The following is a 55,081-nucleotide window of genomic DNA, read 5'->3' as shown; positions in this document are numbered from 1 at the left end:
ATTCCGAGACGCCAATCATGAAGCCTGCGGATGCCGACCTTGGCGTGACGATCGATTTCGCGAAGGGCGCCCCCAACCCGCGCCGTGTGTTCGGTGGACTGGTTACGATCCTAGAGGGTCTGGAAGCGCTCGATCGTGTCGTCGTCGCGGCCCTCGACCCGCGCATCGTGCCCCTGATGGTGTTGGAGGATGTCGAAGCCGGCTCGATAACCGCATGGGTACGTACGCGGTTGCGCCAGTCGGACGACGAAGTGTTGAAATCGGGAGATTGGAAGAAGGCGGTCGGCTCAATCCTCGTGAAGGGTAAGCACCGCACCCTAGAATATCTCGACGCCAAGCATGCGGAAAACGAAGGCCAACGCCTGAAACAGCTCCGTGATGATCTCCAGGTGCTCACCGAATCCTCACCAATTCGGCATCTCCCTCAACCAGCGCAGATAGAACTACGCGACCTCGTGAAGCCGCTCGATCAAATCCAGGCTAGCCAGTCTGCGCTGTCGCCCAGCGATCGGCTCCTGCTGACGACAGATGCCGGGGTGTACGAGGCTAACGTGGCTGAGACCAAGCGCCCAAGTGAGTTCGTTACGGAGGCCGAGGGTTGCACGTTGAGCGGCGTTCTGCCGATGAACCTGCTGGTTCGCCGGCCGGATTATCTCGGCGAGGCAAAGTGGGAGTTTAAGCACGGCCGCGACACGGTGACGGCCGCGATTCTCGACGAGGTGTAGTTGCAGCGGTTCCGCGCCGGGGCGGTGCCGATTGTTCCAGGCTCCGCGCTCGCATGCATGGTTCGGTACGCCTGCATCTACGACAAAGGCGGCCGCCTGATCTCGGTTCAACACGATGTGGTTGAGGTCCAGCGCATCATCCCGCCGACGCACGGGCCCGACGAGCTGATCATCTTCGCCGAGTCCTAAGCCGTAGGAATGGTGGTATCGACGGGGCAGGCTTTTAGCCGCCGGTAGCATGATGCTCATCGGCTGGGGCAAATTGCTGCGAAGTTAAGTGCTTCCAATTCAACCGCGTGAAACAGCGTTAGGAACAAACGCGCGCCTAGAGAGCTGCGGCTGTTTTATGAGTCTAATTTTCGGCTAGCCGATGCGACGAACCAACCTCCAAATGTTTGTTGATTGGGCATTACCCTGCTGGCGAAGCTGGATTATTTGCGGGCACAGCCTGTGTCAGCAAGTTTTCAAAGTACGCAGTGCCCTGATAACCAACCAAAGCTCCTATAACAAAGCCACCAAAAAAATCTTCAACCGTAATAAATCCCTGGGCTCCAGTTTTTCGCGATAAAGCCATGGCAGAAATGATGGACATTACCACGGATCCGCCCAGCATAACGCCAAGATAGATGAATTCTTTGGCAGAAATTTGCAAAATATCTGTAGGTATTTCAGAAAACAATTTCACAAAACGCGCAATCCATCCCAGCGCCGCACCAATGATAGAGCCTATAATGATTGAGCGAAGAGGAGGCCGAGCATCAAAATTTAGAGACAGCACCTGAGTGAATTCCGTGTTGTCGCTTCCGAGGCAATAATGCAATTCTGACTTCAATTTCAGCTTTGTTGGCTTGAAGAACAGCCAGCCACGGGTGTAAATGTCAAGATAAGCATTTATTTCACAATGAGGCTGTATTATAATATTATCTAATTTATCTGGATAAGATGAAGGTGCTGTGGCTATTATTTTCGCAGCGCCACTTGCATTAACTCTGACGTTGCTGTATTGATCTAAAGTAGCTCCTATTGATCCGATGTCTACGGTTGAATCCCCATCGGCATTGATCTCCAAACTGCTACTCTTTTTTTGCGACGTAAATTCAGCCTTCAACCCGCCAAAACCTATACTGTAACCTACTACACTTCCAAATGCATGTTTCAGCCCCGAGGCGAATTGACTAGAAGATCCACGGATTATCGACGGTGCGACAGTGTTCTGCGTTGAGGATTTTAAATTCGAAGATCTGGGTTCTTTAAGTTCAATTATTCTTACCGGAACATTGAACGGGTTCTTGATAGTTATTACAACGATGTTTCCGGAGCCGGCTTCATAAGTTTCATCATCAACGGATGCATCCAACCGACCTGGAGGACCTGCCAGGACCGGTGAGGAGGGAACAGTTGCATTCATTGTGGCAGCCATTTTCACAAGCACGCGCCTGATAAATTGTTATATGTGAGAAGCTTAGCTTGAACCGCAACAGAAGCAAATCACGTTGTTGCTCCCGGAGCCCAACGATTAGGAGGCGGGGCTGCATTCGCTCAACGGACTTTATCGGCTAGCGCTCTCGCGTTACAAAAATCAGAAATTTCCCATGGATTCGGATCGATGGGAGGCTGCAGCCTCCGGTGTGCCAAATCTACCGTGTCAAGTTCGAACATGCACTTTGGGCTGGTGTTTAAAGCGTCAGCTCGAGGGTTCGACGCCCTGCCTAGAGTCTTTGTGTCTGCCTCGACCAATTACGAGCAACTCATGCACCGAGCGCAATAGCGCAGTCAGTCCAATAGGGCTTGGTCATGTGGAGCGTTCCACCACGCCCCAAATTCTATTCCGATAAAATCACTTTGATTTTTGGAATGCGATCGTGTCCAATGTCAATGAGTCTATTGGAACGGTTCGCCGAGGTTCAGCATGCTGGTGGGGTACGCCCGAGTTTCCACTCTCGACCAAGAGGCCGGGTTTGAGGCGCAACTTCGCGAGCTGGAGCGCGTAGGCTGCGAAAGGTTGTTTAGCGAGCAAGTGTCGTCGGTCGCGAAACGCCCGCAGCTGACGGCGGCGCTGGAGTTCGTCCGGGAGGGCGACACGCTCGTGGTGACCAAGCTCGACCGGCTGGCCCGATCAGTGACGCATATGGGCGAGATTCTGACCGGGCTCGAAGCCAAGGGTGTGGCGCTGCGCATCATGAGCTTAGGCGTTGATACGGGTACTTCGACAGGAAAGCTGATGCTCAACGTGCTGGCCGGCGTGGCGCAGTTCGAGCGGGAGATGATGCTGGAGCGCCAGCGCGAGGGCATCGCCAAGGCCAAGGCCGCCGGGCTGTACAAGGGGCGTAAGCCGACCGCGCGAGCCCGTGCCGGCGAGATCGAGGCGTTGGCAGCGGAGGGGCTGAGCATGGCCAAGATCGCCAAGCGGCTCGGGATCGGCGTGGGCAGCGTCCACCGGGCGCTTCGTCCAACGGACGCGGCCACGGTTATGGCGACTTCAGGCGAGAGCGCGGTAAGAGCATCGCCGAGAACATGAAACGCGTACCCGTCGAGTGGTGGAAAAAGCTCGCGTCAGACATATCACGACCTTTCCGTCGCTGAGTTTGTCCGACGCGTGAAGTTCGATGCAGCAGAGGACGGCGGCGCTCGCTGCGCGTGTTTCCGTCCTCAACTCCCGTCCCAGTGATAGCGACGGCGGACGAACGGTTCGGCTGCGGCCGGCGGCAAATGAACGCCCGGGCCCGGGAGCCAGTCGTTGCCGTCTGGCGATACGCCCCTCGCGTGGGCGGTGATTTGGTAGCGCGAGAGGAGCCGAAAGAAGGTCGAGATCGCCACGCTGACAGACGCGTGCCAACCGAGGTCCAGTTCGTGAAGGCCGCGCGCAAATTCTGCGTCCGGGTCCGACGCGCTCCCGGAGTGCCCTTCGACGAGCCAGCCCACGACGGCATAGTCGAGTTCGGTGGTCGCAATCCCAGTCAGGTTCCTGTCCCGGTCACCCACGTCGAAGTCCCACGCCCGCCACCGCTCGTGGGCGCTCCTCCAGAGGACGCGCCGCCGTTCGGCGTCCGCATGGACTCGAAATGCCGTCAGGCAGCCAGTGACAGCGGCGCGCCCATCGCCGCCCAGGGTGCTAAGCGAGATGCTGTACACGTAAGCTTCGAGTGCGCCGTCGCTGGCACAGGCGAGCGCACGGCCAAGGGATTCCTGCATGTGCGGGTTGCGGACGGGGTAGCGGTTGCACACCGCGAGCCAACTGGGCCACCAGCGCTCGTCGGCCGCGAGGACGGTGAGCAGATCGGTGAGGGCCGCCCCTTCATCGAGGGTGAGGGTGCGCCTCTCTCGCCGCACGACACGCTCGACCGCGGCGAACCGGGCATGCGGGCTGGCGGTTTCAACAGCGACACGGAAGGCCTCTTCGAGAGGCAACGGCCCCAACAGCAAATGACCATGCGTCCAACTCTCGACGCCATTGACGAGGCGGATCAGGCTGGGGCGGTCCAGCGCGAGCAATCCGTGAAGCGCCTGCATCGCGGCGGCGTCGAGGTTTGGTAAGCGCGGGAAGGCGTGGGCCAGCTCCGCAAGCTGCGCCCAATCGCCCGCCCGCTCCGCGTCTTGCAGGAAGGCCAAGTGCTCGCGCTCCCAGACTGGCGCATTCGCTGGGACATGAGCGTGTGGCGCCCGGCCCCGGATGACTGCCCGGAGGCCCGCCGGGATGAATTCCCGTTCGACGAACCGCGATCGCGCCGCCTCCCAGAAACCCCCGGCCTCATCCCAGAAAGCCGCGCAGACCAAAGCCGCTTCGAACCTTTGCACGGCGTTGTCAGTGCCCGGGCCCAGCTCGCACAGCGTGTGCACGACCCAACCGAGGCGCGCGGACAACCTGCGCACCTCATCCGAGTCCAGCGTCGGCAGGGCCGCGAGCGCGGTCGGCACGTCACCGAGGTCCCGGCGGGCCGCGGCCGACAAGCTGTCGAGCGTGGCGTTGGTCACCGCGGACCCGCCCTCCCGGATCACGGCCTCTACGGCGACGGGCGGCTCGACCTGACCATCCCAAGCTTCCAGGAGGCGGACGAGTGCCCGCACCCGCGCGGTCACCACGACCTCCAGACGACGTGCTCCGGCTGGTCCACCGCGGACCAGAGATCCTGGAAGGCCCCGGCGATCAGCGCGGGGTTCGAGACGCGCTGCAGGATGTGGTGCGCGTTGCCCAGGCTGTTGACGGACGTGCCCAGCGACCACGCCAGCGGACCGTTCGGGCCGTTCGGGAAGATCAGGAACCGGTCATGGAACGCCCAGCCGCCGGGTCCCCGGCTGTTGCGGTACTCCAACCTCAGGCCCTCCAGGTTGCCGCCGTGGCGAGCGAGGAGGCCCCGCTGGCGATCCGCGAATGAGGCCGGCGGTGGCTGCACCGACCCCGGCTCGGCCCCTCCCGGTCGCGTCACGCGTGGCGGATCGCTTCCGTCGCTCAGGCCCCTCAAGAGTACTCCGCCGTGGGGGCACCAAAACAGTGTCTGAAGGAGATCGGCGGCGGTGAGGTAGGGATCCCACAGGTCCACCCCCCCCTCGCCATGTCGTGCGATGAGGAAGCGGATGTCGGCCAGAGCGCGAGCCCGCTCCGCCGACGAGCCGGCGGCCGGCCGGTACTGGACGAAATCGCGCGTCTCCTCCAAGCGGCGGCCCTCTTCGAGGTTTTGGCGCCGACCGAGCCAGAAGTCGGCGTCCTGGCTAGGATTCTCGCCGACGACGGTCCTCGTCGTCGCGATGAGACCGACGCGCTCCGGCCTAATGACGCCGTCATGGTCCGCGGCGCTGAACAGCCGGGGTTCGTGCCGCCGCATGTGGCTGTTGAGCGTGAGCCCTCTGAACACCGAGGTCGGCGCGGTCGCGATCAGAAGCGCGCCCGTCCCAACGTCGAGCACCTCCATCTCGATGGGCCGCTGCCGGCCGTCGATCGCTAGGTTGCCGCCGCGTTCGAGCTGCTCGCTGACCACGGCGCCCGTCAGGAGTTCGTCCCATTTGGCGCGCGCGGTAGCCGTCAGGGCACGAGGCGACGTCCCCGGCCGCCATGTCGTATCAAGCCGCAAATGGTCGCCGTCCCGGGGCACCACGACACCGGGCACGACGACAGTGACCGGCACCTGTATCAGCACATCCCCCAACAGGTCCGCCAAGCCAGCGAAGGCAATCGGAACGGCGGCCGACACCGCGTCGGAAAGTTGCTGCAGGCGGCGGCGGTCGGCGAAGAAGGGGGTGAGGTGCAGCTTCTGCCGATCAAGCAGGCGGAACACGTATGACCCAGCCCAAAAATTGTTTTTGAGGACCCTATTGAGCGGGACAGCCACCGAGCCATCAGGGGGCGCAAACATCGGGGGCTCGGGCCGCAGAGCACCGACTTGGAGGGAACAGCCGCTCAGCGCCCACACCCCAGTTTGCGCATAATTTTCGAGGGTTTGATCAAGAGCCGGCAAGGGTCGGAGCGTGCGCGCGACGCCAAAGGACCAGTTGCGGAAGCTCTCCACCCGTATCCGTGGTGTCAAAAACTGCGGTCGATCGGCATCCCCCACGTCCGGGCGGCCTTCCGCAAGAACGGCCAGCGAAAGGACGTTCAGGGGTTGAGCGTCGCGTGGTGTGGCCGTGACTTCGATTAGCTCGACGTGGTCGAATCGCCCGATCCGACCGTGCTCCAGCAGCGGGCGCAGCTGCTCGCGCAACCGTGCATATGCCGCGATCCCGCCGTCAGACTGACTGCTAGGTCCGCTGGGGATCGGCTCCGGCGCTCCAGCCGTCATCAAATTTTACCCCCGAGTTCGTCGATACGCATACGCCTGAATCGTTCCTCGCTGAAGTTGGGCCAGGGATATTTAGGCTTACACTAGGTAGGATTGAGCGCTGGTTACGAGGGCACGAAAGGCACAACCAGCTCACGAGATCGTCCCGCCGTTATATGTACTCAGGAACGCGACTTTCGCGCTTCCGGCATGCACGTGCAGCGCTCCGCACGGCGAGCCAGGGACGGTTGTTGGCAGCGCGTTCGAGAACGATGTCGGATACCAGTTTGTTGTCGCCCCGGTGTGTCACGAAGGCTGAGGCTGCGGAGCTGTGCCGTATCACCCCCGGCCAATTTACCCGGTGGATGAAGCTTGGGCTCGTCCCCGGCCCATTGCGTGGCACCAAGCGCTGGCTGGTAGCCGAAATTGATTCTTTTCTCGGCCGGGTTAATTCCTGTGCTCCCCCACTGAAGGAGGCTGATCACCTACAACAGTGGAAGATGCGACGTGATCAGCGAACTGCCGGGGATCAACATCGTCCGCAAGTGGCGCGCGGACGGCACTGAAATTATTTATTATTATCACCGCGCAACCAAGACCAGAATCTTTGGACTGCCGGGGACGGTTGAATTTCGATCCAGTTACGCCGCCGCTGAGGCGAGCATCCGTCGCTCGCAAACAACACAGAATGTGGTTTGGCTCATCCGGCGATACACTGACTCGCCGGAGTTCAATAAGAAGTTGGCATTAAGCACGCAAAGGGAATACCGGCGCATGCTCACAACTATGGAGCCAGAATTTGGCGATATGCCGGTTTTAGCTCTTCAGGACCACGAAGTCATTACTGTTTTCATGGAATGGCGGGACAGGGTGGCGACCGGCTCGGGAGAGCGTGAGGCAGACAACAGGCTTTCGGTGCTGTCAGCCATGCTTACGTGGGCCAAGCGCCGGGGTCACATCCACTCCAATCACGTTCGCGGATTTGAACGCTTACACAGCGCCGATCGATCGGAGATTATTTGGCTGCCCGAGCATATCGAGGCGTTCATGAGCGTGGCGCCGCTAGAGTTACAGCGGGCGCTCATGCTCGCGCTGCACACCGGACAGCGGCAGGCCGATATTTTGGGGTTGGAGTGGTCGGCATACGACGGCAAGAATATTTGGCTGAGGCAGGGCAAGAACGCGCGGCATGGACGGGCAGCGCCGCTCATGAGGATCCCGTGTACCGAGGCGTTACGCGGCACGCTCGATGGGATGGATCAGACGACATCGCACATCGTCACCACGAAGTCCGGCCGTCCGTTCGGGAAGCGGTATTTCGCTCGTACGTGGCATCGAGCGACGCGCGAAGCACAGCTCGATCGGGCCAGACTGTTCGGCTTCAGAGCCCCGGTAGCGTTGCACTTCCACGACCTACGAGGAACTGCCATCACGCTGCTTTCGGAAGTCGGATCCACGCCCCAGGAAATCGCGGCAATCACCGGCCATAAGCTGGCGAGCGTGACCCAGATCCTCGACCGCTATTTGGCGCGATCCGGCGGACTGGCTGATCGTGCAATCGAAAGGTGGGAAAAGTCGTCGGCCACGGAGTATGCAAACCGCTTGCAAACTCGCCAACCGTCGCTGGCCCGGCGTTCCTGATTATCCAGCAAAAACAGGTAGTTGATGGCGCGCCCGAAAGGATTCGAACCTCTGACCCCCAGATTCGTAGTCTGGTGCTCTATCCAGCTGAGCTACGGGCGCCTGACACGGCGGCGGGCTCTCGGCCCGCCGGTGTGAAGGGGCTTCTAGAGGCTCAGATCCGGCTTGGCAAGACACTTCGGACAAGGACTTCGCGCTCCGCGCATCGTGCCCCGGATCCGGCTCTCTACGGGGCCCGGGCGCTCGCGCGAACGCGCTCCTCCGCGGCCCGGATCGCCTCCGGCGTGCCGACATGCAGCCACTGGCCGTCGAGCCGCATCCCGAACAGCCGCCCCGCCGCGATCGCCCGGTCGAACAGCAGGTTGAGCGAGAAGGCGCCCTCCGGCGTGTCGGCGAAGAGGCCCGGCGTGAGGATCGCCACCCCCGCGTAGATGAACGGCGCCACCGCGCGCTCGCCGCGGCGCTCCAGGCGGCCGTCCGGATCCATCACGAAATCCCCGGCGCCCTCGTAGCCAAGGCTGGTGGCGGTCGGTGCCACCAGCAGCAGGCCGTCCATGCGGTCCCCGTCCCAGGTCTCGATCAGCCGGCGCAGGTTGGAGGCCGGCCCCTCGAGCCAGAACGAATCCGAGTTCAGCACCACGAACGGCGCGTCGCCCAGGAGCGGCAGCGCCTTGCGGATGCCGCCGCCCGTCTCCAGCAGCGCCGCGCGCTCGTCGGAGACGGTCGTGGCCGGTCCCGGGGCCGCCCCCTCGGCCCGGCGCGCGAGGTGCCCCTCGATCAGGTCGGCGAGGTAGTGGACGTTGACGACTGCGCTTCCGATCCCGGCCTCGGCGACCCGGTCGAGGGCGTGGTCGAGCAGGGCCTTGCCGGACACCTCCACCAGGGGTTTCGGCACGGTGGCGGTCACCGGCCGCATGCGCTTGCCCAGGCCCGCGGCCAGGACGAAGGCGCGGCTGACGGCGGGGCTGGGATCGCTCATGCGGTCGGGAATCCGGTGGTCAGGGGTCGGGCGCCGGGGCGACGAGGCCCGGCAGATGGTCCGCGTGCCAAGCCCGCAGACCGGCGAGCGCCGGATGGGCGAGGTTGCGGGCGAGGTAGCCCTCGATCCGCGGCAGGTGGGCGAGGTAGCCGGGCTTGCCGTCGCGCCGGTCGAGGCGCGCGAAGATGCCGAGGATCTTGGTGGCCCGCTGGGCCGCCAGCAGCGCGTAGGCGGTGGCGAAGGCGCCGACGTCGAAGGTCGGGTCCCGGCCGCGGCGCTCGCGGGCGTAGAGGCCGAGGAGCCGCAGCTCGAACTCCGCGCTGGAATCGACCCGGGCATCCTGCAGCAGCGAGGCGACGTCGTAGGCCGGGTGGCCCATGACGGCGTCCTGGAAATCGATCAGCCCGACCCGCTCCAGCCCGTCGCGCTCGGGCAGCCAGATCAGGTTCGGGGAATGGTAGTCGCGCAGGGTCCAGGTCGGCCGGTCCGGGATCGCGCCCTGGAGCGCCCCCCGCCACAGATCGACGAAGGCCGCCCGCGTCTCCGCCGACAGGCTGACGTTCCGGATCGCCGGGGCGTACCATTCGGGCATCAGCTCCGCCTCGAACAGCAGCGCCTCCATGTCGTAGGGCGGCAGCCTGTGCTCGATCCCCTCGGCCACGGGCAGGACCGGGGGCAGCGGGTTGGCGTGGAGCTTGGCCAGCACGCGCACCGCCTCGGCGTAGCGCTCGGGCCGCGGGGCGCCGCCCTCGATCACCGGCTCGCTGCCGAGATCCTCCAGGATGAGCAGGCCCTCGGTCAGGTCCTCGCCGTAGATCTTCGGGGCCGAGAAGCCGAGTGCCCGCAGGCCGCGGTCGAGGGCCACGAAGGCGTGGACGCTCTCGGCGAGGTGCACGATCGCGCTGTAGGGCTTGCCGTCCCGCACCGGCGGCCCGTCGGGTCGCGGCGGCGCGATCATCAGCACGGCGCTGGTGCCGTCGGGCTTGGTCAGGCGCTCGTAGGCGCGGGAAGAGGCGTCCCCCTGCATCAAGGTCCGCTCGGCGATGTCCCAGCCGCTGCGGTCGAGGAGGCGGCGCACCGCGCGGGCCCGGTCGAGGCGGGCGCGCATGCCGCCGGTGCCGTCGATCCGCGCGAGCCGCGCCTCGGGGCCGAACTCCGCCCGCAGGGACAGGTCCACGGTCAGCACCGGGCCGGCGCGGGGCGGCATCCGGTCGGGCCACTCCACCAGGGTGATCGCGCCCTCGGCCATCTCGTCGAAGCCGAGTTCCACCAATTCGTCGGGGTCGCGCAGCCGGTACAGGTCGGCGTGGACGATCGGCCGGCCGTCGCGGGCCGCGTAGGGCTGGATCAGCGTGAAGGTCGGGCTCGGCACCTCCAGGCGCGGGTCGCCGGCGAGCTCGCGGATGACCGCGCGGGCGAGCGTGGTCTTGCCACCACCCAGGCCGCCGGACAGAGCCACGACGTCCCCGGGCATCAGGAACTCGGACAGGAACAGGCCGAGATCCTCGGTGGCCGTCTCCTCCGGCAGCACGAATTCCCAGGGCGCCGGATGCGCGGATGCCCCCGCAGCCCCTTCGGCCATCTGCCCGTCCCGCTCGTCTCCGCCCAAAGCCCGCCTCCGAGACCCGAAGACGCATGGTCCGAAAACACGCACCGGATGCAAGCGTTTCCGCCCGGAGCCGCGCGCTTCCCGCCCGCCCGGTGCATCGAAACCACGCTCGCGGGGGTGGCGAAAGACCGCGCCGGGCCCGGGAATCCGTCAGGCCCGGACGTGGAACCCGTGCCGCCCCGGATCAGCCTCCCCGGAGAGCCCGACGCGCCACGCCTCGGCGTTCCAGGCCGCCGCCGCCGCGAGGGCGTCGGCCTCCGGCATCGGGCGGCCGAAATGGTAGCCCTGGCCCAGGGCGCAGCCCATCGCCGCGAGGGCCTCCGCCTCGGCGCGGCCCTCGATGCCCTCCGCGACCGCCGCCACCCCGATCTCCTCGGCGAGCCGCAGGATGGTCTGGACGATCCGGCGATCGCGCGGCTCCGCCAGCATCGCCCGGACGAAGGCCCGGTCCACCTTGAGCGTGGTGATCGGCAGGGTGCTGAGATGGCTGAGCGAGGAGTAGCCGGTGCCGAAATCGTCCACCGCGATGCCGAGGCCGGCGGCGCGACAGCGCGCGAGGGCGGCCGCGGCCCCGGCCGGATCCTGCATCAGCGCGCTCTCGGTGACCTCGATCTTGAGGGCGCCGGGCGCGAGGCCGGTCCGGCGCAGCATCGCGTCGACGAGGCCCGGTATGTCCGCGCGGGCGAGATCCTGGGCCGTGACGTTGAAGCTCACGAACAGGGAGGGCTCGACGGAGGCGGGCGCGCGCAGGCCGGCCTGCAGGATGCGGGGCACGATCCGGCCGATCGCGTCGATCACCCAGGCGGTGATCGCCAGGATCAGGCCGTTCGCCTCGGCGGCCGGAATGAAGGCGGCGGGGGGCACGAGCCCGCGCTCGGGATCGTGCCAGCGGATCAGGGCCTCGAAGCCGGCGAGGCGCCCGGTGGCGAGCCGCACGATCGGCTGCAGGAACAGCGCGAACTCGTCCCGGGCCAGGGCGCGCCGCAGGGCGCGCTCCTGCGCGAGCGATGCGACCGTCGCGTCGAAATCGGCGCGGGCGGAGGGCGACGGCGGCGCCTGAAGCCCCTCGGCGGAAGCCGGCCCGAGGCGGGGCAGGGTCTCGCGAAACCGGGCGATGAGTCCCTCGAGGCAGAGGCGCAGGATCGGATCGGCGCCGGCGAGCCGCTGGCGGATCTGCGCCGCGTCCACCGGGACGAGCACGCAATCCGCCTCGGCGCGCGCGCCGGCGGAGCGCGGGAGGGCGTCGAGGATGGCCATCTCGCCGAAGATCTCGCCGGGGCCGCGCCGGGCGAGCACGGCCTCACCGCCGTCGCGCCGCCGGAAGATCGCGATGCGCCCGCTCAGGATCAGGTAGGCGCAGTGCCCGATCGCCCCCTCCTCGAACAGGACGGTGCCGGCCGGGAGAGTGACGGGATCGGAGAGGTCGTGCATCGGTCGGGGACGCTGCGCCTTCGCGGGGAAAGCCCGGCGCGAGCTTTGGCACAGCGGCCTTAAGATCGGATCAAGGGCCCGCCGGATCAGCCGCGCGGGATCCCGTGTGCCTTGATCCGCGAGGCCAGCGTCGTCGGCCGAAGGCCGAGGAGCGCGGCCGCGCCGCCCGGCCCGGAGATCCGGCCGCCCGCCAGCGCCAGGGCCGCGACGATCTCGGCGCGGTCGCGCGCCCGGCGCTCGGCCTCGGTGGCGGGCCGCCCGCCGGGCGGCGCGGCCGGGCTGGCCGCGTCCGCGGGTCCGGTCGCCTCACCGTCGGGCAGGTCGAGGCGGAGGCGCCCCCGGGCGGACAGGATCACCGCCCGCTCGATCACGTTCTCCAGTTCCCGGACATTGCCGGGCCAGGAATAGCGGCAGAGGCGGCGGACATCGCCCTCCGTGAGGCGCGGCTCCGGGACGGTGAGGCGGCGCGCGGCGACCCGGAGCAGGTGCTGGGCGATCGGCGGGATGTCCTCGGGCCGCTCGCGCAGGGGCCGCGCCTGGATCGGGAAGACGTTGAGGCGGAAGTAGAGGTCCTCCCGGAAGCGGCCCGCCCGGATCTCGGCGCGCAGGTCCCGGTTGGTGGCCGCGACCACGCGCACGTCCACCGCCCGCGTGCGCGCCTCGCCGACCCGCTCGAACGAGCGCTCCTGCAGGACGCGCAGCAGCTTGCCCTGGAGGTCGAGGGGGATCTCGCCGACCTCGTCGAGGAACAGCGTGCCGCCGTCGGCGAGTTCGAACCGGCCGATCCGGTCGCGCAGCGCCCCCGTGAAGCTGCCCTTGGCGTGGCCGAAGAACTCGCTCTCGAACAGCTCGCGGGGGATCGCCGCGCAGTTGACGCGGATCATCGGGCGGGCACTGCGGCGGCTGCCCTCGTGGATCGCCCGGGCGATCAGCTCCTTGCCGGTGCCGGATTCGCCGGTGATCAGCACGGTGGCGTCGGTGGCGGCGACGCGGTCGACCTGCCGGAGCGTCGCCGCGATGGCGGGCGAGCGGCCGATGATGCCCTGGTGCTGGCGCTCGGCCCGGATCTCCTCCTTCAGGTAGGCGTTCTCCAGCTCCAGGCGCTCCCGGAGGGAGTCGACCTCGGCGAGCGCGCTCGTCAGGCGGGCCTCGGCCTCACGGCGCTGGCTGATGTCGCGGAACACGATGACGGCGCCGAGCAGGCGCCCCCGGTCGCGGATCGGCGTCGAGGTGTACTCGACCGGGAAGGCGGTGCCGTCGGCGCGCCAGAAGACCTCGTGATCGACCTGATGCACGGTCCCGTCCCGGAACGCCGCGTAGATCGGACAGTCGCGGTGGGGGTAGTGGCTCCCGTCCGGGCGGGTGTGGTGCACGGCGGCGTGCATGTCCCGGCCGACGAGGTCGGCGGCATCGCAGCCGAGCATGCGCGCGGCGGCCGGGTTGACGAAGGTGGTCACGCCCTCCGCGTTGACGCCGTAGATCCCCTCCCCGGCCGCGCGCAGGATCAGCTGGTTGCCCCGCTCGATGTCGCGGAAGATGCGCTCCACGCGCTGCCACTCCGAGAGGCCGGCGCGCATGTGGGCCTCGGCCTCGCCGTCGACCTGGCGGCGGTGGAGCGTGTCCGGGTCCGCCAGGGTGACGAGGAGGCGCATCGCGTCGCCCGGGAGCGGGAAGGCCGCGGTCTCGACCCGCAGGTCGCGTCCGGCCGCGTCGCGCGGCGCCAATGTGCGCGTCCACCAGTGCCCCCGGGCCAGCGCGGCCTCGGTGAAGACCGTGAGCGCCGGGAGCTGGCCCGGGAACAGGGCGCTCGCCCGCGCGCCGCGCAGCGCCGGGCGGCCGTAGCCGAGGAGGCGCGCCGCCGCCGGGTTGGCGTCCGCGACCCGGTCCTCCTCCGGCGCGAGGACCAGCATGGGATCCGGGCTCGCCTCGAAGACCGGCCCGAAGCTTCCGGCAGCACCGGACTCACGAGATATCGTCATTGGCTCACGATATCTCGTTTCCAACGAGATGTCGTGAGCGACATCCGGCGACCCAAACCTCTGGCAGACCGAGCGATTTCTCCGGCATCCCTTCTGGCACACCCTTTGCCGAGTGAGGCTGTCCGCCCGTCGGCCGGCACCGCTCCCGAAGGCGCGCCGCGACGACGCCCGGCGGATGTCCGCGTCCGGACGCGACCGTCCCCCCTCACCGGTCGCGGTCCGGACGCGCACCCGCACCGGGTGGGTGGGGCCGCGGAGCGCGCGGCCTCACCGGACCCATCGCAGATCGAGATCCGGGAGCCGACGATGAAGCGCGAAGACCTCACCGAGAAGCTTCTCGACATCAAGCGCGAGAAGGGGTGGAGCTGGAAGCACATCCACGCGGAGATCGGCGGCCTGTCGCCGTTCCTGATCACCGCGGCCTGCATGGGCCAGATGAAGCTCCCGAAGGCCCAGGCCAAGCGGGCGGCCGAGCTCTTCGGCCTCACCCCCGCCGAGGAGCGGATGCTCAACGAGCCGCCCTATCGCGGCTCGATCCCGTCCATGCCGCCCACCGACCCGCTGATCTACCGGTTCTACGAGCTGGTGATGGTCTACGGAACGACCTTCAAGGAGCTGATCCAGGAGGAGTTCGGCGACGGCATCATGTCGGCGATCGACTTCAACATGGACATGGCCCGGGAGGCCAACAACAAGGGCGACCGCGTGAAGCTCACCATGTCGGGCAAGTTCCTGCCGTACAAGTACTACGGCAACGACGACGACACGCCGGAATACGGCTTCAAGGAGGGGTGAGCGACCCGCAAGGGCATCCCCCCGATCGGGATCCGACGGTCAGGCATCCGGATCGGGCCAGCGACACCGGCCGCGGCGCGCGACGCGCCGCCGTCCCTCACGCCGCCGCCGGGCGGCCCTCCGGCTCCAGGTAATCCTGCACCGGCTGCGCCGGGCCGCCGCGCATCAGCACGTAGAGGAAGGGCACAAGCAGCAGGGTCGCGGGCGTCGCGAAGGCGATGCCGCCCATGACCGCGCGGGCGAGCGCGGCGTTCTGCTCACCGCCCTCGCCGGTGCCCAAGGCCATCGGGATGAGCCCCAGAAACATCGCCGAGGCGGTCATCAGCACCGGCCGCAGCCGCGTCTCGCCCGCCGTGATCGCCGCCTCCAGGGCGCTGCACCCGGTCTCCTCCCGGTGCTCCTTGGCGAAGGTGACGAGCAGGATCGAGTTCGCCGAGGCGATGCCCACCGACATGATCGCCCCGAAGATCGACGGGATCGAGAACGGCGTGCCGGTCACGAACAGCGCGAAGGTGATGCCGCAGAAGGCCATCGGCAGGGCGGCGATCACCACGAACGGGTCGCCCCAGCTCTGGTAGTTCACCGCCATCAGCAGGTAGACGGCGATCAGCGCGATGCCGAGGCCGATCTCCAGGCGGAAGAAGGCCGAGCGCATGTTCTCGATCTGGCCGCGGACGACGATCTTGTCCGGCGCCTCGAGGTTCTTCTGCTCGTCCTCGACGATCCTGTCGATCTCGCGCGCGACCGAGCCGAGGTCCCGGTCCTGCACCGAGGCGAAGATGTCGAAGGTCGGCTGGATGTTGACGTGGCTGATCATGGTCTGCGTCGGCGTCCGGCGGATGTCCGCGAGGCTCGACAGCAGGGTCAGCACCCCGGGGCCGGAGCCGGAGGTCGCGGCGGCGCGCACGAACATCGGCGTGTTGCGCAGGTCGGTGAGCGAGCTGTTGCGGTACTCGGGCGTCTGCACCCAGAGCTGGTAGGGGATGCCGGTCTTTGGGTCCGGCCAGAAGTTCGGCGTGACCTGGTAGCTGCCGGACAGCGAGATGTTCATGTTCTGCGCCACCTGCTGCTCGGTCAGGCCGAGTTCGGAGGCGAGGCGCCGGTCGACGTCGACGTAGAATTGCGGCTCGTTGACGATCTGCTGCAGGTGGACGTCGACGAGGCCCTTCGTGTGCTTCAGCCGCTGCACGATGCGCTGGGCGACCTCCAGGTCCTTCTCCTTGTGGCGGCCGGAGACCTGCACGTCGATCGGCGTGAGGACGCCGAAGTTCAGGATCTGAGTGATCATGTCGGCGGGCTGGAAGTAGACGACCACGTCGGGGAAGCGCTTCATGAGCACCTCGCGCAGGCGCTTCATGTAGCCCGCAACCGGGCCGTGCCCCTCCTTCAGGCTGATCAGCATCTGCCCGTCATTGTAGGAGACGAACGAGCCGTCCGAGAACGCGAAGTTGTAGTTGTTCGACGGCAGGCCGATGTTCTGGAGGATCTGGTCGACCTCACCCGCCGGGATCACCTCGCGGACCGTGTCCTCGACCTCGGCGAAGACCTGCCGGGCGGTCTCGATGCGCATGCCGACGCGGGTGCGCAGATGCATGGTCATCTGGCTCGCCTCGATCTGCGGGAAGTAGTCCTGGCCGACGAAGGCGAACAGCACGCCGGTCATGCCGAGCACGCCGCCGACGGCGCCCAGGGTGACGATGCGGTGGCGCAGCACCGCGTGGAGCAGCCCGACATAGCCCCGGTGGAACCGCGCGAAGCCGCGCTCGAACGCGCCGTGGATCCGGCCGGCGAGCCGCAGCGCGGGGGCGCCCACGAGGCCGACGGCTCGGGCGATCCGGCCCCGCCGGGGCGCCGCGTGCTGCGCCGGGTGCGCGTCCCGGTCTTTCGCGTGCTTCTGGCGGTATTCCGGCGCCACGATCACGTCGATCAGGAGCGGCACCAGGGTCCGCGACAGCAGGTAGGAGGTCAGCATCGCGAACACGACCGCGAGCGCCTGCGGGGTGAACAGGTATTTCGGCGTGTCGGTGAGCGCGAACACGGCCGTGAAGGCCGCGCAGATCGCGAGCGTCGAGATCAGCGCCGGCTTGGCGATGCCGGCGGCGCCGTGGACCACGCTCTCGCGGAACTCCTCGCCCTCCTCGAACAGCCGGTAGGTGTTCTCGATCGCCACCGTGGCGTCGTCCACCAGGATGCCGACCGCGAGCGCCAGGCCGCCCAGCGTCATCACGTTGATGGTCTCGCCGAGCGCCGCCAGCACGGCGAGCGAGGTCATGACGCAGAGCGGGATCGAGATCAGCACGATGATCGTCGAGCGCCAGGAGCCGAGGAACAGCAGGATGGCGAGGCCCGTCAGGGCCGCCGCGGTCAGCGCCTCGTGGAGCACCCCCTCGATGGCGTTCGAGACGTAGACCGACTGGTCGAAGAGCGGCTTGATCGCCAGCCCCTCGGGTGCGGCGGCGCGGATCGTCGGCATCGCCGCCTTGACGTTGTTGACCACGCTCAAGGTCGAGGCGTTGCCGTTCTTGATGATCTGCATCAGCACCGCCTGCTGGCCGTCGGCGCTGACCACGTTGACCTGCGGCGGGCCGCCGTCGCGGACATAGGCGACGTCGCGCACCAGCACGGGCTGGCCGGCCACCACCTTGATCGGCGCGAGGTTCAGGGTCTCGATCGACGGCGGGGTGCCGTTGAGCTGGACGGGGTACTGCTGCTCGCCGATCTTGGCGAGGCCGGACGGCACGGTCAGGTTCTGGGCCGTCATGGCGTTGGTGACGTCGAGCGGCGTCAGGCCGAGCGCCTGGAGGGCGTTGAGGTCGAGGTCGACCATGATCTGCCGGGGCGCGCCGCCAAAGGGCGACGGCAGGGTCGAGCCCGGGACCTGCGCCAGGGTCTGACGGATCCGGTACTGGGCGTAGTCGTAGACCTGGTTGAGGCTCTCCTTGGCCGAGGTCAGGGCGAGCTGGATCACCGGCACCGAGGAGGCGGAGTAGCGCACGATCACCGGCGGCTGCGTGCCGGGGGGCATCACGGCGCGGATCGAGTTGGTCGAGGACACCACCTGGGCGATGGCGAGATTGAGGCTGACGGTGGGCTCGAAGTAGATCCGCTGCACCGCCGTGCCCTGGAGCGTCGTCGACTCCATGCGGCGGATGTTGTTGACGTTGTTGGAGATGCCGTACTCGGCGTAGGTCGTGATGCGCTGTTCCATCTCCGGCGCCGAGAGGCCGGTATAGGTCCAGACCACCACGACGACCGGGATGTCGACGACCGGCAGCACGTCCTTCGGCGCGACGACGATCGCCCCGACGCCGCCGAGCATCATCAGGACCGCGAGCACGTAGGTCGTGATCCGGAACTTGAGCGCGTAGAGGACGAGGCCCATGCGGTCTCCGCCGTCCGGCCCCGGGCCGGCAACTCCGCGTTGTATACCGGCTCACCGGCTAAACCCGGACTGTTTCGCTATCACGTCCGGTCAGGCAAGGGACGGGCCGCGTCGCCGCAGGTTCGGGATGGCGGCGGCCTCGCGCCCGCGCCGGCGTCCGCGAAGACCCGGCCCGGCGGGCCGGGCCGCGTCACCTCGGGATGCGGGTGCCGGACGGGGAGAGCGTTCCCGGCGCGCCGTCCCGGGGTCTGCCGGGCGACGGGCCGGCCGGATCAGCGCAGCAGGGCGGACTTGTCGACCTGCAGCGCCCCGGCGATCTCGTCGAGCGCCTTGTGCTCGACCTCGCTGATGCCGTCGATATCGGCCACGTCCGCGCCGATCAGGAACACGTCCTGGCGCTGCTCGATCGGCCGATCCGCGATGGCGCCGACATGGCGCAGGTTCTCCAGCCGCCCGGCCCGGGTCTTGGCCCGGGTGATCGCCTCGTAGAGCTCTTGCTCGACGCGCAGCGTGTCGTAGGATTTCTCGAGGATCGGGTTGGCGCGGATGCCGGTGATCGCCGACTCGATCTCCTCCTCGCCCACGTCGCCATCGGCCACGATGACGTTAGCGGCGGACGAGACCGCGGCCTGCAGGAAGACCGCGTCGCCCGCGTACGACATGATCGTGCGGCCGAACCGAAGGATGGCGTCCTGGAAAATGCTCATGCCGACCTCCCGTCGGGCCTGAGATGGCGGATATTGTGGCGGCGGAGTCAAGATGCGGCCGAGCTTAAGCCCGGGATCGCGGAGGACTAGTCCTGGCGCGGCGGGATCAGGTGGCGGGCTCGTGGCCCGGCCAGTCCCGCCCGAGATGGGCGGCCACGCGGGCCGGATCGTCGCCGACCGCCGCCACGGCGGCCTCGACCTGCTCCACCGGGACCATGAACCGGCGCGCCCAGTAGGCCCGCTCCCAGGCATGGGCGGTGTTGACGGCCCGGGGCTCGATCGGGTCCTGCACGCTCTGGTCGGTCATCGGCCTTCCGCATTTGGCGAGGGCCGGGCGGCCCTCCGACGTGGAGAACGCCGGCCGGGCCCGATCGGGTCCGCGCAGCGAGCGGGGCCCGGTCCGCGGCGAGGACACGCCGCCGTCATCGCGCGCGCAGCGAAGCAAGGACGACCAAGCTCACCGGCCGCCTGTCAGCAGCAGCGGAAGCCCGCGGTGTTGCCGACCCCGAAGCGGGCGTTCTCCCGGTTGCGGAAGAACTCCACCTCGCTCATCGGCGCCTGGTCGGGATGGGTGCGGCGGACATGCTCGGCATAGGCCGCGTAGTCCCCCTGCCCGACCATCAGGCGGGCGCCGTCGCAGACGCACTTGGACAGCGTCCGGATCCGGTCCCGCAGGTTCGACGACGGCAGCATGGGACCTCCTACTCCGCCGGGACCATGTGCGGCTCGGTCTCCAGTGCGGTCCAGCGGTCCGCGCGCCACGCCTTCACGCAGGCGGCGATGCCGAAGCCCGCGATGGCGACGACGAGGCCGATGAACAGGGCCGCCAGCACCGCGTCGATCCGGTCGTTGAGGATGATCTGGCTCATCTGGTCGGCGTTCTTGGCAGGCGCCAGGATCTTGCCCTCCGCGGCGGCGGCCGCGTAGCGCTCGGCGTGGGCCAGGAAGCCGATCTTCGGGTCGGCCGAGAAGATCTTCTGCCAGCCGGCCGTGAGGGTGCAGATGCACAGCCACGCGGTCGGGATGATGGTCACGAACGCGTAGCGCTCGCGCTTCATCTTGAAGATCACCACCGTGCAGAGCGTCAGCGCCACCGCGGCCAGCATCTGGTTCGAGATGCCGAAGAGCGGCCACAGGGTGTTGATGCCGCCGAGCGGGTCGGTCACGCCCTGGTACAGGAAGTAGCCCCAGGCCCCCACCGAGATGGCGGTCGCCGCGATGCTCGGACCCCACGACGTGGTGTTCTTGAACGACGGCACCGCGAGCGCCACGAGGTCCTGCACCATGAACCGGCAGGCGCGGGTGCCCGCGTCCACCGCCGTGAGGATGAACAGCGCCTCGAACAGGATCGCGAAGTGGTACCAGAAGGCCATCATCGCCTTGCCGCCGATGGCGGACGAGATGATGTGGGCCATGCCGACCGCGAGGGTCGGCGCGCCGCCGGCCCGCGAGATGATCGTGTGCTCGCCGACGTCGGCGGCGGTCTGAGTGATGACCTCCGGCGTCGTGGCGAAGCCGAGCTTGGTCACCGCGGCGGCGGCGGTCTCGGGCGTCGTGCCGACGAGGGCCGCGGGCGAGTTCATGGTGAAGTAGACGCCCGGGTCGATCACGCAGGCCGAGACCAGCGCCATGATCGCCACGAAGGATTCCATCAGCATGCCGCCGTAGCCGATGAAGCGGGCGTCGGACTCGCTGGCGATCAGCTTCGGGGTGGTGCCCGACGAGATCAGGGCGTGGAAGCCCGAGACCGCGCCGCACGCGATGGTGATGAACAGGAACGGGAACAGGCTGCCCGCCCAGACCGGGCCGGTGCCGTCCACGAACTTGGTGACCGCCGGCATCTGCATGTGCGGGGCGACGAAGGCGATGCCCAGCGCCAGCCCGACGATGGTGCCGATCTTGAGGAAGGTCGACAGGTAGTCGCGCGGGGCCAGCAGCAGCCAGACCGGCAGGATCGACGCCACGAAGCCGTAGCCGATCAGCATCCAGCAGAGCTGCGGGCCCGTGAAGGTGAAGGCCGGCCCCCAGACCGGGCTCGCCGCCACCGAGCCGCCGGCGACGATCGCCAGCATCAGCAGGACGAAGCCGAGGATCGAGACCTCGCCGATCTTGCCCGGCCGGATGTAGCGCGAATAGACGCCCATCAGCATGGCGATCGGGATCGTCGACATCACCGTGAAGGTGCCCCAGGGGCTCTCGGCCAGCGCCTTGACGACGATCAGCGCCAGCACGGCGAGCAGGATCACCATGATCAGGAAGGTGCCGAACAGGGCGATGATGCCGGGAATCGTGCCGAGCTCGGCCCGGATCAGCTCGCCGAGCGAGCGGCCGTCCCGGCGCATCGACACGAACAGGACCATGAAGTCCTGCACGGCGCCCGCGAGGACCACGCCGGCCAGGATCCACAGCATGCCGGGCAGGTAGCCCATCTGGGCGGCGAGCACCGGGCCGACCAGCGGGCCCGCGCCCGCGATCGCCGCGAAGTGGTGGCCGAACAGGACGCCGCGGTTGGTGGGCACGTAGTCGAGCCCGTCGTTGTGGCGCACCGCGGGGGTCGCGCGCTTCGGGTCGAGCCGCATCACCTTGTCGGCGATGAACTGGGAATAGTAGCGGTAGGCGATGAGGTAGACGCAGACCGCCGCGACCACGATCCAGAGGGCATTGATCGTCTCGCCGCGCTGGCTCGCCACGATCGCCAGCGCCGCGGCGCCGAGCGCCCCCACGAGGGCCCAGGGCCCGTGCCTGCCGATCGCCGTACCCATGTCCCACTCCCTGACCGAACGCCTCGCGCGCGGGGCCGCGCGGGGGGCTCCGGCTGGGACTTCGTGGTCCCGGGCTACACGGGCGGGTTATCCTATTGGTCCGGCGTTGACGCAAGCGATCCGAGCTGTGATGCAGCGTCGGCGGCGGCACGACGCCCAATCTGTCACATCGGGTCCCCCGGCACGGCCCCGACCCCCTTCACGGCCCGGCTGCCGAGCTCCGTCGCCGCCCGCCGTCGGAGATGGAAGGGCGCCGGCGCGGTCGGGCCCGCGAGGAGCGCACGACAATGGCGAAGGTCGCATTCCTGGGTCTCGGCGTGATGGGCGGCCCGATGGCCGGACACCTCGCCAAGAAGGGTGGCCACGACGTCACCGTCTACAACCGCACCACCCCGAAGGCCGAGGCCTGGGTGAAGACCTACGGCGGCGCCCACGCGCCCACGCCCCGGCAGGCCGCCGAGGGCGCCGAGATCGTGTTCGCCTGCGTGGGCAACGACGACGACCTGCGCAGCGTCGTGCTGGGCGACGACGGGGCGCTCGCCGGCATGAAGCCCGGCGCGGTGTTCGTCGATCACACCACGGCCTCCGCCGAGGTCGCCCGGGAGCTCGCCGCGGCGGCCGAGGCCAAGGGGCTCGGCTTCATCGACGCGCCGGTCTCCGGCGGCCAGGCGGGCGCCGAGAACGGCGTGCTCACCGTGATGTGCGGCGGCGACGCGGCGACCTACGCCAAGGTCGAGGGCGCGATCGGGTCCTTCGCCCGCGCCTGCCGGCTGATGGGCCCGGCCGGCGCCGGCCAGCTCACCAAGATGGTCAACCAGATCTGCATCGCCGGCCTCGTCCAGGGCCTGTCGGAGGGCGTCCACTTCGCCAAGCGCGCCGGCCTCGACGTCGAGGCGGTGCTCGACGTGATCTCCAAGGGCGCCGCCGGCTCCTGGCAGATGGAGAACCGCGGCAAGACCATGAACGCGGGCAAGTTCGACTTCGGCTTCGCGGTCGACTGGATGCGCAAGGATCTCGGCATCCTGCTGGACGAGGCCCGCCGCAACGGCGCCAAGCTGCCGGTCTCGGCCCTCGTCGACCAGTTCTACGCCGAGGTGCAGGCCATGGGCGGCAACCGCTGGGACACGTCGAGCCTCGTGGCGCGGCTGGAGCGCTGAGGGCTCCGGCCTTCGCCCGGAGCCGAGGACCGGGCAAGACGCGACAGGCTCCCTCTCACGCGCGAGAGGGGGCCGCCTGGATCGCGGCGCCGCGCGCCGGTCTCCCCCGGCGGGTCGGACGCTCGCCTCAGAACAGCGCCTCGACCCCCGCGGATTCCGGATCCACCCAGCGCCACGCCTCCCCCATCTGGTGGCGGAACCACGTGACCTGGCGCTTGGCGTAGGCGCGCGTGTCCGCCTGCCCCCGGACGATCGCCGCTTCGAGGCTCATCGCGCCGTCGAGGTGGGCGATCAGGCCCGGCACCCCGTGGGCGCGCATCACCGGCAGCATCGGGTCGAGATCGCGCGCGCGCAGGCGGGCGACCTCGTCCAGCGCCCCCTTGGCGATCATGGTCCGGAAGCGGGCGTCGATCCGGGCCCGCAGCACCGCCCGGTCGGGTGCCAGGAAGATTCTCTGGAGGTTCCGGCCGGCGAGCGGCCCGGGCACCGGGTCGCCGTAGAAGCTGGCGATCGGCCGGCCCGTCGCGAGAAAAATCTCCAGGGCGCGCATCACCCGCATCCGGTCGCTCGGCCGCAGGCGGGCGGCCCCCTCGGGGTCGTGCCGGCCGAGTTCGGCGTGCAGCGCCTCGGTCGGGCGGCCCTCGGCCGCGTCCCGCACCTGCCGCCGCACGACGTCGGGCACCGGCGGCAATTCCGAAAACCCCTGCTCCAGCGCCCGGAAATACAGGCCGGTGCCGCCGACGAAGACCGGCAGGCGCCCGCCGAGCGTCGCCAGCAGCGCCGCCGCGTCCCGCGAGAAGTGCCCCGCGGAGTAGTTCACGGCGCCGTCGACGTGGCCGTAGAGCCGGTGAGGGACCCGCGCCTCCTCGTCCGGGTCGGGCCGGGCGGTCAGGCGGCGCAGGTCCGCGTAGACCTGCATGGAATCGGTGTTGATCACCACGCCGCCGTGACGCTCCGCCAGCCGGGCGGCCAGCGCCGACTTGCCCGACGCGGTGGGCCCTGCGATGAGGACCGCGGCCGGGCGCCCCCCGGCTTCCCCCCGGTCTGGCGGCAAGGCGAAACTCCACGATGCTGGTCGCGGTCCTGATAGCAAACCCGGATCGGCCGTCCATCACCGACGCGGTGCTGGCCGAGACGCGCGCCGTGCTGCGGACGGAGCACCAGCCCCGGATCCTGCACGGCGAGGTGGCGGCCGAGCTGCTGGTGCCGGGCGAGCCCGCGGCCGCCGCGTCCCTCACCGACAGGCTGCGCACGGCGCTGGCCGGCGAGCCGATCGACCTCGCGGTGCTGCCCGCCGACGCGCACAGGCGCAAGCGCCTGTTCCTGGCCGACATGGATTCCACCATGATCGAGCAGGAATGCATCGACGAGCTCGCCGGGACGCTCGGCCTCAAGGACCACGTGGCGGCGATCACCGAGCGGGCGATGCGGGGCGAGATCGCCTTCGAGCCGGCCCTGCGCGAGCGCGTCGCGCTCCTGAAGGACATCCCGGTCGGCGCGGTCGACGGGCTGATCGCCGAGCACCTGACCCTGACCCCGGGCGGCGGCACGCTGGTGCGGACGATGCGGGCGCACGGCGCCCATACCTGCCTGGTCTCCGGGGGCTTCACCCTGTTCACCGGCCCGATCGCCGCGATGATCGGCTTCGACGAGCACCGGTCCAACGTGCTGGGCGTGGCGGACGGGCGGCTCACCGGCCTGGTGGAGGACCCGATCGTCGGGAAGGCCGAGAAACGCGCGACGCTGATCGCGCTGCGCGGGCAGCTGGGCCTCGGCGCCGCCGAGATCCTCGCGGTCGGCGACGGCGCCAACGACCTCGACATGCTGGGCGAGGCCGGCCTCGGGGTGGCGTTCCGGGCCAAGCCCGCGGTCGCGGCCGCGGCGCGGGTCCGGGTCGAGCACGGCGACCTCACCGCGCTCCTGTACCTGCAGGGCTACGCGGCGGCGGAGTTCGTGGGGTGAGGCTCAGTGGAGGGTGCGGGTCAGGGTGATGACCGCGCCGAGCACGGCGAGCGTCTGAAAGCCGATCGCGCCGACGAGCCAGCGCACCGTCTCGACCTTCGCGGAGGCGATCGCGCCCTTCACGGCCTCGATGTCGGCCTTGGTCTCAAGGCGCAGACTGTCGATGTCGGCTTTTGTGGATAGGCGGAGGGCTTCGATATCCGACTTGGTCGACTGACGAATACTGTCAGAATCCGCCTTGGTCGAGATGCGAAGCCCCTCGATATCCGCCTGGGTCGTGAGTCGCAGTGCCTCGATGTCGCCGCGGGTCTGTATCTTGAGGGCTTCGATATCGCCGCGGACGATCTGCAGTTCGGCCTGCACGTCGCGAATGTCGGCTTTGGTTGCAAGATTCCCGTCGAAGACGTCCACCAGCGCGTCGGCCAGGCCTTCCGCCTGCTCGGGCGACAGCTTCGCCTTCTCCCGCAGGGCGCGGGCGAATTTCAGGGTGTCGAACGCAACGGCCGTCATGGGTCCGAACTCGCCCGAGCCGCACCGACTCGCGGCCCCAGTGTGCCGTGCCGCGGCGCAGCGTCAATGTGGGACCCCTGAACGCGCGAGGGCCGCCGCCCCCCGCGGAGCGACGGCCCTCGGCGACGCGATGAGGCCGCTCAGTCGAGGCCGACGGCCACGAAGCGCACGTCGCCGGTGGCGCCCGCCACCAGCAGCAGCACCGACTTGCGCCCGTCCTTCTTGAGGGCGTCGATCCGCTTGGTCACCTCCGCGGGGGTGCTGACCGACTCCTGGCCGACCTCGACGATCACCTCGCCGGGCTGGATCCGCTTGTCGGCGGCGGTCGAGTTCGGGTCGACCCGGGTGACGACCACGCCCTTCACGGTGTCCTTGATGGAGTACTTCTTGCGCAGCTCGTCGGTCATGCCGGAGAGGTTGAGGCCCAGCGCCTGCCGGGTCGCGCTCTCGGGCTCCGGCTGGCGCAGGTTGGCGAGCTGCGGCTTGTCGCCGTCCTCCAGGCGGCCGAGGGTGACGGGCTTCGTCACCTCCTCGCCCTTGCGCATGACGACCACGTCGACCTTCTGGCCGACCGGGGTCGAGGCGACGATGCGCGGCAGGTCGCCCGAGGCCTTCACCGGCGCGCCGTTGAACTTCAGGATCACGTCGCCGACCTCGATCCCGGCGGTCTTGGCCGGTCCCTTCTCGTCGACGCCGGCCACCAGGGCGCCCCGCGCGCCGCCCTTGAGGTTGAGCGCCTCGGCGGTGGTGTCGTCGACGTTCTGGATGCGCACGCCGAGCCAGCCGCGGCGGACCTCGCCGAAGTCGCGGAGCTGGTCGATCACGGGCTTGGCCGTGCCCGACGGGACCGCGAAGCCGATGCCCACCGAGCCGCCGGTCGGCGACAGGATCGCCGTGTTGATGCCGATCACCTCGCCGTCCATGTTGAACAGCGGGCCGCCGGAATTGCCCTTGTTGATGGCCGCGTCGGTCTGGATGTAGTTGTCGTAGGGTCCGGACTCGATGTTCCGGCCCCGCGCCGAGACGATGCCGGCCGAGACCGAGCCGCCGAGCCCGAACGGGTTGCCGATGGCGATGACCCAGTCGCCGGGCCGCATCTTGTCGGAATCGCCGAACGGCACGGCCTTCAGCGTGCGGTCGGCCGGGGGCTTCACCCGCAGGACCGCGAGGTCGATCTTCGAATCCTTGCCGACGATCTCGGCCTTCAGCTTCGTGCCGTCGTGCAGGATGACCTGGATGTCGTTGGCGTCGCCGATGACGTGGTTGTTCGTCACCACGAGGCCGGCGGAATCGATGATGAAGCCGGAGCCGAGGGAGTTCGACTTGCGCTGCTGACGCGGCCCGTCGCCGTCACCGCCGCCGCCACCGCCGCCGCGGCCGCCGCGCCGGTTGAAGAACTCCTCGAACAGGTCCTCGAACGGGGTGCCCGGGGGCACCTGCGGCCCGGCACGGCCGGCGCGGGCCTCGACGGTGGTGGACGCGGAGATGTTCACCACCGCGTCGGTGACCTGCTCGGCGAGATCGGCGAGGGAGGCCGGCCCCTTGGCGAAGGCCGGCACCGGCAGGGCGGCCGCGGCCACGGAGACGGTGACCGAGGCGCCGATCAGGATCGAGGCCATCACCGCGCGGGCGCGGGAGCGGGGCCGCGCCGGGGCGCGGTCGAACGGCGCCTCGGGGGCGCTCGCGACGGGGTGCATGGTCGACCTCTTCAAGAACGCGTTTCCGGTCCCGCGGGCCTCGACCGATGGCCGATCGCCCGCGGGTTGTCCTGCACGGTAATCCCCGGGCGCCGGGGCGCCAACGGGCCCCCTCAGCGCGCCGTCCCCGCCGTGGAGCCGGTCGTCGAGCCCGTGGTGGCGCTCGGATCGGCCGGCCCGCGCGGCCCGCGGGCGGCCGGGGCGGGTGCCCGGCCCTGCGGATCGCTGAAGAAGCGGAAGAAGTCCGTGTTCGGGCTGATCACCAGGCGGGTATCGGATCCCTTCAGCCCGCTCTCGTAGGCCTGCATCGAGCGGTAGAAGCTGAAGAAATCCGCGTCCTTCCCGAACGCGTCCGCGAGGATGCGGTTCTTGTCCGCGTCACCCTGTCCACGCAGCTGCTCGGATTTCTGCGTCGCCTCGGCCAGGATGACCGTGACCTCGCGGTCGGCCTTGGCGCGGATCGTGGCGGCGATCTGGTCACCGTTGGCGCGGATGTCGGCGGCCTCGCGCTCGCGCTCGGTCTTCATCCGCCGGTAGACGGCGGCCGAGTTCTGCGCGGGCAGGTCGACGCGGGTCATGCGCAGGTCGACGATCTCGATGCCGAGCGCCTTGGCCTGCCGGTTCACGTCCTCCTGGATCTGGTGCATCAGCTGCCCGCGATCGGTCTTCACGATCGCGTCGCGGGTCGAGCGGGCGAGCACGTTGCGCAGGCCGGAATTGGTGAAGCTCGCGAGCCGCTGGTTGGCCAGCCCGATATTGCCCACCGCTTGGTAGAAGCGCAGCGGATCGACGATCCGGTAGCGGGCGAAGGCGTCCACCTCCAGGTTCTGTCGGTCGGCGGTGAGCACCGTCTGGACCGGCAGGTCGAGGTCGAGCACGCGCTTGTCGAAGACGACCACGTTCTCCATGAACGGGATCTTGAAGTACAGGCCGGGCTTGTCCTCGCCGGTGGCGTTGAGGACGGCCCGGACGCGGCCGAACTGCAGGACGAGCGCCTGCTGCATCTGGCCGACGGTGAAGATCGAGGCGTAGAGGCCGATCGCGACGATGGCCGCGACCACGATCAGGCCGGTGCGGAGAGCCTGTTTCATCGGGCAGCTCCCGTCTGGGTCTGGGCGCGGGCGCCGAACTCGGAGAGCGGCAGCACCGGCAGCACGCCGGCCGCGGTGGCACCGCCGGGCTGCGTCCCGTTCTGGTCGATGATCACCTTGTTCACGGAGCCCAGGACCTTCTCCATCGTCTCCAGGAAGATCCGCTCGCGGCTGATCGCCGGGGCGGCCTTGTAGGAGGCGTAGACCTCGCTGAAGCGCGCGGCCTGGCCGGTGGCGTCGGCGGTCGCCTTCGTCCGGTAGGCCTCGGCCTGCTGGACGATCTGGGACGCCTTACCGCGGGCCTGCGGCACCTCGCGGCTGGCGTAGGTCTTGGCCTCGTTCTGCGCCGTGTCGGCGTCCTGCTGGGCCGCGTTCACGTCGATGAAGGCGGGGCGCACTTCCGGCGGCGGGTTGACCGAGACGAGCTGCACCACCTCGATGCGCACGCCGGCGCCGTACTCGTCGAGCGCCTTCTGGACCATCTCCTTCACCTCCTGGGCGATGCTCGACTGCTCGTTGGTGAGGATCGCCTGGATGTTGCGGCGGCCGATCACCTCGCGCATCGCGCTCTCGGAGATCGCCTTGATGGTGCCCTCCGGATTCTGGAGGTTGAACACGAAGTCGGAGGCCTTCAGCGGGTTGACCCGCCACTGCACCTCGAAGTCGAGATCGACGATGTTCTCGTCGCCGGTGAGCATCAGGCTCTCGTCCGGCACGTCGCGGTTGCGGCCCTGCCCGTTCGGGCCGGCGCGGAAGCCGATCTGGATCGAGTTCTGGGAGCCGACATCCGGCTTCACCACCCCGCCGATCGGATAGGGGAAGTTGTAGCGCAGGCCCTCGCCCTTGGTGCCGACGTAGCGGCCGAAGATGGTCTCGATGCCGACCTGACGGGGGTAGACGGTGTAGAAGCCGGTCGCGAGCCAGATGGCGACGGCCAGGACGGCGATCACCGCCGCGCTGCGGCCGCCGCCGACGCCGGTCGAGCCGCCGCCGTAACCGCCGCCCGAACCGCCACCGCCGCCCGGGATCAGACCGCGCAGGCGGTCCTGCCCGCGCCGGAGCAGGTCCTCGAGGTTCGGCGGCGTCTTGCCACCGCCGCCGCCGCTGCCGCCACCCCAGGGACCACCGCCGTTACCGCCGGGCCGGCCCCAGGGCCCCCCGCCGCCGCTCTGATTGCTCCAAGGCATCCTAGCCGTCGTCTCCTGCCTGTCCGCGCCCGGCCCACGTCCCGACCGGCGCCCCCCTGCCTGAACGGCCGCGCTCGCCCGCCTAGTCCCGACCATCCGGACCGATCGCACCGCGACCGCTCCCGGCTGGAGGCCTCGAGGGCCCGCACGCGCATCTTCCCGCAGGATGTGCAGGCCCGGCGTGAGCGCGCGCACCCGACAGGCACCTGCGGGCGCACGCCCCGTGCTGTCAAGGCTGGCAGGTGGGCATGCGCGGCGCGGAACGCAAATGCGGCGGCGCGCCTCAGCGTGCGCGCTCCCAGTCGACGAAGGCGAAGGCGTGCTCGTCCCGCGGGCCCGCCGGGTGCGCCTCGCGGAACGTCTCCCGGAAGCGGGCACGGTCGAAGGCGGGGAATCGCACGTCGCCGGCGGGCTCGGCCTCGACCTCGGTGAGGTGGAGCCGGTCGGCGTGCGGGAGCGCGAGCGCGTAGATCTCGGCGCCGCCGACCACCATCAGCTCCGCCCCGGCGGCGGCCAGCGCGGAGTCCCAGTCGTGGACGGTCTCGACCCCCTCGGCGCGGAAGCCCGTGTCCCGGGTCAGCACCAGGGTGCGGCGCCCCGGCAGGGGCCGGCCGATCGAATCCCAGGTGCGCCGGCCCATCAGCATCGGCTTGCCCATGGTCAGGGCCTTGAAGCGCTTGAGATCGCTGGAGAGGTGCCAGGCGAGCCCGTTGTCGCGGCCGATCACGCCGTTGCGGGCGACGGCGGCGACCAGGGAAACGATCGGGCTCATACCGCCACCGGGGCCGCGATGGCGGGATGCGGGTCGTAGTTCTCGATGGCGATGTCCTCGAACCGGAAGGCGAAGAGGTCGCGCACCTCCGGGTTGAGCCGCAGGTGCGGCAGCGGGCGCGGCTCCCGGGCCAGGAGGGTGCGGGTCTGCTCCAGGTGGTTCCTGTAGAGGTGCGCGTCGCCGAAGGTGTGGACGAAGTCGCCGACCCCGAGGCCGGCCACCTGGGCGATCATGTGGGTCAGGAGGGCGTAGCTCGCGATGTTGAACGGCACGCCCAGGAAGGCGTCCGCCGAGCGCTGGTAGAGCTGGCAGGAGAGCCGCCCCTCGCTGACGTAGAACTGGAACAGGCAGTGGCAGGGCGCGAGGGCCATCCGGTCGAGGTCGGCCGGGTTCCAGGCCGACACGATCAGGCGGCGGGAATCGGGGTTGCGCCGGATCTCGTCGAGCACCCCGGCGATCTGGTCGACCGTGCCGCCGCCGGGCTTCTCCCAGGAGCGCCACTGCTTGCCGTAGACCGGGCCGAGATCGCCGCGCTCGTCCGCCCACTCGTCCCAGATCGTCACGCCGTTCGCCTTCAGCGCCGCCACGTTGGTGTCGCCCGCCAGGAACCAGAGCAGCTCGTGGATGATCGAGCGCAGGTGCAGCCGCTTCGTGGTGACCAGCGGGAAGCCCGCCGACAGGTCGAAGCGCATCTGGTGGCCGAACACCGAGAGCGTGCCGGTGCCGGTGCGGTCGTCCTTGGCGACGCCCGCGTCGAGGATCCGCCGGAGCAGGTCGTGATAAGCGTCCATCGCCCATTCCTGCGCGCCGGCGCGCCGGCCGGCAAGCGCGCCGCCGCCATATGTCCACCGCCGTCGCGCGGGAGCCGCTCCGGCGCAGGCCTGCGCGCGGCGCCCTGTCGGCCAGGCCGGCCTCGGACAGGCCCTCAGACCAGCCCTCAGACCGGCCAGAGCAGGTAGGTCACCAGGGCGAGGTTCGACCAGCCGTGCAGGGCGATGCCGGGCCAGAGCCGGCCGGTGCGCCAGCGCAGCCAGCCCAGCGCCAGGGCGAGGGGCAGCAGCGAGACCGGCCGGGCGAGCCCCCAGGACGAGATGTGGGCGGCGGCGAAGATGAGCGCGGTGACCAGGATCGCCCCCGCGGGTCCGACGGCCGCCCGGGCGCGGGCGAAGGCCTCGCCGCGCAGCAGCAGTTCCTCGGCCACCGGCGCCAGGATCGCCAGATAGGCGAGCCAGGCCGCGACCGCCGCCTGGCTCATGAACGGCGACAGCCGCACGTGCTGGCCGAAGCTCGCGCCGAACAGCTCCGCCGTGCCGGTGACCCAGGCGATGTGCAGCACCGGCCAGACCAGCAGGAGGCCCAGCAGCGCGACCGGCCGCATGCCGTTCGGCCGCTCGCGGTCGAGGGCGAGGCGGCGGCGCCAACCGGCCCGGTCGTGCCACCACGCGCCGCCGAGCACCAGGGCGGCGAGGTAGACCTGGCGCAGGGCGTCGATCGCGAAGGCCCGGTGGGCGAGTTCCACCGCGCCCAGGAACGGGCGCCGCTCGGGGGGCAGGAACGGGTCGATCCCGCTCCAGAGGTCGAAGCCGACGCGCACCGTGGCGAGGGACAGGAGGCTCGCCGCGCCGAGATAGACGACCACGAGGGCGACCAAGGCGCCGAGCCGCCACGTCGCGCCCCAGGCGCGCTCGAGCGGGCCCCGCGCACCGGGGACGGCGGCGCGCGACTGCGCACTTCCGGCAACAGCCTCCCCCGGAGGCTCCAAATGAGGCGGCGGCGCGACACGATCGGGCTTCAAAACCGGACCGATCCCCTCTATATCTCGGGAGCCGGTCGCGAGGCCGGCTATGGCGATAAACGTTCTTCGCAATAAACCTATCGGACCCGGGGGCGGTACCCGGCGCCTCCACCCGAGCCCAGGACATGCTGCCGCAAGGGGCGTGATCGGAACCGGGGCTTCGGCGGGGGCGAAATAGGATCGACGAGGGCGTAAAGGTTGAGCTTTCGCTCGGCATGGTTCCGCCGTTATCGGGCCTTTGCAATAGTTGCCAACGACAACTTTGCTCCGGTGGCGGTGGCCGCGTAAGCGGTCCCCAATATCGACCTGAAGTCCTAGCGGGTAGCTCCGCATAGGCGGGGTTCGGAGGCGCCTGGCAACAGAAGCCTCCACTTCAGTCCTCGGTCCGGCCATCCGCGGCGGGGCGCCGGGCAGACCGGGCGAGAGCGCGACCGCAGATGGCAGACGACCTGATCCGCTACGACCTCCTGGTACAGGACGCCCTGCGCGGCGTGGTGCGCAAGGTCCTGACCGACGCGGCCCGCGAGGGGCTGATGGGCGAGCACCATTTCTACGTCTCGTTCCGGACGGAGGCCCCCGGCGTGCGGATGTCGCAGGCCCTGCGCGAGAAGTACCCGCAGGACATGACGATCGTCCTGCAGCACCAGTTCTGGGACCTCAACGTCACCGAGCACGCCTTCGAGGTCGGCCTGTCCTTCTCGGGTGTGCCGGAGCGCCTGCTGGTGCCGTTCGACGCCCTGTCGGGCTTCTTCGACCCCTCCGTGCAGTTCGGCCTGAAGTTCGACCTCAGCGAGGCCGGCGAGACCCCCGAGGAGGCCAACGCCGCCCCGGCCAAGCCCGGTCCCCGCGGCGCCGGCTCGGAACCCGGCGAGGTGCGGCCCAAGAGCGCCGGTCTCGCGACGATCGGCGCGGGCGCGCCGAAGGGTCTTCCCGCGCCCGCCGCCCCGGGCGAGAAGGACGCCGGCAAGACCGACGACAAGGCCCCCCGCCCCGCCGCCAAGAAGGAGAGCGAGGAGGGCAGCGCCGAGGTCGTGAGCCTGGACGCCTTCCGCAAGAAGAGCTGAGATCGCACCTGGCCGACTCGGTCACGACCTTCAGCTGCGAGATCCGTCAGGCTCAGGCGCGGCGAGGCGAGGCGATGGGAGCGCGCTCAAATCGAAGCTCGGGGGCGTGCTCCATAGCCGGCCTCGACCGAACGTCGCCCAGACGATCGCCCAGGGAGCTTCACACAGTCGCGGCAGGCATTTCGGACCGCGCCAGCGCCGGTCGTGCTTCAGATCGACGGTCAGGGGCTCAGAAGTTTGACGAACGCGGCGCCCGCGCCGAAGAATGCGGCCGCGGCTGCCATGCCGGCGAAACCGATGGAGAGCGGGGCCAGGACACGGTCTCGACCGAGCTTGAGCGTCTCGGCGTGCAGCTTCGCCGCCTCGGCCTGAAGCTTGGTCTGCTCGTCGATCAGCTTCCGCTGCTCGGCCACGAACTTTTCCGTCTCCGCATTGGAGCGCAGGACGCGGGCGACCTGCTCGGCATAATCCAGCGTCACGGGAGCAACGGTGTCGACCATCGCGGTTCGTGCCCGATCTCAGCCAGCGCGACTCTGCTGACCCGTTCCGGCAATGTGAGAACGCACGGGGAACCCGTCAACCCGCTCACGCCCGCCGCTCGGCCTCCATCCGCAAGCCGTGCTCCGGCCGGAGCGTCACCCGGTGGAGCGGCGTGACCGGCGGGTGATCCGCCGGCAGCCGGAAGCGCACCGCCCGGACCACGTGGGCCAGCACGATCACCGCCTCCTGGATCGAGAAGCTCTGGCCGATGCAGACCCGCGGCCCCGCCCCGAACGGCAGGTAGGCGAAGCGCGGGATCGCGTCCCGGTTCTCGGGCAGGAACCGCTCCGGCACGAAGGCCTCCGGGTCGTCCCAGAGCAGCTGGTGGCGGTGGAGCACCCAGGGCGCCACCATCACCAGCGAGCCCCGCGGCACCTTGATCCGGCCGAGCCGGTCGTCGCGGACCGCCTGCCGGCTGAGGAACGGGACCGGCGGGAACAGCCGCATCGCCTCCTCGATCACCGCCCGGGTGAAGGGCAGGCGCTCGACGGCGAAATCCCCCGGCCCGGCCGCGTCGACCTCGGCCTCGACCCGCGCCTGCGCGGCGGGATCCTGCGACAGGCAGTAGAGCGCCCAGGTCAGGGAATTGGCCGTGGTCTCGTGGCCGGCGGCGATGAAGGTGACGATGTTGGCCTTCACGGCGAGGTCCGAGAGCCCGTTGCCGGTCTCGGGATCCTGCGCGGCGAGCAGGAGCGTCAGCAGGTCCCGCGGCGCCTCGCCCCGCCCCATCAGCGCCTTGCGCCGGGCGATCAGTTCGTCGACCACCTCGGCGAAGAAGCGCCCCGCCGGGCGCGCCCGCAACCGGCCGATCCGCGGCACGAAATCGGGCACGCCGAACACGTCGAGGGGGTCGATCGGCCCGACGGCCTCGAGGAAGCGCGTGATCGCGCGGCCCAGCGCGTCGGGATCGCTCGGCAGCCCTTGCGTGAAGATCGTCCGCTCCAGCACGTCGAGGGTGACGCGGGTCATCTCCAGGGCGACGTCGACCCGCTTGCCGTCGCGGCGGACGAGGCGGCGGCCGAGCCGCGCCCCGGCGGCGTTCATCGCGTCGGAGAAGCCCTGGACCGTGCGGGCGTTGAAGATCGGCGCCAGCGTCCGGCGCTGGAGCCGCCACTCGTCGCCCTCGGCGCTGAGCAGGCCGTTGCCGAGCCCCGGGGCCAGCACGCGGCGCTGGAGGTCGTCCTTGCGGTAGCCGTCGGGGTTCTCGATGAGCAGGTAGCGGATCAGCGCCGGGTCGCTCACCAGGGTGATCCGGCCCATCGCGCCCTCGGCCGCCACGACCGGCAGCTTGAAATGCGCGTCCATCCAGGTGGTGATCGGGTTCTTGCGCGCCGCCCGCAGGAACTCGAACAAGCCGAGCGGCTCCTTCAGCGGCGGCGGCACGACGGGGCGGAACCGGGTGCCGGCCATCGGTTCGGAGAGATCGATCGTGGCGCTCATCGGCTCCTTGTCCGGCGGGAACAGAGCCCCGCCCTTGTCGGCGCGCCGGGGAAAACCGGCATCGCGATTCACCCGCGCCTCATTTAAGTAGGCACCGCACTGCACCAGACGTAGAGGCCACGATGTCGCCCACCGAGACCGCCACCCGCACCGAGTCCGATACCTTCGGTCCGATCGAGGTCCCGGCGCATCGCTACTGGGGCGCGCAGACGCAGCGCTCGATCCAGAACTTCAAGATCGGCACCGACCGGATGCCGGCGCCGCTCGTCCACGCCCTCGGCGTCGTGAAGCAGGCCGCCGCCCTGGTGAACAAGGATCTCGGCGCCCTCGACCCGAAGCTCGCCGACGCCATCGCGGCCTCGGCCGCCGAGGTCGTTGAGGGCCGCTACGACGACGAGTTCCCGCTCGTCATCTACCAGACCGGCTCGGGCACCCAGTCGAACATGAACGCCAACGAGGTGATCGCCAGCCTCGCCAACGAGCGCCTGGGCGGCCAGCGCGGCGGCAAGTCGCCGGTCCACCCGAACGACCATTGCAACCGCGGCCAGTCCTCCAACGACACCTTCCCCACGGCCATGCACATCGCGGTGGCCCGCGAGATCCAGGGCCGCCTGCTGCCGGCACTCTCCCACCTCCACGCCGCCCTCGACGCCAAGGCCAAGGCGTTCGACGCGATCGTCAAGATCGGGCGCACCCACCTGCAGGACGCGACGCCGGTCTCCCTCGGCCAGGAATTCTCCGGCTACGTCGCGCAGGTCGCCCTCGGCGGCTCGCGGGTCGCCGCGACCCTGCCGGGGGTGCTGGCGCTCGCCCAGGGCGGCACGGCGGTCGGCACCGGCCTCAACGCCCATCCGGAATTCGCCGAGCGCTTCGCCGCCAAGGTCGCCGAGCTGACCGGCCTGCCCTTCACGTCGGCCGAGAACAAGTTCGAGGCGCTCGCGACCCACGACGCCCTGGTGTTCACGCAGGGCGCCCTCTCGGCGCTCGCCGCCGGCCTGTTCAAGATCGCCCAGGATATCCGCTTCCTCGGCTCGGGCCCGCGCTCCGGCCTCGGCGAGCTGTCGCTCCCCGAGAACGAGCCCGGCTCGTCGATCATGCCCGGCAAGGTCAACCCGACCCAGTGCGAGGCCCTGACGATGGTCTGCGCCCAGGTGATCGGCAACGGCACCACGGTGAGCTTCGCCGGCTCCCAGGGCAATTTCGAGCTCAACGTGTTCAAGCCGGTGATCGCCAACGCTGTGCTGCAGTCGATCCGCCTGCTCGCCGACGCGGCGGTGAGCTTCACCGACAATTGCGTCGTCGGCATCAAGGCCAACGAGGACAAGATCGCCGACCTGATGAGCCGGTCGCTCATGCTGGTCACCGCGCTCGCCCCCTCGATCGGCTACGACAAGGCCGCCGAGATCGCCAAGACCGCGCACAAGAACGGCACGACCCTCAAGGAGGAGGCGCTGCGCCTCGGCTACGTGACCGAGGCGGAGTTCGAGCGCGTGGTCCGGCCGGAGACCATGCTGGCCCCCAGCGCCGATTAGTTTCTTGGGTATTTGGCCGGCGCGGGTGTCCTGCGCCGGCCGCCATTGCCGGGAGGCGATCCATGGCCGAGATCATCAACCTGCGTCAGGTCCGCAAGGCGAAGGCCCGCGCCGAGGCCGACACGAAGGCCGAGGCCAACCGGATCGCCTTCGGGCAGCCGAAGAAGGCCAGGACCCTCCAGCAGCGCCGCAAGGCCCTGGAGACCGAGCGGCACGAGGGCCACCGCCTGGAGCGGGGCGAGCCCGATCCGGCGGACTGAGAGCAAATCCGGATGCAGCAGCCCCATCGTCCTCGCGAGCGGAGCGAAGCGATCCAGTCGCGCCACGCCGACCAGGGTCGCGCTGCCCTGGATCGCTTCGCTCCGCGCGCGAGGACGGGACGCGCAGCCGCCTCGCCATGAGCCCGGGCATCACCAAGCGCTCCGTGATGATCGCCGGCCACCGGACCAGCGTGTCCCTGGAGGACCCGTTCTGGGCGGCCCTGCGGGCGATCGCGGAGGCGCGGGGCCAGTCGGTCCAGGCCCTCATCGGGCACATCGACGCCGGCCGCGACGGCCAGAACCTGTCCTCGGCGATCCGCGTGTTCGTGCTGGAGGCCGTCCGCGCGATGCCGGAAACGTGAGCGCCGCACGCCCTGGCCGCTCTCCCGATCCTGAATAGGTGTCTGACGATCGCGTGACAAATCCACGCACGAAGGAGACCCCATGGCCAGTAGAGAGCCGCTGCTCAAGACCATCCCGATCGCGGAGCTGCGCCCGACGCAGATGACCGTGGGCTACCGGGAAGTGGCGGAGAAGCGGCGGCGCTGGCGGGAGTACGACGGCGAGAAGAAGAAGGAATTCCTCGGCGCCCACATGATCCCGACGCTGCTCGGGCCGAAGAAGCGCCACTACATCATCGATCACCACCACCTCTCCCGCGCCCTGCACGAGGAGGGCGTCGAGAACGTGCTCGTCACCGTGGTGGCCGACCTGCACTACCTCGACAAGGACGCGTTCTGGACGGTCTGCGACCACAAATCCTGGACCCACCCCTACGACGCCGACGGCGTGCGCCAGCACTTCGACGACATCCCGAAATCCGTCGACGCCCTGGTGGACGACCCCTATCGCAGCCTCGCCGGCGAGCTGCGCCGGGCCGGCGGCTTCGCGAAGGACACGACGCCGTTCAGCGAGTTCCTCTGGGCCGACTTCCTGCGGCGGAACATCAAGGAGAAGCGGATCGAGAACGACTTCTCCTCGGCCCTGGAGCGGGCGATGTCGCTGGCCAAGTCCAAGGACGCCGACTACCTGCCCGGCTGGTGCGGGCCGGTCACGCGCCACGTCCGCTGAGACCCGCAGACGGTCGCGGCGCCGCCTAGATGCCCCAGTAGGGCGCCGCGTCGTAGTAGCGGTGGATCTGCTCCTCCCAGGCGCCGTCCGCGGCCGGATCGGTGCCCTCGGGTGTGCGGGCCGGGGCGGCGCGCAGCTGCGCCTCGGTGATGTCGACCACGTAGGCGTCCTGCTGCGGCTCGAACCGCAGCACCGACCAGGGCAGCGTGTAGAAGTCCTCGCCGAGGCCCAGGAACCCGCCGAAGCTCATCACCGCGTAGGCGACCCGGCCCGAGACCTTGTCGAGCATCAGCCGCTCGATCCGTCCGACCCGTGTCCCGTCGGGCCGACGGACATCCGTCCCGATGACCCGGTCGCTGGCGATCAGGCGGCGGGGCTCCCGGCCGGCCGGGTTCGCCGTGCCGGGCTGACCGGTGTCCGTTCCCGTTCCCGTGGCCGTCATCGCCGCCTCCCGACCGTTTCCGCGCGACGCGCGCCGTCTGCCCGAAAAACGCCCCGCCCCTGGGCCACGTTCCGGCGGGCGCCCGCGCCCGCCCTCTCCAGCCGGACGAACAGCCCCCGCATGCCGATGCCGCGTTTCGCCCAGAGCCTCGCGCTCGCCGCCCTGCTCCTGCCCGCCGCCGCGCAGGCCCAGGATCGCGGCAGCGTCAATCCGAAGCCGCTGCCGCCCCTGGAGCATCCGGACGCGCCCTCGACGCCCGCCAAGGCGCTGTTCGGGCGGGTCACCAAGGCGTCCTCCGGTCCGGCCCACATCTACGGCTTCTACGCCAAGGGCTGCTTCGCCGGCGGCGAGGCGCTGCCGCTCGACGGGCCGAACTGGCAGGTCATGCGCCCGTCCCGCAACCGGATGTGGGGCACGCCCTACCTCGTCGACTTCATCGAGCGGCTGTCGCAGAAGGCCGCCCGGGTCGGCTGGCCCGGCCTCCTCGTGGGCGACATGGCCCAGCCCCGGGGCGGCCCGATGATCACCGGCCACGCCTCGCACCAGATCGGCATCGACGCCGACGTCTGGCTGACGCCGATGCCCGACCACCGCATGAGCCGGGCGGAGCGCGAGGAGACCTCGGCCACCGACATGGTCCGCCGCGACCGCCTCGACATCGATCCCCAGGTCTGGACGCCCACGCACCTGCAGCTGATCAAGATCACCGCCGAGCAGCCGGAGGTGGAGCGCATCTTCGTCAACGCGGCGATCAAGAAGGCCCTCTGCCGCGACGCCGCGGGCAGCCGCTGGATGTCCAAGGTCCGCCCGATGTACGGGCACAATTACCACTACCATATCCGGCTTTCCTGCCCGGCCGGCCAGGAGGATTGCCAGCCCCAGGGCGCGCCGCCGCCGGGCGACGGCTGCGACGACCTCAGCTACTGGTTCTCGGACGCGGTGCTCCACCCGAAGCCCCCGAAGACGCCGCCGAAGGCCAAGCCCGCCATGACCATGGCGGCGCTGCCCGCCGCCTGCCGGGCGGTGCTGAAGGCACCGTAGGCCGGGACCCCGGGGATGGTCGCCGCTCCGGGCGCGGCCGCCTCCGCGTAGGGCGTGCCGGCCAGCGCCGCCGCGAGGCCGGCCGTCCCCCGGTCGATGACCGCCAGGAAGGCGGCATTCGCCGCCTCCGTCCGCCGCGTCGCCCGGAAGGTCCGGTGCGCCCGGAGGAAGGCCACGCTCCAGGTCGCCAGCAGCAGGCCGGCCGCCAGGTCGGCGTCGGGATCCTCCGGCCCGCGCCCGACGGATTCGGCGAGCGCGACCCGCACCACGCCCGCGAGTTCGTCCCGGATCGCCCGGGCCCGGGCCTTGAGCGTCTCGCTCCCGGCCGCCGTCGCGACGAAGGCGCCGCTGCGCGCCGAGAATTCCACGACCGGGTTCCGGCCCGTCACCAGCCGGTGCGCCAGCTGGCGGAGCGTCTCGACCGGCGCGACCCGGGGATCGCGCTGCCGCAGGGTCTCGCGCAGGAGTGCGCGCCCCTCCTCGTCGCGGTCGTAGAACATGTCCTCCTTGCGGGGGAAATGGTTGAACACGGTCATCCGGCCGACATCGGCAGCCGCCGCGATCTCATCCACCGTCACAGCGTCGAAGCCGCGCTCCAGGAACAGCCGCGTGGCGGCGTCGGAGATGGCTTGCCGGGTGGCGAGGCGCTTGCGGGACCGGCGATTGGGAGGCGTTGACATGCCCCGCCTCATACCACATCCATTCATGGACTGAGTATAAAAATGGATTAAGTCGATGGATGAGCCTGTCGACGTCGTCGTGGTTGGAGCCGGGCCGGTCGGGCTCCTCACCGCCATCGAGCTGACCCTCGGGGGCGCGCGCGTCCGGGTGCTGGAGCGCCTCACCGAGCCGAGCACCACCATCAAGGCGCTGGGGCTCGGCCCCCTGGGCGTCGAGGCGCTGCAGCGGCGGGGGATGGGCGCGGCGATCGAGGCCGCCGAGGCGCGGAGCCTCGCAGCGATGGACCGCCTGCCGGGTCAGGTCGGCGGCGGCCCGCGCGGGGCGCAGTTCAGCGGCCATTTCGGCTTCCTGTTCATCCGCCGCGGCCCGCAGGCGGAGCCGGACCGGCGCATGCGCGCGGTCGATCAGCAGAGCCTCGAAGCCATGCTGCTCGACCGCGCCGCGGCGCTCGGGATCGACCTCCGCCGCGGCTGCACTCTCACGGGCTTCACAGAGGCGGCCGACGGGGTCGAGGTGGCCTGGACCGCGCCGACGGGCGACGCGCGCGTCCGCTGCGCCTATCTCGTCGGCTGCGACGGCGGCCGCAGCGCGGTCCGCAAGATGGCCGGCTTCGCCTTCCCCGGCACGCCGCCGACGCTCACCATGTACCAGGCGATCGCCGATCTCGACGATCCCGCCGGCACGCTGCCGGTCGGCTGGCACCGCGGGCCGGGGGGCGTCTACGGCCACGGGCCGTTCCCGCGCCGCCTGTTCATGCTGGATTTCAGCGGCCCGCCGGCCGACCGGCAGGCGCCCGTCACGCGCGACGAGATCGAGACCGCGCTGCGCCGGGTCAGCGGCACGGACGTCCGCGTCGCCCGGATCGCGGTCGCGAACCGGTGGGGCGACAACACGCGCCTCGTCGACACCTACCGCCGGGGCCGCGTGCTGCTCGCCGGCGACGCGGCGCATGTCCACGCGCCCTTCGGCGGCCAGGGCCTGAGCCTCGGCCTGGGCGACGCCGCCAATCTCGGCTGGAAGCTCGCCGCCGTGCTGCGCGGGGAGATGCCCGAGACCCTGCTCGACACCTACACGGCCGAGCGGCGCCCGGTGGCCGAGGCCGTCACGGCCAACACCCGCGCCCAGGCGGCGATCCTGCGGCCCGATCCGCAATCGGGCGCGCTGCGCGACCTGATGGCGCGGCTCCTGGAGAGCGACGAGGTCAGCCGGATCCTCGGCGGCCTGATGCGCGGCCTGAGCGCCCGGTACGATCTCGGCTCGGCCGAGGACGCGGTCGGCCGGATGGCCGGCGACGGGCCGCTCGGCGCCGGCGGCGCGACGCTCTACGGCGCGATGCAGGACGGCCGGGGCCTCCTCGTCGACGGCAGCGCCGACGGCGCGGCCTCCCGGATGGTCGCCGCGGCGACGGGCCGGGTGACCTGCGTGGCGGTTCCGGACGGGCCCTCGACGCTGGTCCGCCCCGACGGCTGCATCGCCTGGACGGGCGCGGCAACGGCCCTCGACGGCCTGCGGGAGGCGGTGGGCCGCTGGTTCGGCCCGTCACCGGCCGGGCCGCTCGGCGCGCCGGCTCCGATGTGCTAACCGCCCCGGATGCCCCGCTGGCTCTTCATCCTCCTCGCGACCGCCCTCGCCCTCTCGGTCCTCGGCAGCGTCCTGATCGTGCTGCGCAGCCCGAACAGCACGCCGCCCCTGCGGGGCGGCGCCGCCGGCGCCCCGGTGCCGGGCCCGCAGACGCGGCCCGACAGCCGGAGCCCGTGAGGCTCGGGCGGCGCCGCCGGTTCCCGCCGGGTCGCAACAGCCGGCCGGGTTCTCGACCGGGTTCTTGGCCCGGTTCTTGGCCAGCTTCTTGGCCAGCTTCTTGGCCGGGGCCTGCTGGTGGCAGGCCCCCGCGAAGCGGTGCGCCAGCGGCCCGCCTCCCGGTCTCGGGCGCCGCCCGATATGGGGAGGCGGGGACCGCCGGACGACGTTCGGCGCCCGCCCTCCGTGAACCGCGCCGCGAGAGACTGGACCGCGCGGGCAAATTCCGGCTTGGTGCCCCGACGACGCGGGTCGGACGGCCGCCCTGCGCGGCGCTGTGAGGGGCTGATCCGGATGGAGACGGGCGGGACCGCCACGAGCCACGTGCCGGACGACCTCAAGGCGGAGGCGCACCGGGGCGATCCCTTCGCGGCCGCCGTGCGGGCGACCCGGATGCCGATGATCATCACCGATCCGGCCCAGCACGATAACCCGATCGTCTTTGTGAACGACGCCTTCCTGAAGCTGACCGGCTACACCCGGATGGAGGTGGTCGGCCGCAATTGCCGCTTCCTGCAGGGGCCCGACACCGAGGCGGCGGCCGTCGACCGCCTCCGCGCGGCCGTCCGGCGGGAGGAGGACATCCGGGTCGACCTCCTCAACTACCGCAGGGACGGCTCGACCTTCCAGAACGCCCTCTACGTCGGCCCGGTGCGGGACGAGGCGGGACGGGTGGTCTACTTCTTCGCCTCGCAGCTCGACGTCAGCGAGCACTACGCGCTGACCGCCGAGATCGAGCGGCTGAAGGCCGCCCTGGCCGAGGCCGAGGCCAAGCTCGCGGCCCGCTAGGCCGCCCGGAGGATCAGGGCTTCGTCGGATCAGGGCTTCGTCAGGAACCCGATCGGCTCGCGGCCCGGCTGGCCGAGCCAGAGCAGGACCGCGCCGAGGCCGAGGCCGATCAGGGAGGCCGGCGCCAGGGTGAGCGGCAGGCCCAGGATGTGCCAGAGCCAGGGCGCCGCCCCCTCCACGCTGCCCTGCAGGGCGCTGGCCTTGTCCTTGAACAGGGTGGCGATCACGTCGGAGAGCGGCGTCACCCGCAGCCCGTTGTTGGCGATGGAGCGGGCGCCGTCGTAGACCAGCGCGACGAAGCCGCCGGCCATCAGCAGGAAGCCCAGGACGCGGGCCAGGAAGCGGAACATCGCGGGGCCTTCTGAGCCTTGCCTTACGGGCCGTGGGTGCCGGATCGGCGCGCCCGCCCCGGGAGTATGGGGCCGCGCCGCAAGGTGCAAGCGCCCGGTCAGTGCCCGGGGCGAGCGTCGATCCGCGCGGTTGCGGGGCCCTCGGGCCCGTGCCACAGGGTCGCCCGGCGGCGGCGGGCCGTGCGGGAACGGTCGACCTTGGACGCGCGCGCGACGAATCTCGGCCTCGTGATCTTCGATTGCGACGGCGTCCTCGTGGACAGCGAGCCCCTGAGCCTCGCCTGCCTGACGGCCGGGCTCAACCGGATCGGCGTGGACATCGACTTCGCCACCGTGCGGGCGCGCTTCACCGGCACCGCGATGCCCTCGATCATGGCGCATATCGCGAGCGACTACGGCGTCACCGCCCCGGCCGGCTTCGTCGAGGCGGTGAAGGCCGAGACCCTGGCGCTGTTCGACGCGGAGCTGCGGGCGATGCGCGGCGTCGCCGAGGCGGTCGCCGCCGTGGGCCTGCCGGTCTGCGTCGCGTCGAGCAGCGACCCGGTGCGGCTGCGCCACTCCCTGACGCTGACCGGGCTGCTCCCCCTGTTCGGCGACCGCGTCTTCTCCTCGGCGCAGGTGGCGCGGGGCAAGCCCTTCCCCGACCTGTTCCTGTTCGCCGCCGAGCGGATGGGCGTCGCTCCGGCGGCCTGCCTCGTGATCGAGGACAGCGTTCCCGGGGTCACGGCGGCCCGGAGCGCCGGCATGCGGGTCGCGGGCTTCACCGGCGGCGGCCACTGGGGTCACGACCCGGCGGGCGCCGGGCTCGCGGAGGCCGGCGCGGCCCGGATCTTCTCGGACTTCTCCGACCTCGCCGCGGTGATCGCCGCGGCCTGAACGATCCGCCTCCCGGACGCGCGCCCGGGACCGGCTTCCTGCCAGGCCGGCCCTCGAAATCGGAAGTCCGTTCCGTTGACGGTGCGCCGTGCCGCGCCCATCTTCAGGGGTGCCAGCCCGGCCGCGCACTTCGGGTGCGCGACAGGACAGGCCGCGGTCCTTTGAGAAGCGTAGCTTGCGCCGCGTGATCAAACGCTAAAGCACTGCGCCGGCCCCGTGCCGCGCGGTCCTTCAGTCTGGAGGACGTCCGATGGTCACTCGCACATCGTCCCTTCGATACCCGCTCCCGATCGCCCCCTGCTGCCCCGCCGCCCGCCGGCGCTGTCGACGCTGAGCCCCGTCGATCCTCCGCAGCAGCCAACGCGATCCGGCACGGCGACCGGCCGGCCCAGGGAGTTCCCGATCCGATGCACAGCCTCGCAGAGTACAAACCCGAAGACCGTCCCGACCTCGCGGACCCGGCCCTCGGCCCGAGCGAACCCGCCCGGGTGATCGAGATCGGTGAGGTCACCGCCGGGATCGCCGTCCCCGAGGGGCGCGGCGTCCGGTTCTTCTCGTCCGCGCGCGACTTCGACGGGCTCGACGGCGCCGTGTTCCGCACGGCCGAGCAGGCCGCCCGCGCGGCCCGCGCGCGCATGAGCGCCCGGTCCCCCGACCGGTCGCACCGGCCCGCGCTGCGGCGGGCCTGACCCGCCCGCTACTTGCTGCACTCGTCCCGGGTGCGCTTCATGGCCTCCGCGAATCCGCCGAGCGCGTACTCGTCGCTCGTCGGGTTCCCGCGCATCGACGTGGCCTTGATGATGATCTTCGGGTTGCGGGCGCTCATCTCGGAGACGACCCGCGCCTCCTCGGCGGGGTTCTGCAGCCAGGCATTGCCGTCCTTGACCACGAGGCCGTAGCGGCTGGCGCCGAGGTTGAGGCTCGGGTCGGTCGGCGCGGCCGCGGAGCCGGGCTTGACCTGGGAGGCCGCGGGCTTCGACGGGAAGCCCAGCATCACCGCCACCTCGTTCTGGATGTTCTCGCCCTTGCGCACGCTCACGAACAGGTAGGCGGTGTCGCGCTTCAGGGTCTTGGGCGAGCGCGTCTGCGGCTGCGCGATCGCGTAGCAGAGCTTGTTGCGGCCGTCGCCGTTCACGAACACGTTCCAGTCGCCGAAGATCGCCACCGGGGTGGCCTGCTGCATCCCCGGCGGGGTCGCGGTCTTCTTCTCGGCGCGCTTGCTCCGCTCGCGGCCGTGCCGCCGCCCGCGCCGCGACGGGGCCGCGTCGCCGCCCCCCGCGTCCGGGGCCGCCGCCGCGTCCTGGGCGTGGGCCGCGGTCGCGACCAGGCAGGTCCCGCCGAGCACACCTCCGACGAGGCCGGTAACCAGCCCGGAGGCGAGCAGGGCGAGAGCTCCGACCGGGAGCGAGCGGGGGACGCGGACCATCTTCACTTCCTGACGACGGGCGGCTCCGTCAGGAGCCGGACCGGGGTTCGGGATTAGTGAAGCTTGCGTAAAACGTCGGCAAGATGGCGAGGCGGGATCCGTCGACAATCAGACGGCGCGGGCTTCCGTCGCCCGGGCCGCGATGACGCCGGCCGGGACCGGCAGCGCCTCGACCGCCGGGCCGGCGGGCACCGCGATCGCGTTCGGCCGGACCGGCGGAGCGGCCTTGCGGGGCGGATCGTTGTAGGGGGTGTTGTAGCCCTTGCGCACGGCGGCCCAGTAGGACTCGCGCGTCAGGCCCGAACCGGTCAGGGCGGCGTCGATCATCGCCGTGGCGTGCGCCGCGAAATCCGGCACCTCCTCCGTGTTCAGCCAACTCTCGACAGGCATCCTGCGAACTCCGATCCAGACGGCGAAGCTTGTAGCTGAGCGGACTTAGCCAGACGGTGAACGCGCGGGCGGGCCGAGGGTTGCAATGCACAATTTTGAGCGGTCCTGTGGATGAGCGGGGGCCCGTTACCCGATCCGAGGCGACCGGGGGGCCACCCCACGGTCGGAGCGGCGGGCCGCAGGCCCCCGGCAACCCTCAGGGGCTAGCGGCGCGAAGCGCCAGCCGGCGCCAGCCGGCGCCGGTCGCGACGGCTCAGCCCAGCCGCTCGATCCAGGCCTGCGCCTGGCGCCGGACGTTGTCGGGCGCGGTGCCGCCGTAGCTGGTGCGGCTCGCCACCGAGTTCTCGACGCCCAGCACCGCGTAGACCGCCTCGGTGATCCGCGGCTCCGCCTCCTGCATCTCGGGCAGCGACAGCTCTTCGAGCCCGACGCCCTTGGCGGAGGCCGCGCCGACGAGGCGGCCGGTGACGTGGTGTGCCTGACGGAACGGCAGCCCGAGCTCGCGCACCAGCCAGTCGGCGAGGTCGGTGGCGGTGGCGTAGCCGGAGCCGGCGGCTCGGCCGAGCACCTCGGCGTTGGGCTCCAGGTCCTTCACCATGCCGGTCATGGCGGCGAGGCACAGGGACAGGGCCTGGAGCGCGTCGAACGTGCCCTCCTTGTCCTCCTGCATGTCCTTCGAGTAGGCGAGCGGCAGGCCCTTCATGACGATGAGCAGGCCGGTCAGCGCGCCGATGATCCGGCCGCTCTTCGCGCGCACCAGCTCGGCGGCGTCGGGGTTGCGCTTCTGCGGCATGATCGACGAGCCGGTCGTGAACCCGTCCGACAGCCGCACGAAGTTGAACTGGGCCGAGGTCCAGACCACCAGCTCCTCGGCGAAGCGCGACAGGTGCACGGCGCAGATCGAGGCCGCCGCCAGCGCCTCCAGGGCGAAGTCGCGGTCGGCGACCGAGTCGAGGGAGTTGGCGGTCGGCCGGTCGAAGCCGAGGGCCGCCGCCGTGGCGTGCCGGTCGATCGGGAAGGACGTTCCGGCGAGCGCGGCGGCGCCGAGCGGGCACTCGTTGAGCCGCGCCCGGGCGTCGCGGAACCGGCCCCGGTCGCGGGCCAGCATCTCGACATAGGCGAGGCAGTGATGGCCGAAGGTCACCGGCTGGGCCGACTGGAGATGGGTGAAGCCCGGCATCACGGTGCCGGCGTGCTTCAGCGCCGCCTGGCTGAGGGCGCGCTGCAGGTCGGCGGCCTGCTGGTCGAGGGAATCGAGGGTGTCGCGCACCCAGAGCTTCATGTCGGTGGCGACCTGGTCGTTGCGCGAGCGCGCCGTGTGCAGGCGCCCGGCGGCCGGGCCGACGATCTCGGTCAGCCGGCTCTCCACGGACATGTGGATGTCCTCGAGCTCGCGCTTGAACGCGAAGCTTCCACCCTCGATCTCGTCGCGCACGGACTTGAGCCCGGCCTCGATCGCGGCCACATCCTCCGCCGGCAGGATGCCGGCTTGGCCCAGCATCGCCACATGCGCCAGCGAGCCGCGGATATCCTGGGGCGCGAGGCGCTTGTCGAACCCGATGGAGGCGTTGATCTCCTCCATGATCTCCGCCGGGCCGCTCGCGAAGCGGCCGCCCCACATCCGGTTGCTCATGTCGATCCTTCCGCGCCCTGACCGTCCCGAGGCCCGAGCCTGATGCCCGGCCGCACGCCCATCCTGGCCGGCGCGGGCGTCGCCGCGCTCGCCGTCCTCGGCCTCGCCCTATACGGGAGCGGTCTCCTGCCCGGCAACACGGGCGGCGCCCTTCAGCCCTGCGCCGCCGCCAAGCCGGCGCTCGCCCGGGTCGATGCGGCCGCGAAGGGCGAGGTCGCCGCCATGCAGGCCCCGCCGCAGGCCCGGCCCGCGCCGGACATCCGGTTCAAGGGGCCGGACGGCGCCGAGACCGGCCTCGCCGACCTCAGGGGCCGGCTGCTCCTCGTGAATCTCTGGGCGACGTGGTGCGCGCCCTGCAAGGCCGAGATGCCGGCCCTTGACCGGCTCCAGGCGCAGCTCGGCGGGCCCGACTTCCAGGTCGTCGCCATCAACGTCGACACGCGCAACCTCGAGAAGCCGTCGGAATGGCTGAAGCAGGCGGGCATCCACGACCTCGCCTTCTACGCCGATCCCGGCGGCCGCGTGCTGCCGATCCTCCAGCGCGACACGCAATCGCCCGGCCTGCCGACCACGATGCTGGTCGACGCGCAGGGCTGCACGATCGGGGTGATGAAGGGGCCGGCCGCGTGGTCGAGCGCGGACGGGCTGGCGCTGATCCGCGCGGCCCTGGGGCGGACGTCGTAACGGTCGCGGCCGCGCGGTTGCGCGCGTCTCCGATGCGCGGCAAGGCGTGTCGCGATGACCTCGCCCGCACCTGACCGCGCCCCTCCGAGGCGGAGGCCCCGCCCCCTCTCGATCATCCGCACGCTGCTCGCCGGCGAGGCGGCGGGCGGGCTGATCCTGATGGCGGCGGCGGCCCTGGCGCTGGTCGTCGCCAACGGGCCGCTCGCGGACACCTACGCGCACGCCCTCCACGCCGAACTCGGCCCGATGAGCGTGCAGCACTGGATCAACGACGGCCTGATGGCCGGGTTCTTCCTGCTGGTCGGCCTGGAGATCAAGCGCGAGGCCCTCGACGGGCGGCTGCGGACCTGGCCCGACCGGGTCCTGCCGGGCTTCGCCGCGCTCGGCGGCATGGCGGTCCCGGCCGCATTCTACGCGCTCACCAATCTCGGGGCCGGCACCCTGCGGGGCTGGGCGATCCCGGCCGCCACCGACATCGCCTTCGCGCTGGGCGTCCTGGCGCTCCTCGGGTCGCGGGTGCCGGTCTCCCTCAAGATCTTCCTCAGCGCGGTCGCCATCGTCGACGACCTCGGCGCCGTGGTGGTAATCGCGCTGTTCTACAGCTCCGGCCTCGACCTCACCATGCTGGGGCTCGCCGCCCTGGTGCTGGCCGCCCTCTACGGCCTCAACCGGGCGGGGATCGGGTGGCTCCCGGCCTACGGGCTCCTCGGCCTCGTGCTGTGGGTCCTCGTGCTCCGCTCCGGGATCCACGCGACGATCGCGGGCGTGCTGCTCGCGCTCACGATCCCGATCCGGGTCAGCCCGGGCCGGCCGGAGGACGCGCACTCGCCCCTGCACCGGCTAGAGCACGCCCTCGCCCCCTGGATCACCTACGGGGTGGTCCCGGTCTTCGGCTTCGCCAATGCCGGCGTGGACCTCTCCGGCCTCACCCCCGAGGCCCTGCTCCAGCCGGTGACGCTCGGCATCGCGGCGGGCCTGTTCCTCGGCAAGCAGGCCGGCGTGTTCGCGAGCCTGCGGCTGGCCGTGGCGCTGGGATGGGCCAAGCGCCCGGCCGGGGCCGGCTGGGGGCAGGTCTACGGGGTCGCGGTCCTGTGCGGCATCGGCTTCACCATGAGCCTGTTCATCGGCGGCCTCGCCTTCCCGGACCCGCAGCACGAGACCGCCGTGAAGCTCGGCGTGCTCGCGGGCTCGGCCCTGTCGGGACTCGCCGGCGCGGCGATCCTCCTCGTCGCGAAGCGCCGCGTCGCCCCGCACTAGCGGGCGGCGCGCTTCGTCATTGCGAGCGCAGCGAAGTAACCCAGTGCAGCGGAACATCGGGAAGCGTGGCGCCGTCTAGATTGCTTCGCTCCGCTCGCAATGACGGCGGCGCAAGGACGGCGGCGCAAGGACGGCACCTCTTCCACGTGCCGGGCTCCGTCCGGCGCGAAAATGCGCTACCCCCCGTGGGCATGCGCTTCTATCTCGGCCTCGCCACCACCTTCCACGACCCGGCCCTCGCCCTGGTCGGGCCCGACGGCACCCTGCTCTTCGCCGAGGCGGCGGAGCGCGCCCTGCAGTACAAGCGCGCGCCGAACTGCGAGCCGGACGCCCCGTCGCAGATGGCCGCACTGCTGAAGGCGCACGTCCCGCCGGGCTCGGAACTCGTCGTCGCCTCGACCTGGGGCCCGCAATTCACCGACTTCCTGCGCGGCCAGGCCGGTGCCGGGGCCTTCGACCTGATGGCGCTCGCCGCCCACACCACGGCGCTCAACCGCTCCTTCGTGCCCGAGCAGGCCGAGCGGGTGTTCATCGCCGACCTCCACGGCGCGCAGGAGCGGGCCGGCCACGGCACCCTGCTGGCCCTGAACCAGGAGGCGCGGATCAGCGGCGCGGCGCCCCGGGCGACGATCGCCGGGCAGCGGCGCTACCCGCACCACCTGTGCCACGCCGCCTACGGCCTCTGGGGCAGCCCCTTCGAGACGGCCACCGCCCTGGTGGTCGACGGCATGGGCGAGACCGGTGCGGCGGCGATCTACCGCCTGGAGGGCGGCCGGATCACGGAGCTGCGCCGCCACCGCGGGCGCGGCTCGCTGGGCTTCCTGTACGGGCTGATCACCGACCTCGCCGGCTTCGATCAGGTGAAGGGCGAGGAGTGGAAGATCATGGGGCTCGCCCCCTACGGCCGGCCCGACCCGGACCTCGCCGCCCTGCTCGGCCGGCTCTGCACGGTCGAGGGCCACCGCCTGCGCTACGCCGACGCGGAGACGATCCGGGCGGTCGCCGCGGAGATCCGCGCCCGCCGCCCCGCCGATGCCCTGGAGAACGGCTGGCCCGACCTCGCCCGCTGCGGCCAGGACCTGTTCGCGACGCTGATGGACGCGCTGGTGGCGGAGGCCCACGCGCTGGCGCCGTCCGAGAACCTCGTGATCGCCGGCGGCTGCGGGCTGAACTCCTCCTACAACGGCCGGGTGCTCGGCCGGTCCGGCTTCACCCGGCTGCACGTGCCCTCGGCCCCGGCGGACGACGGCAATGCGGTCGGCGCGGCGTGGCTCGCCTACGCGGAGGACCATCCGGACTGGGCCGGGCCGCCGCCCGCCGCCCGGCCGCTCACGCCCTATCTCGGCTCGCGGGTCTCCACGGCGCCGATGGAGCGGCTCGCCGAGCAGGAGCCCCGCGCTCGGCGCGTCGGCCACGCGGAGGCGACCCGCGCGGCGGCGCGGATCCTGGCCGAGGGCGGCCTCGTCGGCTGGGTGCAGGGCCGGGCGGAGTTCGGGCCCCGGGCGCTCGGCAACCGGTCGATCCTGGCCGATCCGCGGCCAGAGGGCGCCAAGGACGCGCTCAACGCCAAGGTGAAGTACCGGGAGGCGTTCCGGCCGTTCGCGCCGTCGATCCTGGCGGAGGCCGGGCCGGACTGGTTCGAGGATTACGCCGACAGCCCCTACATGGAGCGGACCCTGGTCTGGCGCGAGGCGGTCCGCGCCCGGGTGCCGGCGGTGGTGCACGAAGACGGCACCGGCCGGCTCCAGAGCGTCACGGCGGCGCGCAACCCGGCCTACGCGGCCCTGATCGGCGCCTTCGCGGCGATCACCGGCGTGCCGATCCTGCTCAACACGAGCTTCAACGTGATGGGCAAGCCGATCCTCCACGGCGCGGAGGACGCGATCCTGATGTTCTACACCACCGGCCTCGACGCCCTCGTGGTCGAGGACTGGCTGGTCGTGAAATGAGACGCGCCGCGCCCCCGGGGGACGCGGCGCCGATCCGATAACCGCGGACGCGGTTTACTCGCAGACCTCGACGCGGCGGTAGGTGAACTCGCCGTCGCCGAGCCACTCCTTGCGGCGCTCGTAGTGGCAGATCGGGCCGCGGCGCTCGCGCACCACGATGGTCTCGGGCTCCTCGACCACGACCCGGCGCGGGCGGTACTCCGGCGGCGGCGGGGGCGGCTGGTTCGCGCCGTTGACGAGCGCGCTGCCGACCATGCCGCCGACGACGCCGGCCGCGAGGCCGCCGACGATGGCGCCGGTCTGGTCGCGGGCGGTGGCCGGGGCGACCGCCCCGAGCACCAGGGTGACCGCGAGGGCTGCGGCCCCAGCGCGGATCGTCGTGAAGGAACCGTTCAAGGACACGCGAAACATCTCCCGTTCGTGTTGAGGATGATCCAACACCGGGAGGATTAAGAATCCGCGAAGTGGGCCAATTGAATTGTGTGCCGGATAAGGCGGCCCGCGGTCGCTCCGGCCTGAGGTGAGGCGCTGCCGTCCTTGCGAGCGCAGCGAAGCAACCCAGGGCAGCGCGCTTTGCCCGGAAGTAGCCGTGTCCCTGGATTGCTTCGCTGCGCTCGCAAGGACGGAATGGGCACTTCCCGCGCCGGACGCGGCTGCCGCAGATCCCCCTTCAGAGCAGCCCGTCGAGAGATCCCACCACCGTCGTGGGCGCCAGATCCGCGTACTCGTCGGGCAGGCCCCTGCGGTTGACCCAGGCGGTCCGGAACCCGAAGGCCCCCGCCCCCGCCACGTCCCAGCGGTTCGACGAGCAGAACAGCACGTCGCCCTGCCCCACCGCCAGCCGGGTCAGGGCGATCCGGTAGGCGTCGGGATGGGTCTTGAACACCTGCGCGTCGTCCACCGAGAGGACCGCGTCGAGGTGGTCGGCCAGCCCCGCGGAGGCGACCGCCCGGTCGACCATGGCGGCGTTGCCGTTGGTGAGGACGGCGGTGCGGATGCCGCGCTTGCGCAGGGCCGCCAGCACGCCCGGGACCTCCGGGTAGGCCTCGAGGTCCCGGTAGGCGTCGAGGAGCCGCTCGCGCAGGCCGGGATCGACGTTCGAGTGGACCGCCAGGGCGTAGTCGAGGGCCCGCACGGTGAGGTCCCAGAAGGCGGCGTACTGGCCCATGAGCGACAGGGTCCAGCTGTACTCGAGCTGCTTGTTGCGCCAGACCTCGGAGAGGTGGGCGGCGTCCGGACCCACCGCCTCGGCGTAGCGCTGGACCGCGGCGTTCACGTCGAACAGCGTTCCGTAGGCGTCGAACACCGCGGCCTTCACGCCCGCGAGGGGATTCGGTGCGTCGGTCATGGCGGTCCTCACTGGGTGCTCTCGCCCGATCTGGGGCCGGACCCGCGCGGCGGCGAGCCCGGCCGGGTCACTCAGGCCCGGCGCAGGCGCAGGCCGAACAGGTGCAACAGGCCCGCCAGCAGGCCGCCGTAGACCAGGGCCCCGACGAGCCCCAGCACCGCCAGGACGACGAGATCGCGCCCGTGCGGCAGGGCCGGCACCAGCGCCTGGACGAGCCCCTGGCCGTAGACGGCGACCGCCGCCAGCCCGAGGCAGGCCAGCGCCACCCCCGCGACGGTGAGCCCGAGCGTGCGCCCCGGCGCCGTCCAGTCCCGGCGCTTGGCCAGGACGAGCAGCAGCAGCAGGTTCACCCACTGGGCGACCGCGGTGGCGAGCGCGAGGCCGGTGACGCCGTAGGGGCCGGTGAGCCACAGCTTCAGGGCGACGTTGACGCCGATCGCGGTCAGGGAGGCCCAGAGCGGCGTCTTCGTGTCCTGGCGCGCGTAGAAGCTCGCCACGGCGCTGCGCACCAGCACGACGGCCGGCAGCGCGAGGCCGTAGGCCGCCAGCACCGAGGCCGCCCGCGCCGCGTCCTCGGCGCTGAAGGCGCCGCGCTGGAACAGCGCCGCCATGATCAGGCCCGGGATGGTCAGGAACGCCACGGTGAACGGCGCCGAGAGGGCCAGGGAGAAGCCCGCGGCCCGGTTCTGGGCCGCGTGGGCGCCGGCGACGTCGCCGGCCGCGATCCGGCGGCTCATCTCGGGCAGCAGCACGGTGCCGGCCGCGATGGCGATGACGCCGAAGGGCAGCTGGTAGAGCCGGTCGGCGTAGTAGAGCGCCGAGACCGCCCCGGTGGGCAGCCAGCTCGCGATGATCGTGTCGGCGAAGGCCGCGATCTGGAAGCCGGCCGAGCCGATCACCGCCGGCCCGAGCACGACGAAGAAGCGCTTGAGCGCGGGATCGAGGCGCGGCACCGCGAGGTCCGGCATCACGCGGACGCGGCGGCAGCCCCACCACAGCAGCCCGAACTGGAGCACGCCCGAGACCGCGACGCCCCAGGCGGCGGCGTAGGCCGCGTTCGGGAACAGGAAGCTCAACCCCAGGGCCGCCAGCATGGCGAGATTGAGCAGGACCGGGGCGCCCGCCGCCACGGCGAAGTGCCGGTGGGCGTTCAGGATGCCCGACAGCAGCGTCACCAGCGTCATGAACAGCAGGTACGGGAAGGTGATGCGGGTCAGCGCCACGGCGAGCTGGAAGCGCTCGCCGTCCTCGGCGAAGCCCGGCGCCAGGGCGTGGACCACCCAGGGCATGGCCGGCAGGGCGAGATTGAGCAGCACGAGCTGCACGATCAGCATCAGGGTGAAGACGCGGTCGGCGAAGCGGTGCGCCGCCCCGGGCTCGCCGGCCTCCGCGAGCCCGGCATAGGCCGGCACGAAGGCGGTGTTGAACGCGCCCTCGCCGAAGATCGCGCGGAAATGGTTCGGGAGCCGGAAGGCGACCACGAAGGCGTCCGCCAGCGGCCCGGCGCCCATCACGGCGGCCATGACCACGTCGCGGGCGAAGCCGGTGACGCGGGAGACCAGGGTCCAGCCGCCAACCGACAGGATCGAGCGGATCATGGGTTGGGGCGCTCGCCCACCACCTCCCCCCGCAACGGGGGCGGGCGGGAGCACGGTCGAAGCGTCGCGCGTGTCGATCGAGAGGAAATGGCCGGCCCCATCTGCACCGGGTCAGCCGGCGTCGCGCGCATCAAGAGCCGGTTTCGTGCGCCACCTCAAGGGTGCCGCGGACACAGGATCCGCGGCACCGGCGATACGCCTCAGCGGGTCGCCTCGGCGTACATCTTCTCCACGTGCTCCCAGTTCACGAGGTTCTCGATGAACGCCTTCAGGTAGTCGGGACGGCGGTTGCGGTAGTCGATGTAGTAGGAGTGCTCCCACACGTCGACGCCGAGGATCGGCTTGGCGCCGTGGACCAGCGGGTTCTCGCCGTTCGGGGTCTTCATGATCGCGAGCTTGCCGTCCTTGACGGCGAGCCACGCCCAGCCCGAGCCGAACTGGCCGACGCCCGCCTGGATGAAGTCCGCCTTGAACTTCTCGGCGCCGCCGAGATCCTCGTCGATCTTCTTGGCCAGCGCGCCCGGGATCGCGCCGCCGCCGTTCGGCTTCATCCACTGCCAGAAGTGGATGTGGTTGTAGTGCTGGCCGGCGTTGTTGAAGAGCGGCTGATTCGTGTTGTAGGCGGCCTTGACGATCTCCTCGACGCTCTTGCCCTGGAGATCCGTGCCCTCAAGCAGCTTGTTGCCCGTGTCGACGTAGGCCTTGTGGTGCTTGTCGTGGTGGAACTCGAGGGTCTCCTTCGACATGTACGGCCCCAGCGCGTCGTAGGCGTAGGGCAGTTCCGGCAGGGTGAAGGTCATCGCGTCTATCTCCGCTAAGCAGGGGGCGGCCTCGTCCCCGGCGGGGGCTCCCGAGTCGAGAGCCCGCTAGGTAAGTCGGTGGCCGCGGGACGGCAACGCCGTTCCGCCACGGCGGCGCGGGAAGTTCCGCAGATCGCCGGCACGCGGCGGCTCGGCCGGCCCGGAGATAGCCGGCGCAGATC

Annotated in this window: 51 protein-coding genes, 1 tRNA gene, 1 other RNA gene and 2 pseudogenes (1 of these 55 only partly in view); 22 read left to right on the top strand and 33 right to left on the bottom strand. The window is 70.6% G+C overall.

Annotated elements, in window-relative coordinates; translation table 11 throughout:
- Both BMY19_RS21965 and BMY19_RS30525 read left to right on the top strand, forming a co-directional pair.
- Positions 1–725 carry the 3' portion of a hypothetical protein gene (locus BMY19_RS21965; RefSeq protein WP_139215658.1) on the top strand. 16 nt of this gene lie to the left of the window's left edge, so the window shows 725 of its 741 coding nt (coding positions 17–741); the start codon falls outside the window, past its left edge; it ends in the stop codon at positions 723–725.
- Complete coding sequence (locus BMY19_RS30525; RefSeq protein WP_139215657.1) at positions 726–914, top strand: hypothetical protein; 189 nt, start codon at positions 726–728, stop codon at positions 912–914.
- A gap of 220 nt (positions 915–1,134) precedes the next feature.
- Here BMY19_RS30525 and BMY19_RS30520 read toward each other — a convergent pair whose 3' ends face one another.
- Positions 1,135–2,151 (bottom strand): hypothetical protein, encoded by a 1,017-nt coding sequence (locus BMY19_RS30520; protein WP_170863016.1) that lies wholly within the window; start codon positions 2,149–2,151, stop codon positions 1,135–1,137.
- A gap of 483 nt (positions 2,152–2,634) precedes the next feature.
- On the opposite strand from BMY19_RS30520, the gene BMY19_RS21960 reads away from it, so the two are divergent.
- A complete protein-coding gene (locus BMY19_RS21960; protein WP_100252925.1) occupies positions 2,635–3,243 on the top strand; it encodes a recombinase family protein in 609 nt (202 codons plus the stop codon).
- Positions 3,244–3,374: 131 nt separating this feature from the next.
- Here the strand turns inward: BMY19_RS21960 and BMY19_RS21955 are convergent, their stop codons facing one another.
- Both BMY19_RS21955 and BMY19_RS21950 read right to left on the bottom strand, forming a co-directional pair.
- On the bottom strand, positions 3,375–4,802 hold the full coding sequence (locus tag BMY19_RS21955) for a hypothetical protein (protein ID WP_139215655.1): 1,428 nt from the start codon (positions 4,800–4,802) through the stop codon (positions 3,375–3,377).
- Entirely contained in the window at positions 4,799–6,418 is a 1,620-nt protein-coding gene (locus BMY19_RS21950) for a VPA1262 family N-terminal domain-containing protein (protein ID WP_139215654.1), read from the bottom strand. The genes BMY19_RS21955 and BMY19_RS21950 overlap by 4 nt, the downstream gene beginning before the upstream one ends.
- 564 nt (positions 6,419–6,982) lie before the next feature.
- Between BMY19_RS21950 and BMY19_RS21945 the strand changes: the two genes are divergently transcribed.
- Positions 6,983–8,116, top strand: coding sequence for a site-specific integrase (locus BMY19_RS21945; protein ID WP_100252922.1), 1,134 nt, complete (start codon positions 6,983–6,985; stop codon positions 8,114–8,116).
- Positions 8,117–8,141: 25 nt separating this feature from the next.
- Here BMY19_RS21945 and BMY19_RS21940 read toward each other — a convergent pair.
- The 5 genes from BMY19_RS21940 to BMY19_RS21920 form a co-directional block, all read right to left on the bottom strand.
- Positions 8,142–8,218, bottom strand: a tRNA-Arg gene (locus BMY19_RS21940).
- 124 nt (positions 8,219–8,342) lie between these two features.
- The gene (locus BMY19_RS21935; RefSeq protein ID WP_091927888.1) at positions 8,343–9,095 is read right to left on the bottom strand and encodes a nucleotidyltransferase family protein; all 753 of its coding nucleotides are present in this window, start codon (positions 9,093–9,095) and stop codon (positions 8,343–8,345) included.
- Positions 9,096–9,114: 19 nt separating this feature from the next.
- Positions 9,115–10,677, bottom strand: coding sequence for a tRNA (adenosine(37)-N6)-threonylcarbamoyltransferase complex ATPase subunit type 1 TsaE (tsaE, locus tag BMY19_RS21930; protein ID WP_244534975.1), 1,563 nt, complete (start codon positions 10,675–10,677; stop codon positions 9,115–9,117).
- 177 nt (positions 10,678–10,854) lie between these two features.
- A complete protein-coding gene (locus BMY19_RS21925; protein WP_100252920.1) occupies positions 10,855–12,135 on the bottom strand; it encodes an EAL domain-containing protein in 1,281 nt (426 codons plus the stop codon).
- A gap of 86 nt (positions 12,136–12,221) precedes the next feature.
- Complete coding sequence (locus BMY19_RS21920) at positions 12,222–14,114, bottom strand: sigma 54-interacting transcriptional regulator (RefSeq protein WP_100252919.1); 1,893 nt, start codon at positions 14,112–14,114, stop codon at positions 12,222–12,224.
- Positions 14,115–14,420: 306 nt separating this feature from the next.
- On the opposite strand from BMY19_RS21920, the gene cynS reads away from it, so the two are divergent.
- The gene (gene cynS, locus BMY19_RS21915) at positions 14,421–14,909 is read left to right on the top strand and encodes a cyanase (RefSeq protein ID WP_100252918.1); all 489 of its coding nucleotides are present in this window, start codon (positions 14,421–14,423) and stop codon (positions 14,907–14,909) included.
- A gap of 97 nt (positions 14,910–15,006) precedes the next feature.
- On the opposite strand, the gene BMY19_RS21910 is transcribed toward cynS, so the two are convergent.
- The 5 genes from BMY19_RS21910 to BMY19_RS21890 all read right to left on the bottom strand — a co-directional run bounded on the left by BMY19_RS21910 (position 15,007) and on the right by BMY19_RS21890 (position 21,760).
- A complete protein-coding gene (locus BMY19_RS21910) occupies positions 15,007–18,291 on the bottom strand; it encodes an efflux RND transporter permease subunit (protein ID WP_100252917.1) in 3,285 nt (1,094 codons plus the stop codon).
- Between the two features lie 272 nt (positions 18,292–18,563).
- A complete protein-coding gene (locus BMY19_RS21905; RefSeq protein ID WP_020091280.1) occupies positions 18,564–18,998 on the bottom strand; it encodes a tellurite resistance TerB family protein in 435 nt (144 codons plus the stop codon).
- A 106-nt stretch (positions 18,999–19,104) separates the two neighbouring features.
- Positions 19,105–19,305, bottom strand: a complete 201-nt coding sequence (locus BMY19_RS21900; protein ID WP_091675589.1) for a DUF3606 domain-containing protein — start codon at positions 19,303–19,305, stop codon at positions 19,105–19,107.
- Between the two features lie 164 nt (positions 19,306–19,469).
- Positions 19,470–19,691, bottom strand: a complete 222-nt coding sequence (locus BMY19_RS21895) for a YbdD/YjiX family protein (protein ID WP_020091282.1) — start codon at positions 19,689–19,691, stop codon at positions 19,470–19,472.
- A gap of 8 nt (positions 19,692–19,699) precedes the next feature.
- The gene (locus BMY19_RS21890; RefSeq protein WP_100252916.1) at positions 19,700–21,760 is read right to left on the bottom strand and encodes a carbon starvation CstA family protein; all 2,061 of its coding nucleotides are present in this window, start codon (positions 21,758–21,760) and stop codon (positions 19,700–19,702) included.
- Between the two features lie 287 nt (positions 21,761–22,047).
- Between BMY19_RS21890 and BMY19_RS21885 the strand changes: the two genes are divergently transcribed.
- Complete coding sequence (locus BMY19_RS21885; RefSeq protein WP_020091284.1) at positions 22,048–22,917, top strand: NAD(P)-dependent oxidoreductase; 870 nt, start codon at positions 22,048–22,050, stop codon at positions 22,915–22,917.
- 127 nt (positions 22,918–23,044) lie between these two features.
- Here BMY19_RS21885 and miaA read toward each other — a convergent pair whose 3' ends face one another.
- Positions 23,045–23,971, bottom strand: coding sequence for a tRNA (adenosine(37)-N6)-dimethylallyltransferase MiaA (miaA, locus tag BMY19_RS21880; protein ID WP_100252915.1), 927 nt, complete (start codon positions 23,969–23,971; stop codon positions 23,045–23,047).
- A gap of 14 nt (positions 23,972–23,985) precedes the next feature.
- On the opposite strand from miaA, the gene serB reads away from it, so the two are divergent.
- Entirely contained in the window at positions 23,986–24,879 is an 894-nt protein-coding gene (serB, locus tag BMY19_RS21875; protein WP_100252914.1) for a phosphoserine phosphatase SerB, read from the top strand.
- Positions 24,880–24,882: 3 nt separating this feature from the next.
- On the opposite strand, the gene BMY19_RS21870 is transcribed toward serB, so the two are convergent.
- From BMY19_RS21870 to BMY19_RS21840, 7 genes are all read right to left on the bottom strand, one after another.
- Positions 24,883–25,389, bottom strand: coding sequence for a CCDC90 family protein (locus tag BMY19_RS21870; RefSeq protein ID WP_100252913.1), 507 nt, complete (start codon positions 25,387–25,389; stop codon positions 24,883–24,885).
- A 140-nt stretch (positions 25,390–25,529) separates the two neighbouring features.
- Complete coding sequence (locus tag BMY19_RS21865; RefSeq protein ID WP_100252912.1) at positions 25,530–27,086, bottom strand: DegQ family serine endoprotease; 1,557 nt, start codon at positions 27,084–27,086, stop codon at positions 25,530–25,532.
- A gap of 113 nt (positions 27,087–27,199) precedes the next feature.
- On the bottom strand, positions 27,200–28,177 hold the full coding sequence (locus tag BMY19_RS21860) for a protease modulator HflC (protein WP_020091289.1): 978 nt from the start codon (positions 28,175–28,177) through the stop codon (positions 27,200–27,202).
- Positions 28,174–29,364, bottom strand: a complete 1,191-nt coding sequence (hflK, locus tag BMY19_RS21855) for an FtsH protease activity modulator HflK (protein WP_091927880.1) — start codon at positions 29,362–29,364, stop codon at positions 28,174–28,176. Before hflK ends, BMY19_RS21860 begins: the two co-directional genes overlap by 4 nt.
- A 283-nt stretch (positions 29,365–29,647) precedes the next feature.
- Positions 29,648–30,136, bottom strand: a complete 489-nt coding sequence (locus tag BMY19_RS21850) for a dihydrofolate reductase (RefSeq protein WP_020091291.1) — start codon at positions 30,134–30,136, stop codon at positions 29,648–29,650.
- Entirely contained in the window at positions 30,133–30,927 is a 795-nt protein-coding gene (locus BMY19_RS21845; protein WP_100252911.1) for a thymidylate synthase, read from the bottom strand. Before BMY19_RS21845 ends, BMY19_RS21850 begins: the two co-directional genes overlap by 4 nt.
- A 146-nt stretch (positions 30,928–31,073) precedes the next feature.
- The gene (locus BMY19_RS21840; protein ID WP_244534974.1) at positions 31,074–31,787 is read right to left on the bottom strand and encodes a CPBP family intramembrane glutamic endopeptidase; all 714 of its coding nucleotides are present in this window, start codon (positions 31,785–31,787) and stop codon (positions 31,074–31,076) included.
- Positions 31,788–31,922: 135 nt separating this feature from the next.
- Here BMY19_RS21840 and ssrA point away from each other — a divergent pair.
- Positions 31,923–32,304: a transfer-messenger RNA gene (gene ssrA / locus BMY19_RS21835) on the top strand.
- Positions 32,305–32,368: 64 nt separating this feature from the next.
- The gene (locus tag BMY19_RS21830) at positions 32,369–32,995 is read left to right on the top strand and encodes an SspB family protein (protein WP_100252909.1); all 627 of its coding nucleotides are present in this window, start codon (positions 32,369–32,371) and stop codon (positions 32,993–32,995) included.
- 221 nt (positions 32,996–33,216) lie between these two features.
- Here BMY19_RS21830 and BMY19_RS21825 read toward each other — a convergent pair whose 3' ends face one another.
- Together BMY19_RS21825 and BMY19_RS21820 are read right to left on the bottom strand one after the other, a co-directional pair.
- A complete protein-coding gene (locus tag BMY19_RS21825) occupies positions 33,217–33,495 on the bottom strand; it encodes a hypothetical protein (protein WP_056524376.1) in 279 nt (92 codons plus the stop codon).
- Between the two features lie 85 nt (positions 33,496–33,580).
- Complete coding sequence (locus tag BMY19_RS21820) at positions 33,581–34,975, bottom strand: cytochrome P450 (RefSeq protein ID WP_100252935.1); 1,395 nt, start codon at positions 34,973–34,975, stop codon at positions 33,581–33,583.
- A 122-nt stretch (positions 34,976–35,097) separates the two neighbouring features.
- On the opposite strand from BMY19_RS21820, the gene fumC reads away from it, so the two are divergent.
- The 4 genes from fumC (at position 35,098) to BMY19_RS21800 (ending at position 37,838) form a co-directional block, all read left to right on the top strand.
- The gene (fumC, locus tag BMY19_RS21815) at positions 35,098–36,507 is read left to right on the top strand and encodes a class II fumarate hydratase (protein ID WP_020091298.1); all 1,410 of its coding nucleotides are present in this window, start codon (positions 35,098–35,100) and stop codon (positions 36,505–36,507) included.
- A 62-nt stretch (positions 36,508–36,569) separates the two neighbouring features.
- The gene (locus BMY19_RS21810; RefSeq protein ID WP_042672647.1) at positions 36,570–36,767 is read left to right on the top strand and encodes a DUF4169 family protein; all 198 of its coding nucleotides are present in this window, start codon (positions 36,570–36,572) and stop codon (positions 36,765–36,767) included.
- A 137-nt stretch (positions 36,768–36,904) separates the two neighbouring features.
- On the top strand, positions 36,905–37,129 hold the full coding sequence (locus BMY19_RS21805) for a ribbon-helix-helix domain-containing protein (RefSeq protein WP_020091300.1): 225 nt from the start codon (positions 36,905–36,907) through the stop codon (positions 37,127–37,129).
- A gap of 82 nt (positions 37,130–37,211) precedes the next feature.
- Positions 37,212–37,838: a ParB-like protein gene (locus BMY19_RS21800; RefSeq protein ID WP_020091301.1), complete on the top strand. Its 627-nt coding sequence runs from the start codon at positions 37,212–37,214 to the stop codon at positions 37,836–37,838.
- 25 nt (positions 37,839–37,863) lie between these two features.
- Here the strand turns inward: BMY19_RS21800 and BMY19_RS21795 are convergent, their stop codons facing one another.
- A complete protein-coding gene (locus BMY19_RS21795) occupies positions 37,864–38,280 on the bottom strand; it encodes a PRC-barrel domain-containing protein (RefSeq protein WP_020091302.1) in 417 nt (138 codons plus the stop codon).
- A 120-nt stretch (positions 38,281–38,400) separates the two neighbouring features.
- Here BMY19_RS21795 and mepA point away from each other — a divergent pair, with 120 nt between their 5' ends.
- Positions 38,401–39,321 (top strand): penicillin-insensitive murein endopeptidase, encoded by a 921-nt coding sequence (mepA, locus tag BMY19_RS21790; protein ID WP_020091303.1) that lies wholly within the window; start codon positions 38,401–38,403, stop codon positions 39,319–39,321.
- A gap of 44 nt (positions 39,322–39,365) precedes the next feature.
- On the opposite strand, the pseudogene BMY19_RS21785 reads toward mepA, so the two are convergent.
- Positions 39,366–40,001: pseudogene (locus tag BMY19_RS21785) on the bottom strand (helix-turn-helix domain-containing protein); the annotation flags it as partial.
- Positions 40,002–40,056: 55 nt separating this feature from the next.
- On the opposite strand from BMY19_RS21785, the gene BMY19_RS21780 reads away from it, so the two are divergent.
- The 3 genes and pseudogenes from BMY19_RS21780 to BMY19_RS21775 form a co-directional block, all read left to right on the top strand.
- On the top strand, positions 40,057–41,583 hold the full coding sequence (locus tag BMY19_RS21780) for an FAD-dependent monooxygenase (RefSeq protein ID WP_100252908.1): 1,527 nt from the start codon (positions 40,057–40,059) through the stop codon (positions 41,581–41,583).
- A 9-nt stretch (positions 41,584–41,592) separates the two neighbouring features.
- Entirely contained in the window at positions 41,593–41,760 is a 168-nt protein-coding gene (locus BMY19_RS30995; RefSeq protein ID WP_170863015.1) for a hypothetical protein, read from the top strand.
- 333 nt (positions 41,761–42,093) lie between these two features.
- Positions 42,094–42,576, top strand: a pseudogene (locus BMY19_RS21775) (PAS domain-containing protein); the annotation flags it as partial.
- 41 nt (positions 42,577–42,617) lie between these two features.
- Here BMY19_RS21775 and BMY19_RS21770 read toward each other — a convergent pair.
- Positions 42,618–42,938 carry a hypothetical protein gene (locus tag BMY19_RS21770; protein ID WP_020091308.1) on the bottom strand — a complete coding sequence of 107 codons (321 nt, stop codon included), beginning with the start codon at positions 42,936–42,938 and terminating at the stop codon, positions 42,618–42,620.
- Between the two features lie 198 nt (positions 42,939–43,136).
- Here BMY19_RS21770 and BMY19_RS21765 point away from each other — a divergent pair, with 198 nt between their 5' ends.
- Positions 43,137–43,814 (top strand): HAD family hydrolase, encoded by a 678-nt coding sequence (locus BMY19_RS21765; protein WP_042673332.1) that lies wholly within the window; start codon positions 43,137–43,139, stop codon positions 43,812–43,814.
- A gap of 407 nt (positions 43,815–44,221) precedes the next feature.
- Complete coding sequence (locus BMY19_RS21760; protein ID WP_042673333.1) at positions 44,222–44,503, top strand: hypothetical protein; 282 nt, start codon at positions 44,222–44,224, stop codon at positions 44,501–44,503.
- Between the two features lie 8 nt (positions 44,504–44,511).
- Here the strand turns inward: BMY19_RS21760 and BMY19_RS21755 are convergent, their stop codons facing one another.
- The 3 genes from BMY19_RS21755 to argH form a co-directional block, all read right to left on the bottom strand.
- A complete protein-coding gene (locus tag BMY19_RS21755) occupies positions 44,512–45,240 on the bottom strand; it encodes a hypothetical protein (RefSeq protein ID WP_056524404.1) in 729 nt (242 codons plus the stop codon).
- 108 nt (positions 45,241–45,348) lie between these two features.
- Positions 45,349–45,630, bottom strand: coding sequence for a hypothetical protein (locus BMY19_RS21750; protein ID WP_042673334.1), 282 nt, complete (start codon positions 45,628–45,630; stop codon positions 45,349–45,351).
- A 253-nt stretch (positions 45,631–45,883) separates the two neighbouring features.
- Complete coding sequence (gene argH, locus BMY19_RS21745) at positions 45,884–47,263, bottom strand: argininosuccinate lyase (protein ID WP_091675547.1); 1,380 nt, start codon at positions 47,261–47,263, stop codon at positions 45,884–45,886.
- Positions 47,264–47,305: 42 nt separating this feature from the next.
- Here argH and BMY19_RS21740 point away from each other — a divergent pair, with 42 nt between their 5' ends.
- The 3 genes from BMY19_RS21740 to BMY19_RS21730 all read left to right on the top strand — a co-directional run bounded on the left by BMY19_RS21740 (position 47,306) and on the right by BMY19_RS21730 (position 51,153).
- Entirely contained in the window at positions 47,306–47,947 is a 642-nt protein-coding gene (locus BMY19_RS21740) for a thiol:disulfide interchange protein TlpA (protein WP_020091314.1), read from the top strand.
- A 54-nt stretch (positions 47,948–48,001) separates the two neighbouring features.
- A complete protein-coding gene (gene nhaA / locus BMY19_RS21735; protein WP_100252907.1) occupies positions 48,002–49,204 on the top strand; it encodes a Na+/H+ antiporter NhaA in 1,203 nt (400 codons plus the stop codon).
- A 191-nt stretch (positions 49,205–49,395) separates the two neighbouring features.
- Complete coding sequence (locus tag BMY19_RS21730; RefSeq protein WP_100252906.1) at positions 49,396–51,153, top strand: carbamoyltransferase family protein; 1,758 nt, start codon at positions 49,396–49,398, stop codon at positions 51,151–51,153.
- A gap of 54 nt (positions 51,154–51,207) precedes the next feature.
- Here the strand turns inward: BMY19_RS21730 and BMY19_RS21725 are convergent, their stop codons facing one another.
- The 4 genes from BMY19_RS21725 to BMY19_RS21710 all read right to left on the bottom strand — a co-directional run bounded on the left by BMY19_RS21725 (position 51,208) and on the right by BMY19_RS21710 (position 54,899).
- Positions 51,208–51,555 (bottom strand): hypothetical protein, encoded by a 348-nt coding sequence (locus BMY19_RS21725; protein WP_091676443.1) that lies wholly within the window; start codon positions 51,553–51,555, stop codon positions 51,208–51,210.
- 268 nt (positions 51,556–51,823) lie between these two features.
- Positions 51,824–52,501 carry a haloacid dehalogenase type II gene (locus tag BMY19_RS21720; protein ID WP_100252905.1) on the bottom strand — a complete coding sequence of 226 codons (678 nt, stop codon included), beginning with the start codon at positions 52,499–52,501 and terminating at the stop codon, positions 51,824–51,826.
- A gap of 71 nt (positions 52,502–52,572) precedes the next feature.
- The gene (gene murJ / locus BMY19_RS21715; RefSeq protein ID WP_100252904.1) at positions 52,573–54,099 is read right to left on the bottom strand and encodes a murein biosynthesis integral membrane protein MurJ; all 1,527 of its coding nucleotides are present in this window, start codon (positions 54,097–54,099) and stop codon (positions 52,573–52,575) included.
- 200 nt (positions 54,100–54,299) lie between these two features.
- Positions 54,300–54,899, bottom strand: a complete 600-nt coding sequence (locus tag BMY19_RS21710) for a superoxide dismutase (RefSeq protein WP_020091320.1) — start codon at positions 54,897–54,899, stop codon at positions 54,300–54,302.
- Positions 54,900–55,081: the final 182 nt, after the last annotated feature.

The organism is Methylobacterium sp. UNC300MFChir4.1 (genome assembly GCF_900110155.1).
In the GTDB taxonomy this organism is placed as follows: Bacteria; Pseudomonadota; Alphaproteobacteria; order Rhizobiales; family Beijerinckiaceae; genus Methylobacterium.
Note: the sequence above shows the minus strand (reverse complement) of the source record. Positions and strands in the feature narration are given on the sequence as shown.

What these genes read in the sequence shown, in the direction of transcription:
- BMY19_RS21910 (WP_100252917.1), bottom strand. Translation starts at nt 18,291, where the DNA reads ATGGGCCTCGTCCTCTACGCGCTCAAGTTCCGGATCACGACCTACGTG.
- BMY19_RS21960 (WP_100252925.1), top strand. Translation starts at nt 2,635, where the DNA reads ATGCTGGTGGGGTACGCCCGAGTTTCCACTCTCGACCAAGAGGCCGGG.
- cynS (WP_100252918.1), top strand. Translation starts at nt 14,421, where the DNA reads ATGAAGCGCGAAGACCTCACCGAGAAGCTTCTCGACATCAAGCGCGAG.
- BMY19_RS21740 (WP_020091314.1), top strand. Translation starts at nt 47,306, where the DNA reads ATGCCCGGCCGCACGCCCATCCTGGCCGGCGCGGGCGTCGCCGCGCTC.
- BMY19_RS21895 (WP_020091282.1), bottom strand. Translation starts at nt 19,691, where the DNA reads ATGCTGCCGTCGTCGAACCTGCGGGACCGGATCCGGACGCTGTCCAAG.
- BMY19_RS21820 (WP_100252935.1), bottom strand. Translation starts at nt 34,975, where the DNA reads ATGAGCGCCACGATCGATCTCTCCGAACCGATGGCCGGCACCCGGTTC.
- BMY19_RS21850 (WP_020091291.1), bottom strand. Translation starts at nt 30,136, where the DNA reads ATGAGCCCGATCGTTTCCCTGGTCGCCGCCGTCGCCCGCAACGGCGTG.
- murJ (WP_100252904.1), bottom strand. Translation starts at nt 54,099, where the DNA reads ATGATCCGCTCGATCCTGTCGGTTGGCGGCTGGACCCTGGTCTCCCGC.
- fumC (WP_020091298.1), top strand. Translation starts at nt 35,098, where the DNA reads ATGTCGCCCACCGAGACCGCCACCCGCACCGAGTCCGATACCTTCGGT.
- BMY19_RS30995 (WP_170863015.1), top strand. Translation starts at nt 41,593, where the DNA reads ATGCCCCGCTGGCTCTTCATCCTCCTCGCGACCGCCCTCGCCCTCTCG.
- BMY19_RS21755 (WP_056524404.1), bottom strand. Translation starts at nt 45,240, where the DNA reads ATGGTCCGCGTCCCCCGCTCGCTCCCGGTCGGAGCTCTCGCCCTGCTC.
- BMY19_RS21795 (WP_020091302.1), bottom strand. Translation starts at nt 38,280, where the DNA reads ATGACGGCCACGGGAACGGGAACGGACACCGGTCAGCCCGGCACGGCG.
- nhaA (WP_100252907.1), top strand. Translation starts at nt 48,002, where the DNA reads ATGACCTCGCCCGCACCTGACCGCGCCCCTCCGAGGCGGAGGCCCCGC.
- BMY19_RS21845 (WP_100252911.1), bottom strand. Translation starts at nt 30,927, where the DNA reads ATGGACGCTTATCACGACCTGCTCCGGCGGATCCTCGACGCGGGCGTC.
- BMY19_RS21830 (WP_100252909.1), top strand. Translation starts at nt 32,369, where the DNA reads ATGGCAGACGACCTGATCCGCTACGACCTCCTGGTACAGGACGCCCTG.
- tsaE (WP_244534975.1), bottom strand. Translation starts at nt 10,677, where the DNA reads ATGGCCGAAGGGGCTGCGGGGGCATCCGCGCATCCGGCGCCCTGGGAA.
- BMY19_RS21810 (WP_042672647.1), top strand. Translation starts at nt 36,570, where the DNA reads ATGGCCGAGATCATCAACCTGCGTCAGGTCCGCAAGGCGAAGGCCCGC.
- BMY19_RS21825 (WP_056524376.1), bottom strand. Translation starts at nt 33,495, where the DNA reads ATGGTCGACACCGTTGCTCCCGTGACGCTGGATTATGCCGAGCAGGTC.
- BMY19_RS21730 (WP_100252906.1), top strand. Translation starts at nt 49,396, where the DNA reads ATGCGCTTCTATCTCGGCCTCGCCACCACCTTCCACGACCCGGCCCTC.
- BMY19_RS21770 (WP_020091308.1), bottom strand. Translation starts at nt 42,938, where the DNA reads ATGTTCCGCTTCCTGGCCCGCGTCCTGGGCTTCCTGCTGATGGCCGGC.
- BMY19_RS21865 (WP_100252912.1), bottom strand. Translation starts at nt 27,086, where the DNA reads ATGCACCCCGTCGCGAGCGCCCCCGAGGCGCCGTTCGACCGCGCCCCG.
- BMY19_RS21920 (WP_100252919.1), bottom strand. Translation starts at nt 14,114, where the DNA reads ATGACGATATCTCGTGAGTCCGGTGCTGCCGGAAGCTTCGGGCCGGTC.
- BMY19_RS21935 (WP_091927888.1), bottom strand. Translation starts at nt 9,095, where the DNA reads ATGAGCGATCCCAGCCCCGCCGTCAGCCGCGCCTTCGTCCTGGCCGCG.
- BMY19_RS21905 (WP_020091280.1), bottom strand. Translation starts at nt 18,998, where the DNA reads ATGAGCATTTTCCAGGACGCCATCCTTCGGTTCGGCCGCACGATCATG.
- BMY19_RS21710 (WP_020091320.1), bottom strand. Translation starts at nt 54,899, where the DNA reads ATGACCTTCACCCTGCCGGAACTGCCCTACGCCTACGACGCGCTGGGG.
- BMY19_RS21720 (WP_100252905.1), bottom strand. Translation starts at nt 52,501, where the DNA reads ATGACCGACGCACCGAATCCCCTCGCGGGCGTGAAGGCCGCGGTGTTC.
- argH (WP_091675547.1), bottom strand. Translation starts at nt 47,263, where the DNA reads ATGAGCAACCGGATGTGGGGCGGCCGCTTCGCGAGCGGCCCGGCGGAG.
- BMY19_RS21860 (WP_020091289.1), bottom strand. Translation starts at nt 28,177, where the DNA reads ATGAAACAGGCTCTCCGCACCGGCCTGATCGTGGTCGCGGCCATCGTC.
- serB (WP_100252914.1), top strand. Translation starts at nt 23,986, where the DNA reads ATGCTGGTCGCGGTCCTGATAGCAAACCCGGATCGGCCGTCCATCACC.
- BMY19_RS21885 (WP_020091284.1), top strand. Translation starts at nt 22,048, where the DNA reads ATGGCGAAGGTCGCATTCCTGGGTCTCGGCGTGATGGGCGGCCCGATG.
- mepA (WP_020091303.1), top strand. Translation starts at nt 38,401, where the DNA reads ATGCCGATGCCGCGTTTCGCCCAGAGCCTCGCGCTCGCCGCCCTGCTC.
- hflK (WP_091927880.1), bottom strand. Translation starts at nt 29,364, where the DNA reads ATGCCTTGGAGCAATCAGAGCGGCGGCGGGGGGCCCTGGGGCCGGCCC.
- BMY19_RS21780 (WP_100252908.1), top strand. Translation starts at nt 40,057, where the DNA reads ATGGATGAGCCTGTCGACGTCGTCGTGGTTGGAGCCGGGCCGGTCGGG.
- BMY19_RS21800 (WP_020091301.1), top strand. Translation starts at nt 37,212, where the DNA reads ATGGCCAGTAGAGAGCCGCTGCTCAAGACCATCCCGATCGCGGAGCTG.
- BMY19_RS21750 (WP_042673334.1), bottom strand. Translation starts at nt 45,630, where the DNA reads ATGCCTGTCGAGAGTTGGCTGAACACGGAGGAGGTGCCGGATTTCGCG.
- BMY19_RS21925 (WP_100252920.1), bottom strand. Translation starts at nt 12,135, where the DNA reads ATGCACGACCTCTCCGATCCCGTCACTCTCCCGGCCGGCACCGTCCTG.
- BMY19_RS21760 (WP_042673333.1), top strand. Translation starts at nt 44,222, where the DNA reads ATGCACAGCCTCGCAGAGTACAAACCCGAAGACCGTCCCGACCTCGCG.
- BMY19_RS21870 (WP_100252913.1), bottom strand. Translation starts at nt 25,389, where the DNA reads ATGACGGCCGTTGCGTTCGACACCCTGAAATTCGCCCGCGCCCTGCGG.
- BMY19_RS21890 (WP_100252916.1), bottom strand. Translation starts at nt 21,760, where the DNA reads ATGGGTACGGCGATCGGCAGGCACGGGCCCTGGGCCCTCGTGGGGGCG.
- BMY19_RS21805 (WP_020091300.1), top strand. Translation starts at nt 36,905, where the DNA reads ATGAGCCCGGGCATCACCAAGCGCTCCGTGATGATCGCCGGCCACCGG.
- BMY19_RS21900 (WP_091675589.1), bottom strand. Translation starts at nt 19,305, where the DNA reads ATGACCGACCAGAGCGTGCAGGACCCGATCGAGCCCCGGGCCGTCAAC.